This window comes from Paracoccus shandongensis, from assembly GCF_017315735.1.
GTDB classification, from domain to species: Bacteria; Pseudomonadota; Alphaproteobacteria; order Rhodobacterales; family Rhodobacteraceae; genus Paracoccus; species Paracoccus shandongensis.
Map to the genome: position 1 here is coordinate 1 of NZ_JAFLRK010000010.1, position 55,929 is coordinate 55,929.

General features: G+C 67.7%; 55 protein-coding genes and 1 pseudogene. 30 read left to right on the plus strand and 26 right to left on the minus strand.

What is annotated here, in order from left to right; translation table 11 throughout:
* The 6 genes from nosZ to JX613_RS08760 all read left to right on the plus strand — a co-directional run.
* Positions 1 to 1,852 (plus strand): TAT-dependent nitrous-oxide reductase (nosZ, locus tag JX613_RS08735; protein ID WP_207101081.1); only part of this gene is annotated, 1,852 nt, incomplete at its 5' end.
* Between the two features lie 3 nt (positions 1,853 to 1,855).
* Positions 1,856 to 3,184, plus strand: coding sequence for a nitrous oxide reductase family maturation protein NosD (locus JX613_RS08740; RefSeq protein WP_207101082.1), 1,329 nt, complete (start codon positions 1,856 to 1,858; stop codon positions 3,182 to 3,184).
* A complete protein-coding gene (locus JX613_RS08745; protein ID WP_207101083.1) occupies positions 3,150 to 4,046 on the plus strand; it encodes an ABC transporter ATP-binding protein in 897 nt (298 codons plus the stop codon). Before JX613_RS08740 ends, JX613_RS08745 begins: the two co-directional genes overlap by 35 nt.
* Complete coding sequence (locus JX613_RS08750) at positions 4,043 to 4,864, plus strand: ABC transporter permease (protein WP_207101084.1); 822 nt, start codon at positions 4,043 to 4,045, stop codon at positions 4,862 to 4,864. The genes JX613_RS08745 and JX613_RS08750 overlap by 4 nt, the downstream gene beginning before the upstream one ends.
* The gene (locus tag JX613_RS08755) at positions 4,861 to 5,430 is read left to right on the plus strand and encodes a nitrous oxide reductase accessory protein NosL (RefSeq protein WP_207101085.1); all 570 of its coding nucleotides are present in this window, start codon (positions 4,861 to 4,863) and stop codon (positions 5,428 to 5,430) included. The genes JX613_RS08750 and JX613_RS08755 overlap by 4 nt, the downstream gene beginning before the upstream one ends.
* A 3-nt stretch (positions 5,431 to 5,433) precedes the next feature.
* Entirely contained in the window at positions 5,434 to 6,327 is an 894-nt protein-coding gene (locus tag JX613_RS08760; RefSeq protein ID WP_207101086.1) for an FAD:protein FMN transferase, read from the plus strand.
* 233 nt (positions 6,328 to 6,560) lie between these two features.
* Here JX613_RS08760 and repC read toward each other — a convergent pair whose 3' ends face one another.
* The 5 genes from repC to JX613_RS08785 form a co-directional block, all read right to left on the minus strand.
* Positions 6,561 to 7,670, minus strand: coding sequence for a plasmid replication protein RepC (gene repC / locus JX613_RS08765; RefSeq protein ID WP_207101087.1), 1,110 nt, complete (start codon positions 7,668 to 7,670; stop codon positions 6,561 to 6,563).
* Between the two features lie 178 nt (positions 7,671 to 7,848).
* On the minus strand, positions 7,849 to 8,757 hold the full coding sequence (gene repB, locus JX613_RS08770) for a plasmid partitioning protein RepB (protein WP_207101088.1): 909 nt from the start codon (positions 8,755 to 8,757) through the stop codon (positions 7,849 to 7,851).
* A complete protein-coding gene (repA, locus tag JX613_RS08775) occupies positions 8,757 to 9,941 on the minus strand; it encodes a plasmid partitioning protein RepA (RefSeq protein ID WP_207101164.1) in 1,185 nt (394 codons plus the stop codon). Before repA ends, repB begins: the two co-directional genes overlap by 1 nt.
* 175 nt (positions 9,942 to 10,116) lie before the next feature.
* On the minus strand, positions 10,117 to 10,356 hold the full coding sequence (locus JX613_RS08780) for a hypothetical protein (RefSeq protein WP_207101089.1): 240 nt from the start codon (positions 10,354 to 10,356) through the stop codon (positions 10,117 to 10,119).
* Between the two features lie 314 nt (positions 10,357 to 10,670).
* Entirely contained in the window at positions 10,671 to 11,111 is a 441-nt protein-coding gene (locus tag JX613_RS08785; protein WP_207101090.1) for a MarR family winged helix-turn-helix transcriptional regulator, read from the minus strand.
* A 120-nt stretch (positions 11,112 to 11,231) separates the two neighbouring features.
* On the opposite strand from JX613_RS08785, the gene hmgA reads away from it, so the two are divergent.
* Together hmgA and fahA are read left to right on the plus strand one after the other, a co-directional pair.
* Positions 11,232 to 12,593, plus strand: coding sequence for a homogentisate 1,2-dioxygenase (gene hmgA, locus JX613_RS08790; RefSeq protein ID WP_207101091.1), 1,362 nt, complete (start codon positions 11,232 to 11,234; stop codon positions 12,591 to 12,593).
* 79 nt (positions 12,594 to 12,672) lie between these two features.
* Positions 12,673 to 13,878: a fumarylacetoacetase gene (gene fahA, locus JX613_RS08795; RefSeq protein ID WP_207101092.1), complete on the plus strand. Its 1,206-nt coding sequence runs from the start codon at positions 12,673 to 12,675 to the stop codon at positions 13,876 to 13,878.
* 161 nt (positions 13,879 to 14,039) lie between these two features.
* On the opposite strand, the gene JX613_RS08800 is transcribed toward fahA, so the two are convergent.
* Positions 14,040 to 14,534 (minus strand): Lrp/AsnC family transcriptional regulator, encoded by a 495-nt coding sequence (locus tag JX613_RS08800; protein WP_207101093.1) that lies wholly within the window; start codon positions 14,532 to 14,534, stop codon positions 14,040 to 14,042.
* A gap of 118 nt (positions 14,535 to 14,652) precedes the next feature.
* Here JX613_RS08800 and hppD point away from each other — a divergent pair, with 118 nt between their 5' ends.
* Together hppD and JX613_RS08810 are read left to right on the plus strand one after the other, a co-directional pair.
* Positions 14,653 to 15,765, plus strand: a complete 1,113-nt coding sequence (gene hppD / locus JX613_RS08805; protein WP_207101094.1) for a 4-hydroxyphenylpyruvate dioxygenase — start codon at positions 14,653 to 14,655, stop codon at positions 15,763 to 15,765.
* A 47-nt stretch (positions 15,766 to 15,812) separates the two neighbouring features.
* On the plus strand, positions 15,813 to 16,166 hold the full coding sequence (locus tag JX613_RS08810; protein WP_207101095.1) for a Rieske (2Fe-2S) protein: 354 nt from the start codon (positions 15,813 to 15,815) through the stop codon (positions 16,164 to 16,166).
* Between the two features lie 9 nt (positions 16,167 to 16,175).
* Here the strand turns inward: JX613_RS08810 and JX613_RS08815 are convergent, their stop codons facing one another.
* Genes JX613_RS08815 through JX613_RS08855 form a run of 9 tightly spaced genes read right to left on the minus strand, consistent with a single transcriptional unit; the run spans position 16,176 to position 25,030 of the window.
* Positions 16,176 to 16,595 (minus strand): DUF6165 family protein, encoded by a 420-nt coding sequence (locus tag JX613_RS08815; RefSeq protein WP_207101096.1) that lies wholly within the window; start codon positions 16,593 to 16,595, stop codon positions 16,176 to 16,178.
* Positions 16,592 to 17,470 (minus strand): hypothetical protein, encoded by an 879-nt coding sequence (locus JX613_RS08820; RefSeq protein ID WP_207101097.1) that lies wholly within the window; start codon positions 17,468 to 17,470, stop codon positions 16,592 to 16,594. The genes JX613_RS08815 and JX613_RS08820 overlap by 4 nt, the downstream gene beginning before the upstream one ends.
* Before the next feature lie 3 nt (positions 17,471 to 17,473).
* Complete coding sequence (locus tag JX613_RS08825; RefSeq protein WP_207101098.1) at positions 17,474 to 18,511, minus strand: UDP-glucuronic acid decarboxylase family protein; 1,038 nt, start codon at positions 18,509 to 18,511, stop codon at positions 17,474 to 17,476.
* 2 nt (positions 18,512 to 18,513) lie between these two features.
* On the minus strand, positions 18,514 to 19,599 hold the full coding sequence (locus JX613_RS08830; protein WP_207101099.1) for a CgeB family protein: 1,086 nt from the start codon (positions 19,597 to 19,599) through the stop codon (positions 18,514 to 18,516).
* Entirely contained in the window at positions 19,596 to 20,678 is a 1,083-nt protein-coding gene (locus JX613_RS08835; RefSeq protein WP_207101100.1) for a CgeB family protein, read from the minus strand. The genes JX613_RS08830 and JX613_RS08835 overlap by 4 nt, the downstream gene beginning before the upstream one ends.
* Positions 20,675 to 21,781, minus strand: a complete 1,107-nt coding sequence (locus tag JX613_RS08840; protein ID WP_207101101.1) for a CgeB family protein — start codon at positions 21,779 to 21,781, stop codon at positions 20,675 to 20,677. The genes JX613_RS08835 and JX613_RS08840 overlap by 4 nt, the downstream gene beginning before the upstream one ends.
* The gene (locus JX613_RS08845) at positions 21,778 to 22,836 is read right to left on the minus strand and encodes a glycosyltransferase (RefSeq protein WP_207101102.1); all 1,059 of its coding nucleotides are present in this window, start codon (positions 22,834 to 22,836) and stop codon (positions 21,778 to 21,780) included. Before JX613_RS08845 ends, JX613_RS08840 begins: the two co-directional genes overlap by 4 nt.
* Positions 22,833 to 23,918 (minus strand): SDR family NAD(P)-dependent oxidoreductase, encoded by a 1,086-nt coding sequence (locus JX613_RS08850; RefSeq protein WP_237168458.1) that lies wholly within the window; start codon positions 23,916 to 23,918, stop codon positions 22,833 to 22,835. Before JX613_RS08850 ends, JX613_RS08845 begins: the two co-directional genes overlap by 4 nt.
* Complete coding sequence (locus tag JX613_RS08855) at positions 23,915 to 25,030, minus strand: NAD-dependent epimerase/dehydratase family protein (RefSeq protein ID WP_207101104.1); 1,116 nt, start codon at positions 25,028 to 25,030, stop codon at positions 23,915 to 23,917. The genes JX613_RS08850 and JX613_RS08855 overlap by 4 nt, the downstream gene beginning before the upstream one ends.
* A 135-nt stretch (positions 25,031 to 25,165) precedes the next feature.
* Between JX613_RS08855 and JX613_RS08860 the strand changes: the two genes are divergently transcribed.
* From JX613_RS08860 to JX613_RS08900, 9 genes are all read left to right on the plus strand, one after another.
* Positions 25,166 to 25,759, plus strand: a complete 594-nt coding sequence (locus tag JX613_RS08860; RefSeq protein ID WP_207101105.1) for a histidine phosphatase family protein — start codon at positions 25,166 to 25,168, stop codon at positions 25,757 to 25,759.
* 10 nt (positions 25,760 to 25,769) lie between these two features.
* Positions 25,770 to 26,537: a TIGR04290 family methyltransferase gene (locus tag JX613_RS08865; RefSeq protein ID WP_207101106.1), complete on the plus strand. Its 768-nt coding sequence runs from the start codon at positions 25,770 to 25,772 to the stop codon at positions 26,535 to 26,537.
* Entirely contained in the window at positions 26,534 to 27,466 is a 933-nt protein-coding gene (locus JX613_RS08870; protein WP_207101107.1) for a glycosyl hydrolase, read from the plus strand. The genes JX613_RS08865 and JX613_RS08870 overlap by 4 nt, the downstream gene beginning before the upstream one ends.
* 25 nt (positions 27,467 to 27,491) lie before the next feature.
* On the plus strand, positions 27,492 to 28,616 hold the full coding sequence (locus tag JX613_RS08875; RefSeq protein WP_237168459.1) for an inositol-3-phosphate synthase: 1,125 nt from the start codon (positions 27,492 to 27,494) through the stop codon (positions 28,614 to 28,616).
* 23 nt (positions 28,617 to 28,639) lie between these two features.
* On the plus strand, positions 28,640 to 29,605 hold the full coding sequence (locus JX613_RS08880; RefSeq protein ID WP_237168460.1) for an MDR/zinc-dependent alcohol dehydrogenase-like family protein: 966 nt from the start codon (positions 28,640 to 28,642) through the stop codon (positions 29,603 to 29,605).
* Positions 29,602 to 30,585: a Gfo/Idh/MocA family protein gene (locus tag JX613_RS08885; protein ID WP_336512285.1), complete on the plus strand. Its 984-nt coding sequence runs from the start codon at positions 29,602 to 29,604 to the stop codon at positions 30,583 to 30,585. Before JX613_RS08880 ends, JX613_RS08885 begins: the two co-directional genes overlap by 4 nt.
* Positions 30,586 to 31,641 (plus strand): polysaccharide pyruvyl transferase family protein, encoded by a 1,056-nt coding sequence (locus tag JX613_RS08890; RefSeq protein ID WP_207101108.1) that lies wholly within the window; start codon positions 30,586 to 30,588, stop codon positions 31,639 to 31,641.
* Positions 31,638 to 33,005 carry a Coenzyme F420 hydrogenase/dehydrogenase, beta subunit C-terminal domain gene (locus JX613_RS08895; RefSeq protein WP_207101109.1) on the plus strand — a complete coding sequence of 456 codons (1,368 nt, stop codon included), beginning with the start codon at positions 31,638 to 31,640 and terminating at the stop codon, positions 33,003 to 33,005. Before JX613_RS08890 ends, JX613_RS08895 begins: the two co-directional genes overlap by 4 nt.
* Before the next feature lie 63 nt (positions 33,006 to 33,068).
* The gene (locus tag JX613_RS08900) at positions 33,069 to 34,172 is read left to right on the plus strand and encodes a Fic family protein (protein WP_207101110.1); all 1,104 of its coding nucleotides are present in this window, start codon (positions 33,069 to 33,071) and stop codon (positions 34,170 to 34,172) included.
* A gap of 76 nt (positions 34,173 to 34,248) precedes the next feature.
* On the opposite strand, the gene JX613_RS08905 is transcribed toward JX613_RS08900, so the two are convergent.
* Positions 34,249 to 34,662 carry a DUF4440 domain-containing protein gene (locus tag JX613_RS08905; protein WP_207101111.1) on the minus strand — a complete coding sequence of 138 codons (414 nt, stop codon included), beginning with the start codon at positions 34,660 to 34,662 and terminating at the stop codon, positions 34,249 to 34,251.
* A gap of 624 nt (positions 34,663 to 35,286) precedes the next feature.
* On the opposite strand from JX613_RS08905, the gene JX613_RS08910 reads away from it, so the two are divergent.
* A complete protein-coding gene (locus tag JX613_RS08910; protein ID WP_207101112.1) occupies positions 35,287 to 35,433 on the plus strand; it encodes a hypothetical protein in 147 nt (48 codons plus the stop codon).
* 148 nt (positions 35,434 to 35,581) lie between these two features.
* Here the strand turns inward: JX613_RS08910 and JX613_RS08915 are convergent, their stop codons facing one another.
* From JX613_RS08915 to JX613_RS08930, 4 genes are read right to left on the minus strand one after another with little or no spacing between them, the layout of a single operon-like run.
* Positions 35,582 to 35,779, minus strand: coding sequence for a class I SAM-dependent methyltransferase (locus JX613_RS08915; protein ID WP_207101113.1), 198 nt, complete (start codon positions 35,777 to 35,779; stop codon positions 35,582 to 35,584).
* A gap of 8 nt (positions 35,780 to 35,787) precedes the next feature.
* Positions 35,788 to 36,999, minus strand: a complete 1,212-nt coding sequence (locus JX613_RS08920; protein WP_207101114.1) for an MFS transporter — start codon at positions 36,997 to 36,999, stop codon at positions 35,788 to 35,790.
* On the minus strand, positions 36,996 to 37,970 hold the full coding sequence (locus JX613_RS08925) for a quinone oxidoreductase family protein (RefSeq protein ID WP_207101115.1): 975 nt from the start codon (positions 37,968 to 37,970) through the stop codon (positions 36,996 to 36,998). Before JX613_RS08925 ends, JX613_RS08920 begins: the two co-directional genes overlap by 4 nt.
* Positions 37,967 to 39,487: an FAD-dependent oxidoreductase gene (locus JX613_RS08930; RefSeq protein WP_207101116.1), complete on the minus strand. Its 1,521-nt coding sequence runs from the start codon at positions 39,485 to 39,487 to the stop codon at positions 37,967 to 37,969. Before JX613_RS08930 ends, JX613_RS08925 begins: the two co-directional genes overlap by 4 nt.
* A 62-nt stretch (positions 39,488 to 39,549) precedes the next feature.
* On the opposite strand from JX613_RS08930, the gene JX613_RS08935 reads away from it, so the two are divergent.
* A complete protein-coding gene (locus tag JX613_RS08935; RefSeq protein ID WP_336512286.1) occupies positions 39,550 to 40,035 on the plus strand; it encodes a MarR family winged helix-turn-helix transcriptional regulator in 486 nt (161 codons plus the stop codon).
* A 13-nt stretch (positions 40,036 to 40,048) separates the two neighbouring features.
* On the opposite strand, the gene JX613_RS08940 is transcribed toward JX613_RS08935, so the two are convergent.
* Complete coding sequence (locus JX613_RS08940) at positions 40,049 to 40,915, minus strand: MurR/RpiR family transcriptional regulator (protein ID WP_237168461.1); 867 nt, start codon at positions 40,913 to 40,915, stop codon at positions 40,049 to 40,051.
* Positions 40,916 to 41,039: 124 nt separating this feature from the next.
* Here JX613_RS08940 and JX613_RS08945 point away from each other — a divergent pair, with 124 nt between their 5' ends.
* The 7 genes and pseudogenes from JX613_RS08945 to JX613_RS08980 all read left to right on the plus strand — a co-directional run bounded on the left by JX613_RS08945 (position 41,040) and on the right by JX613_RS08980 (position 49,544).
* The gene (locus JX613_RS08945) at positions 41,040 to 42,125 is read left to right on the plus strand and encodes a D-TA family PLP-dependent enzyme (protein ID WP_207101118.1); all 1,086 of its coding nucleotides are present in this window, start codon (positions 41,040 to 41,042) and stop codon (positions 42,123 to 42,125) included.
* A gap of 308 nt (positions 42,126 to 42,433) precedes the next feature.
* Positions 42,434 to 43,915, plus strand: a complete 1,482-nt coding sequence (locus JX613_RS08950; RefSeq protein WP_207101119.1) for a M81 family metallopeptidase — start codon at positions 42,434 to 42,436, stop codon at positions 43,913 to 43,915.
* A 186-nt stretch (positions 43,916 to 44,101) separates the two neighbouring features.
* Positions 44,102 to 45,490, plus strand: a pseudogene (locus JX613_RS19850) (ABC transporter substrate-binding protein).
* Positions 45,491 to 45,496: 6 nt separating this feature from the next.
* On the plus strand, positions 45,497 to 46,447 hold the full coding sequence (locus JX613_RS08965; RefSeq protein ID WP_237168462.1) for an ABC transporter permease: 951 nt from the start codon (positions 45,497 to 45,499) through the stop codon (positions 46,445 to 46,447).
* Positions 46,444 to 47,292 carry an ABC transporter permease gene (locus JX613_RS08970; RefSeq protein ID WP_207101122.1) on the plus strand — a complete coding sequence of 283 codons (849 nt, stop codon included), beginning with the start codon at positions 46,444 to 46,446 and terminating at the stop codon, positions 47,290 to 47,292. The genes JX613_RS08965 and JX613_RS08970 overlap by 4 nt, the downstream gene beginning before the upstream one ends.
* A gap of 1 nt (position 47,293) precedes the next feature.
* On the plus strand, positions 47,294 to 49,120 hold the full coding sequence (locus JX613_RS08975; RefSeq protein ID WP_207101123.1) for an ABC transporter ATP-binding protein: 1,827 nt from the start codon (positions 47,294 to 47,296) through the stop codon (positions 49,118 to 49,120).
* 31 nt (positions 49,121 to 49,151) lie between these two features.
* Entirely contained in the window at positions 49,152 to 49,544 is a 393-nt protein-coding gene (locus JX613_RS08980; RefSeq protein WP_207101124.1) for a RidA family protein, read from the plus strand.
* Between the two features lie 356 nt (positions 49,545 to 49,900).
* Here the strand turns inward: JX613_RS08980 and JX613_RS08985 are convergent, their stop codons facing one another.
* The 5 genes from JX613_RS08985 to dctP form a co-directional block, all read right to left on the minus strand.
* Entirely contained in the window at positions 49,901 to 51,673 is a 1,773-nt protein-coding gene (locus tag JX613_RS08985) for a helix-turn-helix transcriptional regulator (protein WP_207101125.1), read from the minus strand.
* Positions 51,674 to 51,940: 267 nt separating this feature from the next.
* On the minus strand, positions 51,941 to 52,432 hold the full coding sequence (locus JX613_RS08990; RefSeq protein WP_207101126.1) for a DUF421 domain-containing protein: 492 nt from the start codon (positions 52,430 to 52,432) through the stop codon (positions 51,941 to 51,943).
* A 158-nt stretch (positions 52,433 to 52,590) separates the two neighbouring features.
* Entirely contained in the window at positions 52,591 to 53,904 is a 1,314-nt protein-coding gene (locus JX613_RS08995; protein ID WP_207101127.1) for a TRAP transporter large permease, read from the minus strand.
* Complete coding sequence (locus tag JX613_RS09000; protein ID WP_207101128.1) at positions 53,905 to 54,366, minus strand: TRAP transporter small permease subunit; 462 nt, start codon at positions 54,364 to 54,366, stop codon at positions 53,905 to 53,907.
* 120 nt (positions 54,367 to 54,486) lie between these two features.
* Complete coding sequence (gene dctP, locus JX613_RS09005; protein WP_207101129.1) at positions 54,487 to 54,990, minus strand: TRAP transporter substrate-binding protein DctP; 504 nt, start codon at positions 54,988 to 54,990, stop codon at positions 54,487 to 54,489.
* Between the two features lie 57 nt (positions 54,991 to 55,047).
* On the opposite strand from dctP, the gene JX613_RS09010 reads away from it, so the two are divergent.
* Both JX613_RS09010 and JX613_RS09015 read left to right on the plus strand, forming a co-directional pair.
* Positions 55,048 to 55,209, plus strand: coding sequence for a hypothetical protein (locus JX613_RS09010; RefSeq protein ID WP_207101130.1), 162 nt, complete (start codon positions 55,048 to 55,050; stop codon positions 55,207 to 55,209).
* A gap of 129 nt (positions 55,210 to 55,338) precedes the next feature.
* Positions 55,339 to 55,890, plus strand: a complete 552-nt coding sequence (locus JX613_RS09015; RefSeq protein WP_207101131.1) for a nucleotidyltransferase family protein — start codon at positions 55,339 to 55,341, stop codon at positions 55,888 to 55,890.
* Positions 55,891 to 55,929: the final 39 nt, after the last annotated feature.

Sequence of the window (55,929 nt, forward strand, 5' to 3'; positions counted from 1 at the left end):
GCTGGCGCTTGGCCTGGGGGGCGCCGCGGGCGTGGCCGCCGCGACGGCGGGCGCGGCATCGGCGGCGGAAGGCACGGGCGCGGTCGCGCCGGGACAGCTGGATACCTATTACGGGTTCTGGTCGTCCGGCCAGACGGGCGAGATGCGGATCCTGGGCGTGCCGTCCATGCGCGAGCTGATGCGCGTGCCGGTGTTCAACCGCTGTTCCGCGACCGGCTGGGGGCAGACCAACGAATCGCTGCGCATCCTGGAACGGTCGATGACCGACAAGACCCGCAAGATCCTGGCCGCCAACAACAAGCGCATCCCCGACAACGGCGACTTGCACCACGTCCACATGTCCTTCACCGAGGGCAAGTATGACGGCCGTTACCTTTACATGAACGACAAGGCCAACACCCGCGTGGCCCGCGTGCGCTGCGACGTGATGAAGGCCGACGCCATCCTGGAGGTGCCGAACGCGAAAAGCATCCACGGGTTGCGCCCGCAGAAATGGCCGCGCACGAACTATGTCTTCTGCAATGGCGAGGACGAGGCGCCGCTGATCAACGACGGCTCGACCATGACGGACGTGTCCACCTATGTGAACATCTTCACCGCCGTGGACGCCGACAAATGGGACGTGGCCTGGCAGGTGCAGGTGTCGGGCAACCTGGACAACTGCGACGCCGATTACGAAGGCAAATGGGCCTTCTCGACCTCCTACAACTCGGAAATGGGCATGACCCTGGCCGAGATGACCGAGTCCGAGATGGACCACGTCGTCGTCTTCAACCTGGCCGAGATCGAGAAGGCCGTGGCCGAGGGCCGGTATGAGGAGGTGAACGGCGTCAAGGTGCTGGACGGGCGCAAGGAAGCGAACAGCCCCTTCACCCGCTATATCCCCGTGGCGAACAACCCGCATGGCTGCAACATGGCGCCCGACAAGAAGCACCTGTGCATCGGCGGCAAGCTGTCGCCCACGGTGACGGTGCTGGACGTGACCAGGTTCGACACCCTGTTCACGGAAAACGCCGATCCGCGCAGCGTGGTGGTGGCCGAACCGGAACTGGGCCTCGGGCCCCTTCACACCGCCTTTGACGGGCGCGGCAACGCCTATACCTCGCTGTTCCTGGACAGCCAGGTCGTCAAGTGGAACATCGAGGACGCGATCCGCGCCTATGCCGGCGAACAGGTCGATCCGATCAAGGACAAGATCGACGTGCAGTATCAGCCCGGCCACCTCAAGACCGTGATGGGCGAGACGCTGGACGCGCAGAACGACTGGATGGTCTGCCTGTGCAAGTTTTCCAAGGACCGCTTCCTGAACGTGGGGCCGCTGAAGCCGGAAAACGACCAGCTGATCGACATCTCGGGCGACAAGATGGTGCTGGTCCATGACGGCCCCACCTTTGCCGAACCCCATGACGCGATCGCGGTCCATCCCTCGATCCTGTCGGGCATCAAGTCGGTCTGGGACCGCAACGACCCCATGTGGGCCGAAACCCGCAAGCAGGCCGAGGCCGACGGCGTCAACATCGACGACTGGGCCGACACGGTGATCCGCGACGGCAACAAGGTCCGCGTCTACATGACCAGCGTGGCGCCGAACTTTTCGCTGGAAAGCTTCACGGTCAAGGAAGGCGACGAGGTGACGGTGGTCATCACCAACCTGGACGAGATCGACGACCTGACCCACGGCTTCACCATGGGCAACCACAGCGTCGCGATGGAGATCAGCCCGCAGATGACATCGTCCGTCACCTTCGTGGCAGGCGCGCCGGGCGTTTACTGGTATTACTGCCAGTGGTTCTGCCACGCCCTGCACATGGAGATGCGCGGCCGCATGTTCGTCGAACCGAAGGCCGCCTGAGCGATGCGCGGGCTTGCCCTGATCCTTGGCCTGCTGTTCGCCCTGCCCGCCCTGGCGGCAGAGCATCGGGTCGCGCCGGGACCGGGCAGCCTGACTGACGCCATCGCCGGGGCGGCCCCCGGCGATGTGCTGGTGCTGACCGGCGGGGCCTATCCCGGCCCCGTCACCATCGACAAACCCCTGACCATCACCGGCCCCGAAGGCGCCGTGGTGGACGGCCAGGGCCAGGGAACGGTCATCACCATTGACGCCCCCGACGTGGCGCTGCGGGGCTTCACCGTCACCGGGTCGGGGACGAAGAACGAAGACCTGGACGCGGGCGTGAAGATCCTGAAAGGGGCCGACCGCGCGCGGGTCGAGGGGCTGGTCCTGACCGACAACATGCACGGCATCGACGTGCATGGCGGGCGGGACGCGCAGGTGGTCCGGAACCGCATCACCGGGCGGCAGGATCCGCACATGAACCAGCGCGGCAACGGCATCTATGTCTGGAATAGCCCCGGCACGCTGCTGGACGGCAACGTGATCCGATACGGCCGCGACGGGATCTTCTCGAACGCCAGCGCCTCCAGCATCTATCGCGGCAACATCATGCGCGACCTGCGCTTTGCCGTGCATTTTATGTATACCCGCAACACGGAAGTGTCGGACAACATCAGCATCGGCAACCACCTGGGCTTCGCGATCATGTTTTCGGATCGCGCGAAGATCCTGCGCAACCTCAGCCTGGGGGACCGGGAACACGGGCTGATGCTGAACTATGCCAACAATGCCGACGTGACCGGCAACCTGATCCGGGGCGGCACCAAGAAATGCCTGTTCATCTATAACGCGCACAAGAACCTGATCTGGGACAACCGCTTCCAGGACTGCGGCATCGGCATCCACTTCACCGCCGGGTCCGAACGCAACGTGTTGACCGGAAACGCTTTTGTCGGAAACCGGGAACAGGTGAAATACGTGGGCACCCGCTTCATGGAATGGAGCCACGAGGGCCGCGGCAACTTCTGGTCCGACCACCCGGCCTATGACCTGAACGGCGACGGGGTGGCCGACGGCACATACCGCCCCAACGACCTGATCGACCATATCCTGTGGTCGCAGCCCGCCGCCGCCCTTCTGACCGGATCCCCCGCCGTGCAGCTTGTCCGCTGGAGCCAGTCGAGCTTTCCCGCCACCCTGCCCGGCGGCGTCACCGACAGCCACCCGCTGATGCGCCCCCTGACCATTCCCGTCCCGTCCGACATCGAGGCCCAGGAGGCCGAGGTTGCCGGACGCTGGGCCAAAGGAACCTATGATGACATCGACCCTGACGATATCGCATCTCACTAAGCGCTTTGCCGGGGTCGAGGCGCTGCGCGACGTGTCCCTGACGGTCGAACCCGGGCAGCGGGTGGCCCTGCTGGGCCACAACGGCGCGGGCAAGTCCACGATGATGAAGATCATCCTGGGCCTGATCCCCTTTGATGAAGGCACCGTCACGGTCTGCGGCGCGTCCCCCGGATCGGCTGCGGCCCGCGCCCAGGTGGCCTATCTGCCCGAAAACGCGGCCTTCCACCCGGCCCTGACGGGCGAGGAGCAGATCCGCCATTACCTGTCCCTGCGCGGCGAAAGCCCTGCGCAAGCGCTGGACCTGCTGGCCCGCGTGGGGCTGGCGGATGCTTTGAGGCGCCGCATCGGCACCTATTCCAAGGGGATGCGGCAGCGCGTGGGTCTGGCCCAAGCCCTGATCGGCAAGCCGCGCCTGCTGGTGCTGGACGAACCGACCTCGGGCCTCGATCCGGTGTCGCGGCGCGATTTCTATGCCCTGCTGGACGATCTGGCGGCGGGCGGCACGGCGATCCTGCTGTCCTCGCACGCCCTGACCGAGGTCGAGGCCCGCACCGACCGCATCCTGATCCTGGCGGCCGGGCGGCTGCGCGCCGAAGGGACGCTTTCCGACCTGCGCCGCAGCGCCGCCCTGCCGGTGGCGATCAGCGTGGCCCCGGCACCGGGGCAAAAGGCCGCGCTTGCCGCCGCCCTGCCCATGGCGCGCGCGAATGGCGACGGGCGGCTGCACCTGGACTGCCCGCAGGACGACAAGCTGGCCCTGCTGGCGCGCATCACCGGCTTGCCGCAGGTGGCGGATCTGGAGGTGATCCCGCCCAGCCTGGAAGACATCTATTCCCACTTCAGCCAAAGGGACGGGCAATGAACCGCATCTGGTCCACCGCCGCCGTCGAATTCCGCATCGCCATGCGCAACCGCTGGGTCGCCATCGCCGTCCTGCTGATGGTGGTCTTTGCCCTGGTCCTGGCCGCCGCCGGGGCCGCGCCCACGGGCGACATCGGCGCCGACCGGCTGTCGGTGATCGTGGCCTCGCTGACCTCGCTCGCCGTCTATCTGGTGCCGCTGATCGCCCTGCTGATGAGCTTCGACGCCATCGCCGGAGAGGTCGAGCGCGGCACCCTGCCCCTGCTTCTGACCTATCCCGTCAGCCGCGCGCAGGTTCTGGCGGGCAAGCTCTTGGCGCATCTGGCGATCCTGACGCTGGCGGTTTGTGCCGGTTATGGCGCGGCAGCGGCGGCGGCCTTCTGGATGGACCCGGCATCCGCCGCAGGCCTGCCCGCTTTGCTGCGTCTGGTCGCCAGTTCCGTCCTGCTGGGCGCGACCTTCCTGGGGGCGGGTTATGCGCTGTCCGCCCTGGCGCGTCGTCCGTCCGGTGCGGCGGGGCTGGCGGTCGGGCTGTGGCTAGGGGCGGTGGTGCTTTACGACCTGGTGCTGCTGGCGCTGGTCGTGTCGGACGGGGGCGGCGCGCTGACGACGCAGGCGCTGCCCGTCGCGCTGCTGGCGAACCCCGCCGATGCCTTCCGCCTGTTCAACCTGGCCGCCGCCGGGGCCAGCGCGGCGGCGGGCGGCATGGGCGGGGCCGCATCGGCCATCCCCCTGTGGCAATCGGCGCTGTCGGTGGCGCTGTGGCCCCTGCTGGCCCTGGGCCTTGCCATTGCCGCCTTCCGAAAGGTCACGCCATGAAACCTGTGCTGATCCTGGCCCTGTGCCTGTCCCTCGCCGCCTGCAAGCCCGAGGTTGCCCAGGACACGACCCCCGTCGAACTGACCGCCGAGACGCTGGGCCATTTCTGCCAGATGAACCTGCTGGAACATCCCGGCCCCAAGGCGCAGGTCCATCTGGAGGGGATGCCGGGCACGCCCCTGTTCTTCAGCCAGGTTCGCGACGCCATCGCCTATGCCCGCCTGCCCGAACAAAGCCATCCGATTTTAGCCATTCAAGTCAATGACATGGCTGTCCTGGGCGCCACATGGGAGGTTCCGGGCCGCGGCAACTGGATCGACGCCGACGACGCCTTCTTCGTCTTGGGCTCCGCGCGCGAAGGCGGCATGGGCGCCCCCGAGGCCGTGCCCTTCGGCACCCGCGAGGCGGCGGAGGCCTTTGCCGCGCAGGAAGGCGGCACCGTGATGCGCCTGTCCCAGATCCCCGACGACCTGGTCCTGACGCCCGAGGAGACCGCGCCTGCCGACACCGCCCCCGACGCCGATTTCGAAAACCGCCTGCGCGCCCTGTCGCGCCCAGAGGGATAAGCCATGACCCTGACCCGCCGCCGTTTCCTGACCATTTCCGCCACCGCCGCCTGCCTGCCCGGCGCGCTGGCCGCTGCGCCCCGCTACTGGACGGGCCAGGCGCTTGGCGCACGGGCCTCGATCCGGCTGGACCACCCCGACGCGCCCGCGATCACCGCCCGCTGCCTGGCCGAGATCGACCGGCTGGAAAACATCCTGTCGCTGTATCGTGCGGACAGCGCCCTGTCCCGGCTGAACCGCACGGGCCGCCTGGACGCCCCGCCCTTCGAGCTGCTGGACTGCCTGTCGCAGGCGGGGGCCGTGCATCGCGCCAGCGGCGGCGCCTTCGACGTGACGCTGCAACCCTTGTGGGCCTTGTGGGCCGAGGCTGCGGTCCAGGGCCGCCGCCCCACGCCCGCCGAACGCGACGCGGCGCTGGCCCTTGCGGGGTGGGACCGCGTGGACCTGTCCCCCCAGGTCATCACCCTGGCCCCCGGCATGGCGCTGACGCTGAACGGCATCGGCCAGGGCTATGTGGCCGACCGCGTGGCCGCCCTGCTGGAGGCCGAGGGCCTGACCGACATTCTGATCGACACGGGCGAGATGCGCGCCCTGGGCATCCGCCCCTGGCCGGTGCGCACCGCAGGCGGCAGCCTTCCCCTGTCGGCGCGGGCGCTGGCAACCTCGGCCCCGCGCGGGACGTGTTTCGACGCGGGCGGACGGGACGGGCATATCCTCGATCCGCGCACGGGCGGTCCGGTGGCGTCGCCCTGGGCCTCCGTGTCGGTATCCGCCCCAAGCGCCGCGTTGGCCGATGCGCTGTCCACGGCGGCCTGCCTGACCCCGGACCAAGCGGGGCTGGAAGCCCTCATCGCCGCCTTCCCCGCCGCCCGGCTGGAGGACGTGCGCCCCGCCTGAGACCCCTGCCGGTCAGCCTTGAGCACTAGCGGCGGGCCGGGCGACGGCCCCCCGTTCGCGCCAGGCCGCTCATCCGGACCTTGCCGCTTGCCATAGCTTTGCCCCGCTGCTGGTCCCGCTGGATGAGGATCAGGCCGAGCACGCGGCCCTTCGGAAACCCTGCCGCTGTTCGAGACGCTGGCCCAAGGGCGAAAGCCCCCTGCCCCGGCCCGCAAAGTTGACAGCTGTCAACTTCATCCCCGCGCCATGCCGTTGCCGCGCAACAGCGCCAGGACCATCGGTCCGGCCCGGAAATCCTCGGTCAGCGACAGGCAGCGCAGATAGGCCCCGGGGTTTCGGATCCGGCCGAACCGCTGCAGGATGCAGGCCAGGGCAATGCTGGCCGTCCGGTCCCCCAGCCGTTGCCGGGCGAACAGCCAGGTTTCGGCGGTGATGCCCAGCATCGGGCGTAGGAACTCGGCCAGGCGGGACAGATCGTGCCAGCTTCGCACGGGCTCCGCCGCATAAGGCATGATGTCGGGCGCGGCTTCCAGTACCAGGGACAGCGGCAGCGTTTCGGGGTCTTCCTGCTTCTCGGCCCCTTCAGATTCAGGATGATCAGAGTCTGTATTATGATGGTGCCGCTCATTTCGGGCGTCATTGCCGCTCATTTCTGGCGCAGGATGGGGGGCTGCCATCTCGGCCAGCAGCTGCCGCAGCGAGGTCTCGATCTCCGACAGCGCGGCCAGGTTCAGCTTGCGGCGCAGAAGCATCCGCAGGTCCGCCAGCCGGGCATGATGGTCTCCGGCGTCCGCAAAGCCGGGCAGGGCGGCGATGTCGCGCAGCAGCAGGACAATGGTCTGGCGCGTCCGCCGCAGCAGGCGCGCGGCTTGCAGGGCGGCCTCGCCTGCCTCGCGGATCTCGGCTGCGCGGCGCAGCATGGGCGCAAGGTCGAAGCCGAAGACGCGGTCGATCCGGCCCTGACCGTCGCGCGTCACGAAGCGCTTGCCGTTGGGGCTGTCCTGGCGGCGGATCATCCCGGCCTCGACCAGGGCGGCAAGGTGGCGGCGCAGCGTGCTTTCCGGCATCCCGTGCAGCCGATCCGACAGGCTGGCGTTCGACGGAAACACCGTCAGCGCGCCTTCGCGCAACTCTCGCGCGGGATGAAAGGACAGCAGCGCCGACAGGACCGACAGGTTCCGGTCGGTCAGGCCAAAGGCCTCGCGGCCCGTCGTCAGGTCGCGCAGGATGGTCCATTTGTCGGTGGCAGGGGCCGAATCAGGGGCGGCCGCCAGGGCCTGCCCGGCCAGCAGGCCAGCCGGAACGGGCCGCCGCCCGCAAGACGTCGTTGAAATATGCCTCATTCGTGATGTCACAAGGCAAAGGAATGGCCTTCGCCGGAACCGACGCTGTTGACAGCTGTCAACTGAAGCCGCTATCTTCGAGGTGCTAGATCGAGAGAACGGCCCTTTGGGATGTCATGTCCTGGGGGGCTTTTCTTTTGCCGTCCTGTGCCTCCTTGGTTGCTTGCGTGTGTCGTTCCTACCGGCGGCTTTCCAGCCAGTCTCGGTGAACCTCTGCCAGGTGATCGACCAGCCAGTCCGCGAAATTGCGGCCCTCGCCCTCCAGTTCGATCACCGTTCTTGTCTTGCCGCGCCGCACCTGGCCGATGGTCCGGCCATCGGCGGCCTGCAAGGGCTGCGCGGCGGGCCGGGCCGGGGGGGCGCTCAGCGCCCCCAGAACGGCGGCAAAGCGCGCGTCCGAGTCCGCCCCTTGCGCCAGCGGCAGCAGATCGGCGACCGCCCGGCCCTCGGCCTTCTGCGCAAGCGCCAGCCAGCGGTCCCGGCCCGCCGAGGGGGCGGCGCCGATGGCGCGGATCAGCGCCTCGGGCAGGGCGTCGATCACCGACAACATGCGCGAGATCACCGTCTTGTCGATGGACAGCGCGTCGCAGACCAGCTTGCGGTCATAGCCCGCGGCGACCATCTGCCGGGCGAAATTCGCCTTCTCGATAAAGCTCAGATCCTTGCGGGCCGAGTTTTCCTGCCCCTGCGCCACCACCAGTTCGCGGTCGTTCAGGCTGCGGACCATCGCCTTGACGGGCATCCCCAGCCTGCGCATCGCCGCAACCCGGCGGCGGCCGAAGACCACGTCATAGCGCCCCTCGATCTTGGGCGAATGGCGCAGCAGCACCGGCACCTGCTGGCCATAGTCCCGGATCGAGGCCATCAGCGCCTCGATCCCCTGGCGGTCCTCGTCCAGGCGGTCGTCGAACCCGGCCTGGTCGATCAGGTCGGCGGGAACCTCGATGATGGCGCGGTTCTTCAGTTCGCTGATGGATTTCGACACCGCGCCGATGGCGCCGCGGTCGGACCGGGGTAGGGGCGGGCGGGCGTCCTCGGGCGCGGGGGGCGCGGCCATCAGGTTCTTGAGCAGATCCTTGCGTGCCATCAGCCCCCCTTGCGGCCCCAGGCCGCCTGTATCAGCCCCTCGATCTCGCCATTGACGGCATTGAGGCTTTCCATCGCGCGTTCATAGGTCGCGCGGGTAAATTGAGACTTTTCAACCTCGTAAAGCGTCTGCTTGGTGATCCCCGCATCCGAGATCGCGGTGGATTTCAGCACCGGATGGTTCAGCACATGGTCCCCGAACATGGACCGCATGAAGCTGACCATCTGGTTCTGCGGCCCGTCGCCGGGTTCATAGCGGGTCACGACATAGCGCATCCAGTCGTAATCCATGTTGCCCCCGGCATCCGCCACCACCCCCAGCAGGTTCGAGGTCATCAGCAGGAACTGGCACATCGACATCACGTCCAGCATCTGCGGATGCACGGTCACAAGAATGGCGGTGGCCGCCGACAGCGCGGACATGGTCAGGAACCCCAGTTGCGGCGGACAGTCGATGACGACGATGTCGTAGTCGCCTTCGACCTCGGCGAGAGCGTCGCCGATCCTGGTAAAGAAATAGTTGCCCGACCGTTCGCGCAACGCCATGGGTGTTGCGTGCTCGAACTCCATCAGGTCCAGGTTGCCGGGAATCAGGTCCAGATTGGTGAAATAGGTGTGCTGGATCACGGCGCGCAGCGGCACCGGGTCGTCATAGCGGATCGAATCATAGATGGTGCCGCCGTCGGGCAGGTCCAGTTCGGGCTGCACCCCGTGCAGCGCCGACAGGCTGGCCTGGGGGTCGAGGTCGATGGCCAGCACCCGGTACCCGTCCAGCGCCAGCTTCTGCGCCAGGTGGGCGGCGGTGGTGGTCTTGCCCGAGCCGCCCTTGAAGTTGATCACGGTGATGACCTGCAGGTGATCGGACCCGCGCCGCCCCGGCAGGTATGTCCCGGGGGATTTTGCCCCCTTTTCAAGCAGTTCGCGCAGGGCCTGGATATCGGCGGGCGTGTAATAGCGCCGCCCCCCGGCCCGCGTCTCGGGCGAGGGGCCCTTGCCCTCCAGGTCCAGCTTGCGCAGGTAGGCGTCCTTGACGCCCAGCAGTTCCGCCACCTCTCCGCTGGTGAACTTGCGCAGTTCGCGCTTGGCGTCGGGGGGGAAAAGCTGTTCGCGATGCGCGTGCAGCCGTTCGGACAAGGCCGCGGCATGGGCGCCCACCAGCTTGTCGATGCGGGTCTTCGGCTGCACAATGCCCATGCTGCCATCCTTTTGTCCGGGTCTGGCCTGCCGTGGTTACGCTTCAAGCCGTCATATTCAGTTTGCTGCGTAAGTTATTCGCGGCTTTGGCGATTCTGGCAAGGGCCTTTCTGACGACCGCCCCGGGTGCGGTCGTCGGGACACAGGCCGGGGCAAAGGGGGGCGGTCAGGCGTCCGACTTGACGATCTCGACCGACACGCCTTCCAGCTGCGGGCTGGTGTTGTGGCGCAGCGTATAGTCATAGGCCTCGTCATAGGTCGCAAAGACCATGGGCTCGGCATGGGCGTCGAAGCCTTGGCCATCCTTCGTCAGTCGGAAATGCGGGTTGTCCCGCAGGCAGAGGCAGTATTCGTCCACGGTTTCGTCCCTTCCCGACGCTGGCATCCGCCGAAAGACTTCGGCCATAACGGCGCAGTTGTCCACAATTTCTGTGGATCGTTTCGGGGATGGATGGGGGAAAGGGAAAACCAGCCGGGCGGCGCACACTCGTAAAAAGCACACATGACAGCGCCGCCCGGTGGTCTTGTTATGTCTGCTCTTTACGTGAAGGGAAAGTTGTCCTTTCGGTCAGGGGCCGGGCCGGGCGCGCATCCGGGGGATCTTCTCCAGATCCGGCGCGGCCTTCATCGGTGGCGCATCGCGGCGTCCCGGGCCTATGGCGGTCCCGGTGTTGTCGCTCGCCCCCTTTATCGGCCTGGCCGGGCAGGGGTGTCGCCGGTTCATGGCAGGTCCGATGACCGATCCGGCCCCGCCAGCTTCAGCAGGGCGCGGCGGAAGGCGGGGGCGTCCCCGCCCAGTTCCGCCAGCAGTTCCGCCTGATACGCCTCGGCGATGCGGCCCAGGCGGTCCATCAGGGCGCGTCCCGCCTCGGTCAGTTCCAGCGCCACAAGCCGCTGGTCCGTGCCGTGGCCGGACTTGCGCAGATAGCCCGCCCCTTCCAGCCGGGAGGCGGCGCGGCTGACGATGGACTTGTCGAGGTTCACCCGCGCGGTGATGTCGCGCACGCTGACCGCGCCCGATCCCGACAGATGCGCCAGCACCCGCCATTCGGGGATCGTCAGCCCGGCCTCGGCCGCGTAGCGCGCGGCAAAGCGGCGGCTGACCTGGGCGGCGGCGACGGCCAGGCGATAGGGCAGGAAGGCGTCCAGGTCGAAGCTCATGGGGGGACATCAGCAAAAATCCGTTGCGGCCGCAACAGTGTTTACAAGGGCGCTTGACATCGTTGCGCCTGCAACGGTATTTTCGTTGCATCAGCAATGATGCCTGCAGGGGGAAGGACCATGACCCGATACGCGATGCCCGAAGGCATGATCCGCGCGGCCATCACCACCGGCACGCACGAAGGCTACATGCCCGGCTTCGGCAACGATTTCGAGACCGAGGCCCTGCCCGGCGCCTTGCCGCAAGGCCAGAACAGCCCGCAGAAATGCAATTACGGCCTTTATGCCGAACAGCTGTCGGGCACCGCCTTCACCGCCCCGCGCGGCCAGAACGAGCGGACCTGGTGCTATCGCATCCGCCCCTCGGTCCACCACACCGGGCGGTTCAGCCCCATCGACCTGCCCTACTGGAAGACCGCGCCGAACGTGGTGGCGAACGTGACCAGCCTGGGGCAATACCGCTGGGATCCGATCCCGGTGCCCGACCAGCCGCTGACCTGGCTGACGGGCATGCGCACCATCACCACGGCGGGCGACGTGAACATCCAGGTGGGCATGGCGTCCCACGTTTATCTGGTCACGCGGCCGATGCTGGACGAATACTTCTTTTCCGCCGACAGCGAATTGCTGGTGGTTCCCCAGGAAGGCCGGCTGCGCTTCTGCACCGAACTGGGCGTGATCGACCTGGAGCCCAGGGAAATCGCCATCCTGCCGCGCGGCTTGGTGTATCGCGTCGAGGTGCTGGAGGGTCCGTGCCGCGGCTTTGTCTGCGAGAACTATGGCCAGAAGTTCGACCTGCCCCATCGCGGCCCCATCGGCGCGAACTGCCTGGCGAACCCGCGCGACTTCAAATGCCCGGTCGCGGCCTTCGAGGACCGCGAGGTCCGATCCCGCGTGGTCATCAAGTGGTGCGGCCAGTTCCACGAGACATTCATCGGCCATTCGCCCCTGGACGTGGTGGCCTGGCACGGGAATTACTGCGCCTACAAGTACGACCTGCGCACCTACAGCCCCGTCGGCGCGATCCTGTTCGACCATCCCGACCCGTCGATCTTCACGGTGCTGACCGCGCCCTCGGGGCAGGAGGGGACGGCCAACATCGACTTCGTGCTGTTCCGCGAACGCTGGATGGTGGCGGAACATTCCTTCCGCCCGCCCTGGTATCACAAGAACATCATGTCCGAACTGATGGGCAACATCTATGGCATCTATGACGCCAAGCCGCAGGGCTTCGCGCCGGGCGGGATCAGCCTGCACAACTGCATGTTGCCCCACGGCCCCGACCGCGACGCCTTCGAGGGGGCCAGCAACGCCGACCTGCGCCCCGAGAAGCTGGACAACACCATGTCCTTCATGTTCGAGACGCGCTTTCCCCAGCACCTGACCGAATACGCCGCGCGCGAGGCGCCGATGCAGGCCGAATACATGGAGGTCTGGCAGCGGCTGGAAAAGAAGTTCGACGGCACGCCCGGGGTGAAGTGACGCGCCCCAAGGCCGGGGGTTTCACACCCCCGGACCCCCGTGGGATATTTGGACCAAAGTGAAAAAAGGAGGCCGGAGAATGGCCCTGATCCGGTCCTGGGTGGACAGCGCCAACGATCCGAACGGCGCGTTTCCGCTGAACAACCTGCCCTATGGCGTCTTCTCGGTTGGCGGCGGCGGGCCGCGCTGCGGGGCGGCCATCGGCGAGATGATCGTGGACTTGGCGGCCTGCGAGGCGCGGGGGCTGCTGGATGCGGGCGGCACCTTCGCGCAAGGCGCGCTGAACGGCTTCATGGCGCTTGGCCGGGATCGCTGGGACGCGGTGCGGGCGCGGCTGACCGCGCTGCTGGCCGAAGGGGCCGCGCCTGATGTGCCACTGGTGCCGATGGCGGATGCGGCGCTGCACCTGCCCATCCGGGTGACGGAGTTCACGGATTTCTATGCGTCCCGGAACCACGCCTTCAACGTGGGCGTGCTGTTCCGGGGCCCGGAAAACGCCCTGCCGCCGCAATGGACGCATATGCCCATCGGATACAACGGCCGGGCGTCCTCGGTCGTGGTGTCGGGCACGCCGATCCGGCGGCCCATGGGACAGCTTCGCGGCGGGAACGGGCCCGAATGGGCGCCCTCCCGCAGGCTGGATCTGGAACTGGAACTGGGCGCGATCGTCGGCGCGGACAGCGCCATGGGCAGCCGGGTGAACGTGGAGCAGGCGGAGGACATGATCTTCGGCTATGTCCTGCTGAACGACTGGTCGGCGCGCGACGTGCAGGCCTGGGAATACCAGCCGCTGGGGCCGTTCCAGTCCAAGGCCCTGGGCACCACCATCGGCCCCTGGATCGTCACGCAAGCCGCGCTGGAGCCGTTCCGCTGCACCGGCGCGGACCGGGTGAACCCGCTGCTGCCCTATCTGGCCGAGGAACGGCCCGGGTTCTATGACCTGGAGATCGGCTGGACGCTCAACGGGCAGGTCATGGGGCGCACCAACTACAGCGTGATGTATTATTCGTCCGCCCAGCAACTGGCGCATCACACGTCCTCGGGCTGTCCGATGCGGGTGGGCGACCTGCTGGGATCGGGCACGATCAGCGGCCCCTCGCGCGACCAGACCGGGGCGCTGCTGGAGATGACCGAAGGGGGCAAGGTTCCGGTCACGGTCAACGGCGAGCCCCGCACCTTCCTGGAGGATGGCGACGAGGTCACGCTGTTCGCGACAGCCCGGGGCGACGGCTTCCGCATCGGCTTCGGCCCCTGCACGGGCCGCATCCTGCCCGCCCGGCCTTGACCGTGGTGCTGCACGATGACTGGCGGTCCTCGACGACCTGGACGAGACGCGCCCCGCGCCGCGCGTGACATCCCGACAGGCTCGGCCCGGCACGCCGCCCTGTTCAACCGCGACTTCTGCCCGGTCAGCGCGCGCAAGCCGGGCGGCATCCGGCGCGACCGTCAGGACGGATCGGGCGGCGCGACCAGACCGGGCGCGACGCCGCCATCGTCCTTCAGCGTCTTCAGCACGATCTCGGACCGGACCTGGGACACCTGCGGGTGCGGCAGCAGGTGGCGGTGGATGAAATCGGCGAATGCCTCCAGGTCGCGGACCCGCACGTCCAGGACATAATCCGCATCCCCCGAGACCGAGAAGGCCGAGCGGATCTGGGCGTGGCTTTCGACAAAGCGGGCGAAGTCATCCTCTTTGCGCTGGCCGTGGCTGGACAGGTTCACCCGGATGATCGCGCGCAATCCATAGCCCAGCCTGGCCGCGCCAAGCCGGGCCGCATATCCCTCGATCACGCCCGCTTCCTCAAGCGCCGCGCGCCTGCGCGAGCATTGCGAGGGCGACAGCTTCACGATCTCGGCCAGGGCCGCATTGGTCAGCGCGCCGTCGCGTTGCAGGGCGGTCAGAATGGCGATGTCGAAGCCGTCCAGTTTCAAATCGTGCATCCCTTCCGCAGATCATGCGCGTTTCGTGCAAAGATGCCGCGCCAGGCCATCATTTTGCAAGCCTCGCGCATGGGGCGCGTGGCATTCTTGTTGCACGCGCAACGAACAGGAGGATGCCATGGGACCGTTTCCGCACGATGCCCCCAAGGCCACGATCAGCGACATCAACCCCGCCGGCACCGACGGGTTCGAGTTCGTCGAATACGCCCATCCCGACCCGGCGGTGCTGGACCGGATCTTCCGGCAGATGGGCTTTGCGCCCGTGGCGCGTCACAAGACCCGCGACATCACGCTGTATCGCCAGGGCGACATCAATTACCTGCTGAACGCCGACGCGGGCACCCACGCGGCGGGCTTTGTCACCGAACACGGGCCTTGCGCGCCCGCGATGGCCTGGCGCGTGGTGGATGCGCAGGTGGCATTGAAGCGCGCGCTGGATCTGGGCGCGACCGAATACACGGGCCCCGGCAAGTCGATCAACGCGCCCGCCGTTTACGGCATCGGCGGCTCGCTGCTGTATTTCATCGACAGATACGGCGATGCGGGCAGCGCCTATGACGCCGACTTCGACTGGCTGGGCGAACCCGATCCGCGCCCGGCGGGCTTTGGCTTCTACTACCTCGACCACCTGACGCATAACGTGATCCGGGGCAACATGGACACCTGGTACAAGTTCTACCACGACACGTTCAACTTCCGCGAGATCAAGTATTTCGACATCAAGGGCAAGCAGACCGGCCTTGTCAGCCGCGCGCTGACCTCTCCCGACGGCAAGATCCGCATCCCGATCAACGAATCCACCGACGACCACAGCCAGATCGAGGAATACCTGCGCGCATACAAGGGCGAGGGCATCCAGCACATCGCCATCGCGACCGAGGACATCTATGCCGGCACCGACCGGATCGCCGAGGCCGGGATGGAGTTCATGCCCGGGCCGCCCGACACCTATTACGAGATGTCGCACAAGCGCGTCAAAGGCCACCAGGAACCGATCGACCGCATGAAGGCGCGCGGCATCCTGATCGACGGCGAGGGCGTGGTCGGCGGCGGGGAAACCCGCATCCTTTTGCAGATCTTTTCCAAGACCGTGATCGGCCCGATCTTCTTCGAGTTCATCCAGCGCAAGGGCGACGACGGCTTCGGCGAGGGCAACTTCCGCGCGCTGTTCGAGTCGATCGAGGAAGACCAGGTCCGGCGCGGCGTCCTCAGCGCCTCTCCGGCGGAATAAGGGCCCTCCCGCCCGCGCCTTGCGGGCGGGGCATCCCGGGATCCCCCATGGCCTGGACCGATTATTCATCCGCCCCCGCGCCGGGCACCCCCGTCTGCGAGGCGGCGCGGGTTGACGGCGTGCTGTCGCTGACCGTGACGACCGACCGGGGCGCCTTTCCGATGCTGCTGGTTCGGACGGGCGGCGGCTTGCGCGCCTATGTCAACGCCTGCCCGCACCAGTATCTGCCGCTGGACTGGCGCAGCGACCGGCTTTTGTCGGCGGACGGGACGATGCTGGTGTGTTCCGCCCATGGCGCGCGCTTCGACATCCTGACGGGCGAGGCGGCCCATGGCGCGGATTGCGGACTGGACCCCGTGCCCGTCAGCGTCGTGGACGGGACCGTGGTGATCGCGGGATAAGCGGGCCGGTCAGCGGGCCCGGTCCGCGTCCGCCGCCGGGCTGGCCGCGTGGTATTTCTCCTCGACCAGGTCGGACCGCAGCAGGGCGTTGACCTGCCGCTTCAGGGCGGCGCGTTCGTCGTTCGTCTGGTAAACCGCGCGGGCAAGCGCAATGAACCCCGCGTCGAAGCGGGCGGCGGCCTCATGGACGCGGATGGCGTCCTCGATCTCCCACAGGGCGCGGTTCACGCGGCGCAGGCCGTCCATCAGCGGCGCAAGGCCCGGCTGCGGCAGGACGGGGGCGGCGATCTTTCGCAGCAGGGCCAGTTCGCGCGCCACATTCGCGCGGGCGGCGGGGTCGGTGATCCTGTCCGCCTTGATCTCCAGGATGGTGATCTTGTCCAGAAGTTCGCCCCAGGACACCGGGGCCAGGGGGGCGGGGCGGGTCATGGGCAGTCCTCCCTGGCGGGCTGGCGGTCCAGCGCGGCGGCGGCCCGGTCGATGACGGCGGCCCAATCGCCCGGCGCGGGCTGGCGCCAGACGCGCATCCTGGGATACCAGGGCGTCCGCGCGCCTTCGACCGGCCAGCGCCAGTCGGGGTCGTGCTTGACCAGCAGCCAGACCGGACGGCCCAGGATGCCCGCCAGATGGGCGATCATCGTGTCCACCGTCACGACCAGGGCCGCGCCCGCGACCAGTTCGGCGGTGCGGACGATGTCCAGCGGGCAGCCCTGGGGGTTCAGCACCGGCAGCGCCGTCGGCCCCGGCATCAGCGACAGCGCGGGGCCCGCGCAGAAGGGGGCGAACATCGCCTGGGGGATGGACCGGCCCGCGTCCCAATCGCCCGCCCCCCAGCACAGCGCCACCGTGCCGGGCGGCAGGGGGGCGGGCGCGACGGGCAGCGCGGGCGGGGGCGCGTCCCCGGGGGTGGCGCGCAGGGCCAAGGGCAGCTCCATGATCTCCAGGGCGCAATCCTGCGGGGGCAGGGGATGGGCCACGTCAAAGGGCACCAGCCGGTCGATGCCCGGAAAGCCCCGGAACAGCGGCAGAAGATGGGGCTGCATTTCCACCGTGACGCGGGCTGCCCGGGCCGCCAGCACCGGCAGGAAGCGGGAAAACATCAGCGTGTCGCCCAACCCGTGATAACAGCGCACCAGCACCTCGCGCCCCTCGAAGGGCCGCCCGTCCCATACCCAACGCAGGTGATAGGGCAGGTTTGGGTCGTCGCGCGTGGCCGGATCGCGCGCGGCCATGGCGCGGGCTGCGATGGCCCACGCGGCGGGAAAATCGCCGCGCCGCATGGCCCGGGTCCAGGGGTCGGTCATGGCCTAACCGGCGGCCCCGGCTGCGGCGGGTTCGGCGGCCAGTTCCGCCGCGAACCAGGCGCAGGTGGCCTCCAGCCCCTCGGCCAGGGGCACCTTGGGCGCCCAGTCCAGCAGCGCGCGGGCGCGGCTGATGTCGGGGCGGCGGCGGCGCGGATCGTCCACCGGCAGCGGGCGATGGACGACGGGGGCACGGGTGCCGGTCAGGGCGATGACATGGCCCAGCAGTTCGTTCACCGTCATCTCGGCGGGGTTGCCAAGGTTCACGGGCTCCAGCCCGTCAATCTCGGCCTCCATCAGCGCCATCAGCCCCGCCACCATGTCCGAGACATAGCAGAAGCTGCGCGTCTGGCTGCCGTCGCCATAGACGGTCAGTTCGTCCCCGCGCAGGGCCTGGCAGATCAGGTTCGACACCACACGCCCGTCGCCCGGGTCCATGTTCGGACCATAGGTGTTGAAGATCCGCGCCACGCGCACCTGCGCCCGGCCCATGCGGGCGTAATCGAAGGCCAGCGATTCAGCCGCGCGCTTGCCCTCGTCATAGCAGGCGCGGGGGCCGGTGCAGCTGACATTGCCGCGGTAATCCTCGGCCTGGGGATGGATCTCGGGGTCGCCATAAACCTCGCTGGTGGAGGTCAGCAGGAACCGCGCCTTGGCCGTTTCCGCCAGCCGCAGCAGGTGGTTGGTGCCGACCACGTTGGTCAGCATCGTGTGTTCCGGGTCGCGTTGGTATTGCGGGGGCGAGGCCGGGCAGGCCAGGTTCCAGACGCGGGTGATGCGCGGGGCCAGGCGCAGCAGATCAGACGGCAGGGGCTGGGTGATGTCGTGGCGCAGGAAGCGGAACCGGGGCTGGCCTTCCAGCGCCCGCAGGTTCGAGGGGCGCGAGGTCTGCAGGTTGTCCAGGCACAGGACCGACTCTCCCCGGTCCAGAAGCGCGCGGCACAGATGCGATCCGATGAAGCCTGCGCCGCCCGCGACGACATTCAGCGACAAGGGTTGCACGGTTCCAAGAGGGTCACGATCCAGGTTGGTCTGCTTTCTCATGCTTATCCCTCTGCTGTTGCGACTGGACGGGTGCCAGCCTTGTGGTCTGCCGCATCGGTCAGATGCGCCTCCAGTTCCGCCGCGCGATGGCCGGCGCTATGCGCGGCTTCGATCCGCGCCCGCGCCGCCCGGCCCATCGTCGCGGCGTCGGTATCCAGCGCCGCCAGGACATCCGCCGCATTGTCGGCCAGGACGATCTCGGATCCCGGGCGGAACAGCGTCTCGATCCCGTCCCAGCGGTCCGAGATGATGGGCGTGGCGCAGGCCCCGGCCTCGAACAGCCGGACGGATGGCGACCAGCCCGCGCGGATCATGTCGGCCCGCGTCACGTTCAGGGTGAAGCGGCTGGCCGAATAGAAGGCGGCGTGGTCGGCGGGCGGGCAATGCTCGATCCGTTCGACATTGGCGGGCCAGTCGATGTGCGCCGGGTATTGCGGCCCGGCGACGACAAAGCGCAGGTCAGGGCGCTGGCGCGCGGGGTCCAAAAGCAGCCGTTCCAGCGTGGGCTGGCGGTCGTCGCTGTAGGTGCCCAGATAGGACAGATCCCACCGCTTGGGCACCTCGCGCGGGCCGTAAAGATCCAGATCGACGGAACAATACAGCGCCTGCGCCATGGGCGAGCCGTAGCGGCTTTCGATATGCCGCAGCGTCGGGCCGCCGGTGAAGGACAGGTAAACGTCAAAGCCGGGGATCACGGCGGGCGAGAGATATTCAAAATCGCCCCGTTCCAGCTTGGCCAGCGTCACCGGCGTGTCGATGTCATAGAAGGCGGTCGTGCCGCGCGCCCAGTTCTGGACGCGGCGCGCGACCTCGACCCCCTCGGGGACGTAGGAACCGACGATCACCGCATCCGCCGCCGCGATCTCATTGCGCCACGCGTCCAGGCCGGGAAGGTCGGCATAGAATTCCAGCCGGCACCAGTCGGGGTCGGTCAGGTCGCGCTGCCCGGCATACCAGGGCACGTCGCGTTCCAGGAACAGCACCTCATGCCCGCGCCGGGCAAAGGATTTCAGCAGCGCGCGGAAGGTGGTGGCGTGGCCGTTCCCCCAGGAGGACGACAGCGACAGGCCAAGGACGACCAGCTTCATGCCGCCATCCCCTTTGCCTGCGCCCGCAGCAGCGCGTCCACCTGCGCGCCGCGCAAGGCATAGGTGTGTTCCGCCTTGACCCGCGCCAGCGCGGCCTGCCCGATGGCCTTCGCCCGTTCCGGCGTCAGGCTGGCCAGGTGATCGGCCACGTCCTGCCCGTCGCGGGCGACCAGCACCTCGGCGTCGGGGGTCAGGAATTGCTCGATCCCCTCCCAGGCGTCGGTGATGAGGCAGGCGGCAGCGCCCGCCGCCTCGAAGACGCGGGTGGCAGGCGAGAAGCCCACGTTCGCCATGCTGTCCCGGGCGACGTTCAGGACCGCCAGCGGGGTGCAGTTGAAGGCGTTGTGTTCATGCGTATAGACATGGCCCAGGTGGCGGACGTTGGCAGGCATGGGCTTGCTGTCCCAGCCATTGCCGCCGATCAGGAAGCTGCGGTCCGCAAGCATTGCTGCGGGTTTCAGGAAGAACTCCTCGACCCGCGCCTCGCGGTCGGGCAGGCGGTTGCCCAGGAAGGCGAGGTCGGATGCGAATTTCGGATCCGCAGGCGCGGGGTGGTGGGTCGCGGGATCCAGCGCGTTGTAAACGGGTTCACACAGCTTCGCGCCGAAGCCGCGATAGGCGTCCACCACCGGCGGACCGCCGCCATAGGTCAGCACCATGTCGAGGCCCGGCAGCGCGCGGCGCACGGGATGGCTGGAGTCGGCGCGCATCTCGTCCAGCGTCGCCGCCGCGTCCACGTCCCAGAAGATCTTCAGGGCACCGGGTTTGGCGTTGGCAATGACCCCTTCCAGCAATTCCCGGTCGAAGACGCCGACGCCGTTGGCCTTGACCACGATATCTGCGTCGGCGGCCTCGGCCAAGACGCCGCGCATGGCCTCCTCGGTCGCGGGATAGACGACGGACCGGCACCAGTCCGGCGGGTCGATGTCGCGGTGCTTCTGCCGGTCGAAGGCGTCGGGCTCAAAGAAGGTGATGTCGTAGCCGCGTTTCGCCAGTTCCCCGAGGATGCCGCGGTAATAGGTGGCCGCGCCGTTCCAGTAGGAGGACAGAAGGCTGGATCCGTAAAAGGCGATCTTCATGCCGCAGAGGCTCCGAGGTTGAGGCCGAGCGTTCCGGCGATGGACAGAAGCTCCTGCGCGCGATGGGCGCAGGTGTGGCGGGCGCGGATGGTTTCCAGCCCTTGCGCCACAAGCGCGGCGCGCAGGGCCGAGTCGTTTGCAAGGTCGCGCAGATGGGCGGTCATTTCCGCGCCGTCCTGGGCAAACAGGAAGTCGCCGGGGCGGAACAGGTGTTCGCTGTCGGCCCACGGGGCCGAGACGAGGGGGATGCCGCAGGCCAGCGCCTCGAAGACGCGGATCGTGGGGATGCCCGGCAGCATCGTGGTGTAGAAGCGGCGGGGGACGTGGACCGTCGCCATGTGGCGGGCGAAGATGTCCGGCGCGGCGGCATTGGGCGCCCAGCCGTGATAGCGCACGCCATAGCGGTCGAGCGTTTCCAGCGCCTCGGCCGGATAGCGGACGCCGTAGATGTCCAGCGGTAAGCTGGCATCCCGTGCGGGGCGGAACAGGAAGTTCTCCAGTTCCTCGGTCCGCTCGCCGTCGCCCCAGTTGCCGATCCAGACGAGGCCGTTCCGCGCGGTTTCCTGCGCGGGCGGGTGGAACAGGCGGGTGTCGGCGGCCTCGTGCCAGGTCCAGACGCGGTCGCCCCAACCCCAGCGGCGATAGACCGCGCTCAGCGTCTCGCCGAAGGCCAGAACGCCGTCGAAGCCCGACAGGTCGAAGGCGCGGATCGCGTCCGGGTCGCTGACGGCGCGGTGATGGGTGTCGTGGAACAGCAGCGTGAAGCGGGCGCCACCCTTGCGGGCCTTCCCAAGCGTGGCGGCCAGCGCCGGATCGTTCCATTCATGGACAATCACCAGGTCGGCGCTGCCCGCAAGCTCCACCGAGTCAGCGGCGGGGGCGTAGGTTTCCACCGTCAGGTCGGGATAGTTGCGGCGGAAGGGCTCCAGCCCCGCCTGCCCGTGGTCGCGCAGCAGGTTTTCCAGGCTCCAGGCGCCTTGGGGTTCCAGGGCGCGGACATGGTGCCCGAGCGCCGCCAGTTCCCGCAGCACGCCGCGCAGGAAATGCGCGTTGCCGTGGTTCCAGCAGCTTTGCAGCGAATGGGTGAAATAGACGATCTTCATGCGGCTTGGGTCCGTCGGGAAAGGGCGTCGCGATAGATTTCCGTCATCGCGGCTGCGGTGGCGGCGGGGGTATAGCGGGCGGCGCGGCGGCGGGCGGCCTGACCCTGCGCGGGATCGGCCAGGGCCGCGGCGATGGCATCGGCGAAGCCCTGCGCGTCGCCGGGGGTCACGAAGGTGGCGGCCCCGTCCCAGAGTTCGCGGAAGGTGGGAATGTCCGACAGCACCAGCGGGCATCCGGCCTGCGCGGCTTCCAGCACGGCCAGGCCGAAGGGCTCGAACCGCGCGGCGCTGGCGAAGACGGGGCGGCGGGCCAGCCAGTGGCCGACGATCTCGGGCGGCAGGGGGCCGGTGGCTTGCAGATGCTGGGGCGCGACGGTCGCGCCATGGGGCGCGCGGGTGGCGCCGATGGCGACGAAGGGCGCGTCCAGCAGGGCGGCGGCGGCGTCCAGGGTGGCGGTGTCCTTGGCCTCGTCCCACAGCCGCCCGACGGTCAGCGCGCCGGGGAAGGGCTGCGCGTCGGGCAGGGGCAGGGCCGTGCGGCCGTTGTGGACCGCAAGCGGCAGGGGCAGGCCATAGTGCCGCGCCGTCGCCTCGGCATAGGCGCGGGTGGGCGTGAGCACGCGATCCGCCGCGCGCAGGCCCTGGCCCACGAGGTCGGGCAGCCAGGCCAAGCCTGCGTCCACCGCCCCGCCGCGTGCGGCGTCCCACCAGGTGCCCAGGCAGCCGTGGTTCACCGCCACGACCGGCATGTCGAACCGCGCCACGGCCAGCGCGGGGGCGTTCAGATGCACCAGATCCGCGCCCATGTCGCGGGCCAGCCGCGCCAGGGCATCCGCCGCCGCCAGCACCGGCGCGGGGCCGTCGGACAGCCAGTCCAGCGGCAGGCCGGTGTCCACCAGCCGCACGCCCGCCGCCTCCGCCGCCATGCGCTGGTCCGGGTCGGGCGCGGGGCCAAGCACGGCCAGCACCACGTCCGCGTCCAGCGCGGCGGCAAGCTCCAGCGCATAGTGCCAGACGCCGCCCACCGCGTCGGTGGTCATCAGCACCCGCATCATGCGGATTTCGCCAGGGGCTGGCCGATGGGCAGGTTGATCCCGCCCTCGGCGGCCAGCCATTGCGCCAGCCGGGTCACGCCGTCCTGCCAATCGACCTTGGGCGAAAGGCCAAGCGCCTGTTCCGCCGCGCGCGTGTCGGCCACGAAATACCGCTGGTCGCCCGCGCGCCAGTCGGAATAGGCGATCTCCACCGGCCGGTCGAGGATCCGGCCCACGAAGTCCAGCAATTGCCGCAGGCTGACCGCGTTCGCGGGCCCGCCGCCCAGGTTGAAGACCCGCCCCGAGACCTCCTCGATCCGCTGCCACGCGGCGACATAGGCCTCGACCGCGTTCGACACGTCCAGGATGTCGCGGACCTGGCAGCCGTCGCCATACAGCGTGATCCCCTGGCCCTTCAGCGCGCGGATCAGGAAATGGGCGACCCATCCCTGATCCTCGGTCCCCATCTGGCGCTGGCCATAGATGCAGGACATCCGCAGGACGCAGGTGGGCACGCCGAAGCTGCGGGCATAGTCCAGCACATACTGGTCCGCCGCGCCCTTGGAACAGCCATAGGGCGTGTGGAAATCCAGCGGACGCGCCTCTCCGATGCCATGGGCGCGGACCTGCGCGTCGGTGGGCTTGTAGGCCTCGCCTTCCAGCGCGAAGTCCAGGTCGGCCAGATCGCCATAGACCTTGTTGGTCGAGGCGAAGACCAGCGGGGTGCCGTCGCCCTTGGCGCGCAGGGCCTCCAGCAGGTTCATCGTGCCGATCAGGTTGATCGTCATGTCCAGGGCGGGTTCCACCATGCTTGTGGTCACGGCGACCTGGGCGGCAAGGTGGAACACGACCTTCGCCTGCCCGGCGGCCTCGGCCATGCGGGCGGCGTCGCGGATGTCGGCATGGACATGGGTGATCCGGTCGCCGTGGCGGGCTTGCAGCCAGGCCAGGTTGCGTTCCACGCCGGGGCGGCTCAGGGCGTCATAGACGATGACCCGGTGCCCGTCCGCCGCCAGCCGGTCGGCCAGGTTCGAGCCGATGAAGCCCGCGCCGCCGGTGACCAGCACCGGGCGCGGATCGGCGGATGCGTCGGTCCTTGTCATGCCACCAGCCCGCGCTTGTCCAGTTCGGCCCGCATCTTTTCGACATTGTCCACGGCGGTCTGGCTGGCGACCCATTCGGCCAGTTCCGCCAGCCCTTCGCGGAAGTCGGTCTGCGCGGTGAAGCCCAGCGTTTCGGCGGCAAGCGTGGTGTCGCAGAAGCAATGGCGGATGTCGCCGATGCGGGCCTTGCCGACGATCTGCGGCTCCAGCGCGTTGCGGCCCATGGCGCGGCCCAGTTCCTGCGCGACCTCGGTCACGGAACGGTCATGGCCCGAGCCGATGTTGAACGTCCCGCCCGCCGCCTGCGGCAAGGACAGCGCCTCGGCGAAGGCGCGAGCCACGTCGGACACATGGACGAAATCGCGGCGCTGTTCGCCATCCTCGAAGATCATCGGCGCCTGCCCGTTCAGGTAACGCGAGGCGAAGATCGCCAGCACCCCGGTATAGGGGTTCGACAGCGCCTGGCCGGGGCCGAAGACGTTGAACAGACGCAGGCACACCCCTTCGATCCCGTAGGGGGCGGACATGATATGCGTCGTGCGCTCCTGCACGAACTTGTTCAGCGCATAGATGGACGCGAGGTTCGGACGCTTCCATTCGGGCGTCGCCACCGGGGTCAGCGGGCGGCCCTGCGCATCGACGGGATCCCATTGCTTCAGCCCGTCGCGGATGCCCACGCGCTCGGCATCCTCGACGGTCGCGCCGTCGGCGTCACGATACAGCCCCTCGCCATAGATCGACATGGACGACGCGGTGACGACCCGGCGCACGGGGTTGTCGATCAGCTTCTCGAACAGGACGGCGGTGCCCACGTCGTTGGTCGAGGTATAGCGTTCGACCTCGTACATGGACTGGCCCACGCCCACCTCGGCGGCCAGGTGGATCACGCTGTCCACGCCTTGCAGCGCGCGGGCCACGGCGTCCGCGTCGCGCACGTCGCCGTGGATGAACTCGGCCTCGCTGTTCAGCGCGTCGGGGCGGCCCGCGCCGTCCCCGTGGACCTGCGGGATCAGCGCGTCCAGCACGCGGACCTGGTGGCCGCGCCGCAGCAATTCGTCGGTGACGAAGCGTCCGATGAAGCCTGCGCCGCCGGTGATCAGAACCTTTTCCAATGTGTCCCCCGTTCTGTTGTTTCAGAAATTGCAACGGTATCAGTGTTGTGATGTAAAAGCGCCCATGCAGGTTTTGTTCCCTCATCATCATCATCTTTGTTGCTTGACACCGCCAAACCCTGCCCGGGGTGGCGCATGAGCGTGCTTGTGGGCCTTGTCCGCCACGGTTCGCATGACGATTTGGGCACCTGGCTCAGCGGGCGGACGCGCGACATCGCGCTGAACGCGGGGGGCCGGGCGGAAACGGCGGCGCTGGCGCAGCGGCTGGCCAGGCGGGGCGTGGCGGCCATCGCCACCAGCCCCCGCCGCCGCACGGCCGAAACCGCCGCGATCCTGGGCCAAGGCCTGGGGCTGGCCCCCATGCAGGCCGATGCCCTGGACGAGATCGACTTCGGCGCCTGGTCCGGCGCGCGTTTCTCCGATCTGGACGCGGACCCCGCCTGGCGGCACTGGAACGCCGCGCGCGCGACCGCCCCCACCCCGGGGGGCGAGACGATGGGGGCCGCCGTGGCCCGCGCCGTGGCGCATCTGGACGGGCTGGCGGAACAGGGGGGCGGGCCGGTCCTGTGCGTCAGCCATTGCGACGTGATCCGGGGGGTTGTCGCCCATGCGCTTGGCCTGAGCCTGGACAACATCCTGCGGTTCGAGATCGCGCCCGCGTCCATCAGTTGGGTGATGGCGCATGGACAAGGTTCCTTCCATGTCCTAACCCTTAATGGAAACGACTAGCGGACGGACGATGAACGCAGCGCAGATCGCCGAGAAAGCGGAAGGGCTTGGCCCGTGGTTCCAGAACCTCGACCTTCACGGTGTCCGCACCGCGCCCGGCCATTTCCTTGGCGACTACCCTGCCGACAAGTTCGCCCGCTTTGCCCATCTGCTGCCCGCCGACCTGACCGGAAAGACCGTGCTGGACATCGGCTGCAACGCGGGCTTCTACAGCTTCGAGATGCGCCGCAGGGGCGCCGCCCGCGTCCTGGGCATCGACACCGACGCCCGCTATCTGGCGCAGGCCCGCTTTGCGGCGCAGGTGCTGGGGATGGAGGGGGTCGAGTTCCGCCAGACCGGCGTCTATGACGTGGCGGCCCTGGGCGAACGCTTCGACCTGGTGATCTTCATGGGCGTGTTCTACCACCTGCGCCACCCGCTGCTGGCGCTGGACCTGATCCGCGCGCATGTGGCGGGCGACCTGATGCTGTTCCAGACGCTGACGCGCGGCCCCGACAGCGTGGCCGCCCCGGCCCCCGATTACGACTTTTCCGAGGACGCCCAGTTCCAGGATCCCGACTGGCCCCGCATGGCCTTTGTCGAGCATGAATGGGCGCATGACTGGACCAACTGGTGGGTGCCGAACCGCGCGGGGGTCGAGGCGATGCTGCGCGCGTCCGGCTTTGCGATCGAGGCCGGTCCCGCCGACGAGGTTTACCTGTGCCGCACCGCGCCGGTGCCGTTCGCCCAATACGGACCGCACGCGGTCTATCCCAGCCAAGGAGGTGCCGCGCGATGATCGAAGCCGCGATGATCTGGAACGAGCCGAACAACAAGTCCCACTGGGATCCCGAACTGGACCCGGACTGGTCGCGCTTTGCCCAATGCGTCACGCTGGCGGGCCAGGCGATCCGCGACGTGAACCCGGGGGTCACGCGCGTCCTGGGCGGGATGTCGCCCATCGACCCGCTATGGGTGCAGCGGATGGAAGGCCACGGCGCGCTGGATCATGTGGACGTGGTCGCGGTCCACGGCTTTCCGCTGGACTGGAACCTGTGGCAGATCCAGGAATGGCCCGCCAAGGTGGCCGAGATCGAGGCTGTCACCCACAAGCCCGTCTGGGTGACGGAAGTGGGCGTGGGCTCCTTCGGCGCGGAAGAAGTGCAGGTCTTCGGCGTGCAGAAGACCGCCGAACTGCTGGTCGGCCGCGTGCCGCGCATCTTCTGGTATTCACTGTTCGACCTGCCGCAGGAATGGGGCGCGACGACCCGGCACCGCGAGGCGGAAGGGTCGTCCTATTACCGCCATTTCTACATGGGCCTGATCCGCGCCGACGGCACGCCCAAGCCGGGGCTGGAGGCTTACGCCCCCCACGCCGCCGACATGGGCCTGATGCAGTGGTTCCATTACCAGGATCCGCGCCTGGACGACGCGGTGGCCTGGATGAAACGGCTTGGCGTCAAGCACCTGCGCACGGGCCTGTCCTGGGCCGACAGCTTCCGCCCCGACGCCCTGGGTTGGTTCGACCGGCAGATGGAGGCGCTGGCCGATTTCGACACCACCGTGACCTTCTGCTTCACGCCCGAACACTTGGGCCCCGGCGCCCATCACACCAGCCCGCCGCATGATCCGCAGCAATTCGCCGATTTCTGCGCGGCGATGATTGAACGATATGCGCCCGGGCGGGTTGAGGCTCAGCCAGCTACAAAGCTGGCCGCCCTGACTTGACCCGTCCCGACCGGAAGGCCCACCCATGAAAGACGCCCACATGCCGATCAACATCGCCATCATCGGGGTCGGCAACTGCGCCAGCTCGCTGGTGCAGGGGCTGGCGCATTATGCCGGGCGCAACGATGCCACGGGGCTGATGCACCACAGCCTTGCGGGCTATCGCCCCGACGACATCCGCGTGGTGGCGGCATGGGACATCGACGCCCGCAAGGTGGGCCGCGACGTGGCGCAGGCGATCTTCGCGCCGCCGAACTGCACCGCCGTCTTTGCCCCCGACGTGCCCGACACCGGCGCCGTGGTCCGCATGGGCCGGATCCTCGACGGCGTGGCCGAGCATATGGCCGATTACCCCGAGGCGCGGACCTTCGTTCCCGCCGACGCCGCTGAGCCCACGCGCGAGGACGTGGTGGCCGCGCTGCGCGACGCGGGCGTGGACGTGCTGATGAACTATCTGCCCGTGGGCAGCCAGCAGGCGACCGAGTTCTATGCCGAATGCGCGCTTGAAGCGGGGGTGGCCTTTGTCAACAACATCCCGGTCTTCATCGCATCGGATCCGGTCTGGGCGGACCGCTTCCAAAAGGCGGGCGTGCCGATCATCGGCGACGATATCAAGGCCCAGCTTGGCGCGACCATCGTGCACCGGGTGCTGACGGATCTGTTTGCGAAGCGCGGCGTCAAGCTGTGCCGGACCTATCAGCTGAACACCGGCGGCAACACCGATTTCCTGAACATGGCGAACCACAAGCGGCTGGAGAAGAAGAAGATCTCCAAGACCGAAGCCGTGCAGGCCGTCGCCGCCGACCGCATCGCGGATGAAAACATCCATGTCGGCCCGTCCGATTACGTCGCCTGGCAGAACGACAACAAGGTCTGCTTCCTGCGCATGGAGGGAGAGCTGTTCGGCGGCGTGCCCATGAACCTGGAACTGCGCCTGTCGGTCGAGGACAGCCCCAATTCCGCGGGCGTGGCCATCGACATGATCCGCTGTGCCGCCATCGCGCGCGACCGGGGGCTGGCCGGGCCGATCCTCGCCCCCGCCGCCTATTTCTGCAAGCACCCGCCCGAGCAGATGACCGATGACGCGGCCTATGACGCGGTCGAGGCCTTCATCGCCGACGGCCTGCCCGTCGCGGCCCCGCTGTCGTGACGGCCCATTCAGGATAGATGCCCATGACCCAGTTGATGCGTGCGGCGGTCCTTGAGGGACCGCAGCGGTTTTCCGTGGCCGAGGTGCCGGTGCCCCAACCGGGCCCGGGCGAGGTGCTGATCCGGCTGGAAGGCTGCGGCGTCTGCGCATCCAACGTCGAACCGTGGGAGGGCCAGCCCTGGTCCACCTGGCCCGGCGCGCCGGGCGGCATGGGGCATGAAGGCTGGGGGCGCATCGTGGCCTTGGGGGATGGCGTTCAGGGCCTGTCGGTGGGCGACCGCGTGACCGCGCTGACGGAACGGTCCTATGCGGAATACGACGTGGCCCGCGCGGACATGGTGGTACCGCTGCCCGCCGCCCTGGACGGGATGCCGGTTCCGGGCGAGCCGGTGGCCTGCGCCATGAACATCTTCGCCCGGTCCGACGTGCACGCAGGCCAGACGGTGGTGATCGTCGGCATCGGCTTCCTGGGCGCGATCCTGACGCGGCTGGCGACGGACGCAGGGGCGCGGGTGATCGCGGTGTCGCGCCGCGCCGAGACGCTGGACCTGGCGCGCCGCATGGGCGCGGCCGAAACGATCCCCATGGACGACCATTGGCGCATCATCGAGGAGGTGCGTCGCCTGACCGATGGCCGCATGGCCGAGCGGGTGATCGAATGCGTGGGCAAGCAATGGCCGCTGGACCTGGCCGGGGAACTCGTGGCCGAGGGCGGACGTCTGGTGATCGCGGGCTATCATCAGGACGGACCCCGGCAGGTGAACATGCAGATGTGGAACTGGAAGGGCATCGACATCGCCAGCGCCCATGAACGCGACGCGGGCGTGCGCGTGGCGGGCCTGCGGGCGGCGGTGGATGCGCTGGCGTCGGGGCGGCTGGACCTGGGGCCGCTGCTGACCGGCACCTATCCGCTGGAGAATCTGGGAACGGCGCTGGCCGCGACCCGCGACAAGCCGGGCGGTTTCGTCAAGGCCTGGGTGGCGCTGTGAGGCCGCGCCTTGGCTTCCTGGGCACCGGCTGGATCGGGCGGCACCGGATGGCGGCGCTGGCCGCGACGGGGCTGGCCGAGATCGTGGCCGTCGCCGAGCCCGACGACAATGGCGCCGCCGAGGCGCTGACGCTCGCCCCCGGCGCGCGGCGGGTCGATGGCCTGGACGCGCTGCTGCGCGAAAACATCGACGCCGTGGTGATCGCCACCCCAAGCGCGGCGCACGCGGAACAGTCCATTGCCGCGCTGAACGCGGGCAAGGCCGTCTTCTGCCAGAAGCCCCTGGGCCGCACCGGGCCCGAGGTGGCCGCCGTCATCGACGCCGCCCGCCGCGCCGACCGGCTGCTGGGCGTGGACCTGTCCTATCGCCAGACCGCCGCCATGGGCGCGATCCGCCCCTTGCTGGAGGCGCAGGCCCTGGGCCATGTCTTCGGCGTCGACGTGACCTTTCACAACGCCTGGGGGCCGGACAAGCCGTGGTTCTATGACCCGAAGCTCTCGGGCGGCGGCTGCGTGGTGGACCTGGGCGTCCACCTGATCGACCTGGCGCTGTGGTCGCTGGGCTGGCCCGAGGTCACGGGCGTCGAAAGCCGCCTTTACGCCAAGGGCGCGCCGCTGGCCGACCCCTCGGTGCAGGTCGAAGACTATGCCGTCGCCACCCTGGACCTTGCGGGCGGCACGGTCGTGCGGCTCGCCTGTTCCTGGGGGTTGCAGGCCGGGCGCGAGGCGGTGATCGCGGCCGAGTTCTTCGGCACCCAGGGCGGCGCATCCCTGCGCAACGTCAACGGATCGTTCTACGACCTGCGGGCCGAACGCCACCACCATATCCGCGCCGAAAGCCTCTCCGAACCCCCGGACGACTGGGGCGGGCGCGCCGCCGTGGACTGGCTGGCGCGGCTGGCATCGGGCGCGCGCTTCGACCTTGATACGCGGCATCTGGAAACGGTTGCGCGGGTGATCGACCGGATCTATGGGCGATAGATGCGCGTCGGCGTGCTGACCTTCCATCGCTGCATCAACTATGGCAGCTATTGGCAGGCCCGCTGCCTTGTGGAAGCCATCGCCGCGCGCGGCCACCACGCCGTGCTGCTGGACCACCATTCGCGCGACGTGACCTCGCGCGAATGGCGCTATGCCTTCCAGCCGCTGACCCCGGATCGGTCGTCCCGCGCGGACGTGGCGCAATACGGGCGCAAGCTGCGCAAGTTCGTGGCGGCCTTCGACGCGCTGCCGCTCTCTGCGCCCTTCGACCTGGACGACCCCGCCGCCATGCCGTCCGTCGATCTGGCCGTGATCGGCAGCGACGAGGTGCTGAACCTGTCCCATCCCTGGTATGGCGGCAAGCCGATCTTCTGGGGCGAGGGGATCCCGGCCCCGCGTATCGTGACCTATGCGGCCAGCTTCGGCAACTATGCCGCGCCCTTCGTGGAACCCCGATGGTCCGCGCGGCTGCGGGATCTGGACGCGATCTCGGTGCGCGACGACAACAGCCGGGGGATCGTGGCGGGGGCCACAGGGCGCGCGCCCGCCCTGGTGCTGGACCCGGTGCTGCTGAACCCGCCGCAGGTCGCGCCCGCCGGCGAGGCCCCCTATGTTCTGGTCTATGGCCACCACATCCCCCCCTGGTTCGCCGACCGGGTGCGGGACGCGGCGCGCGCGCGGGGCCTGCGCACGATCAGCGTCGGCTATCGCAACGACTGGGCGGACGAACAGCGCCTGGACGCCGGGCCGCAGGATTTCGCGGCACTGATGGCCGGGGCGCAGGCGGTCGCCACGACCTATTTCCACGGCTGCTGCTTTGCCTTGGTGAACGGCAAGCCGCTGGCCTGCGCGCCGTCCGATTACCGCTGGACCAAGGTCCGCGACCTGACTGCGCTGCTGGGCGCGGAACGCCACCTGACCTTCGAGGACCGCGACCCCGGCGACGTGGCCGCGCTGCTGGCCGAGCCGGTGTCGGATGGGGTGCAGGCCCGCATCACGGATCTGCGCGCGCAATCGGCGGCCTGGCTGGATGCGGCGCTGGCGGGGCGGGCATGACGCGCGCCCTCAGCCCCGCGCAGATCGTCCGGTCGGGCCTGTGCATCGGCTGCGGGGTCTGCGCCTCGGGCCCGGCGATGGCCTGGGACAACTACGGCCAGTTGAAGCCCACCGGCCCCGCCACCCACCGGCGCAGCGAAGCCTTCGCCCGGCTCTGCCCCTTCTCGCCCGACGCGGCGAATGAGGACGGGATCGCCGCCGCCCGCTTTCCCGACGCGCCCCACCAGGACGCCCGCCTTGGTCGCCATACCTCTTGCCATGTCGGCGCGGTGGCGGAACCGCCCTTCCGTGCGCGCGGCAGTTCCGGCGGCATGGTCAGCTGGGTCGCCGCCGAACTGATGCGGCGGGGAGAGATCGACGGCGTGCTGCACGTCCACCCCGGCGAACCCGGCCAGCCCTTCTTCGGCTATCGCATCAGTCGGACGGAAACCGAACTGCTGGCGGGCGCGCGGTCCCGCTATCACCCTGTCCACCTCGCCTCCGTGCTGGACCAGGTCCGCGCCACGCCGGGGCGCTATGCCGTGGTGGGCATCCCCTGCTTCATCAAGGCCGTGCATCTGGCCCGCGCGCAGGATGCCGTTCTGGCCGAACGCATCACGCATATGCTGGGCCTCTTCTGCGGCCACATGAAAAGCGCGCGCTTTGTCGAAAGCTTCGCCTGGCAGTTGGGCGCGGACCCGGGCCGCGTGCGGGCGGTCGAATACCGGCTGAAGGACGCCAGCCGCCCCGCCAACTGGTACACCGCGCATCTGACGCTGGACGACGGCGCGACGGTGCAGAACGAATGGTTCCACCTGGCCGACGGCGATTGGGGCGCGGGCTATTTCCAGAACAGCGCCTGCAATTTCTGCGACGACGTGGTGGCGGAAACCGCCGATGTCAGCTTCGGCGATGCCTGGGTCGAGCCCTATTCGTCAGACGGGCGGGGGACGAACGTCGTGGTGGTCCGCGCCCCCCTGATCCAGCGCCTGATCGACGAAGGGGTGGCCCAGGGACGCTTGGATCTGAAGGAAGTCGATGCCGATTTCGTGGCGGACACGCAGGCCGCAGGGTTTCGGCAAAGGCGCGAGGGGCTGGCCTATCGCCTGACCTGGGCGAAATGCGGCATCCGTCCGGTCAAGCGCGTCGCGCCGGGGGCCAAGGGGATCGGCTGGCGGCGCAAGCTGGTTTACCGCACCCGCGCGGCGATCAGCCGGGGCTCGCACCGGATGGCCTGGCTTGCGGCGCGCACGGGGCGGCCGCAGATCTATCTGGCTTGGGCGCGGTGGGCCTATGCGGTCTATGAGGGGCTGACCTATCACCGGGGCCGCCTTGCCCCGCCGTTCGACCGCATCGAACGGATATGGCCCGGGCGTGAGCGATAGCCGCGCTTGCCATGCGTCACAAACCAGCTATTCTTTGAGGCATGGAAGGACCGCCTATCCCTCATGCCCTGGAACTGGACCTCGCCGCGCTGGCCCGATTTCGCCTATGACGCCGCCGCCATGGAGCCCTTGGAACGCCGCTTCCTGCTCGCCTCGGGCGAGATCGTGGGGGCGGTGCGCCATGTGGGTGACGCCGACCGCGACTGGCTGCGCATCGACCTGCTGAGCGACGAGGCCGTCCGCACCAGCGCCATCGAGGGCGAGATGCTGGACCGCCGCAGCGTCCAGTCCTCGCTGCGCCGCCAGTTCGGGCTGGCCCCGGACGAACCGCTGGTCCGGCCGCGCGAACGCGGGGTGGCGGGGATGATGGTCGATGTCTATTCCACCTGGGCCGCGGCCCTGGACCACGACACGCTGTTCCGCTGGCACCGCTTCCTGCTGGCCCATGACGAAACGCTGGAAACCGTGGGCGGTTACCGGCGGCACGCCGAGGCGATGCAGATCGTCTCGGGCCGCCCCGACCGTCCGGTGATCCATTTCGAGGCGCCCCCCTCGGCCCGCGTCCTGCCCGAGATGGACCGCTTCATCGCCTGGTTCAACGCCACCGCGCCCGATGCCGCGACCCCGCTGCCCGCCGTGACGCGCGCGGCCCTGGGGCACCTGTGGTTCGAATCCATCCACCCCTTCGAGGACGGCAACGGCCGCCTGGGCCGCGCCCTGGCCGAAAAGTCCCTGGCCCAGAGCATCGGCCAGCCTAGCCTGATCGCCCTGGCCCACGGGATCGAGCGCGACCGCCGCGCCTATTACGGCCACCTGGAACGGCACCAGAGGACCATGGACGTGACCGGCTGGCTGGTCCATTTCGGCCAGACGATCCTGGACGCGCAGCAGACCACCCTGGCGCGCGTGGGCTTCCTGATCGCCAAGGCGCGCTTTCACGACCGTTTCCGCGGGCGGCTGAACGAGCGGCAGGACAAGGTGATCGCCCGCCTGTTCCGCGAAGGCCCGGACGGCTTCACCGGCGGCCTCAGCGCCGAGAACTACCTCGCGATCACCCGCACCTCGCGCGCGACGGCCACGCGCGACCTGCAGGATCTGGTGGAAAAGGGGGCGCTGACCCGCCGGGGCGAACGCCGCCACACGCGCTATGCGCTGAGGCTGGACTGACCCGCGCGGGAACCGGCGGCGGGACAGGGTTTCCCCGCCGCCGGTTCCGGTCAGTTGAACGTATGCACCTTCAGCTTCAGGCTGCCGTCGTCCTGCCGTTCAAAGACATGGGTCGCCCCCCCGCCCAAGGCTGGTCCGCGCCCGCCGCGTCCTTGCCCCGGGCCGACCACCTGGCCGTCCCGACCAGCAGCGCGCCGTCGCCCTGCGCCTCGATCAGGTCCAGCTTGTGCCCCGTCACGCCCATGTCGAACAGCCCGCCGAAGAACGTCCCGATCGCCTCCGGCCCCTTAATGACATCATGCGTGGCGGGCAGGAACAGCGCGTCCTGCGCATAGGCCGCTGCGACCGCCTGTGCATCGCCCGCATTGAAGGCGTTGTCCCATGCGGCATAGGCCGCCCTGACATCCTCGGCAGGACCGGCCCCCGCAGAGGCCGCTGCAAAGAGGCAAACGCCCAGCACGGCGGACATCGAGCTTGAAGACTTGACCATTCCTCCCTCCCTGCGGTTGCGCCCACGGTGTGTCCGTGTGCAGGGGGATTTTACAGGTTTGTGGCGGATCTGTCGATTTGGTTGGGGAGTGGGGGGATGGAAGATTGGAATACAGATGAAAGCCAACAGCTTGCGGTTCGTTGAATGCAAGTTGTGCTGAGGCAGGTTTATACTGTTTTGTAGGATGCAAGGAAACGGTCGTTTGATGAACGCTATGATGCGGTCTTTTTCAACGTCAGGGTTGGCAAGGGCGTAGCATTTCCTTGCGCTGGTGCAGGCTTCAGGCCTGTCAGTTGCAGGATCCTCTTGCGTGTTGCTGTGGCAGCCGGGCTTGTTTTCCGGTCAAAGGCACTGCTTCAAGAGGTCTTCTGGTAAACCGCACTCTTATGAATGCTTGCGGATAGAAGTGCAGAAGCATACATAATTATAGAAAGGGGAAGGATGGTCGCAGACACCCCTTGGCCCCATCGCGGACTGGCCGCAGAGCCTGAAGACCATTGTCGATCTGATGCTTGCCACGCCCGGCATGATGAGCCTGGTCTGGGAGCCCGAAGCAATCCACATCTACAACGACAGCCTTGCCGAACTGCTCCGCGAGCATCAGACCGACGCGTTGGGCGATCGGTGTTCCAGACCTTTGCCCGGTCGCGCGATGTCTTCGATGCGGACCTTGCCGCCGGCATGGCGGGCAGATCGGCAAGGCTGCTGGCGCGGCGCCATCCCGTGCTGCGCAAGGGCCGGCTGGAGGATGCGTGGTTCGATGTCGATTAGGCGCCGGTGCGCGATGAGCCTGGAAGGGTCGCGGGCGTCCTCTGGCCCTTGAAGGAAAGGCCGGGACTGATCGAACGGGCGCTGCCCTCTCAACCGGGTGGCGAGACGAGCTTCGAGCGGGGCCCGGACGGCATGCGATGCGTGATCATCATCCCCCTGTCGGCCAGCATGGCGGTGGGGAACGCGAATGGCTGAACACCCGCTGGCCGCGAAAGCCGTCCTGGTCGCCCAGGATGAATGTCACGCGGCCGACGGCCTGCGCCGCCTTGCCCGCCATGGCGGGCAGGGGATCGACCCCGCCCCGGTGCTGGAGCAGGCGATGAGGCGCGCGGAAACGGCTGGCCAAGACGCCTGTCAAGGAACCCGGACAGCGGCGATGGCCGCGCCGACCAGTGCGATCGCGACAGCCGTTCCGATCCAGACACCATAAAGCGCCTGTCCCAGGATCAATCCGCCGAGGATGGGGGACAGGACATCCGCGGCGGCGACAAGGGACTGCGCGCCGCCCATCGCAAGTCCCTGCACCGGCGGGGACACCTGAACCGAAATCGCCGCAAGATAGGTCGGCTTCGCCAGCGCGTCGCCGGTGCTGGCGCAAAGCATCGCAAGAACAAGGGCAGGGACGGTGCCTGCATTGACGGCCATCACGAAACCGCTGCCGACCAGAAGGAAGATCAAAAGGATCAGGTGGCGTTCGGCCAGATATGTCCCAAGCCAGCCCAGCAGGACAAGCTGGACAAGGATATTGATCGCGCCATCGGCCACGATCAGATAGCTCAACTGCTTGGCGCCAAAGGCATGGCCGTTCCAGACGAAGGTATCGGCCAGGAACACGGGCATCTGAGAGATGTACATGCCATAGGCAAGAAAGTGGCACAGCATCACCACGACCAGGACGCGGATCGCGGGAAAGCCAAGGATGGCGCGGAACGAGGCTTTCGCGCCGTCGTCAGGGCTTTGCGCCAGGGCGGCCGCGCCGTCATCCTTCAAGGCCAGCATTGTCGTCAGAAAGGCCAGGACCGTTATCCCGAAGGCCGCATGGATCGGGGCGGTCAGGGAAATGTCGGACAGAAGGCCCGACAGGGTTGCGCCAACCATTCCCCCAAGCCCCATTCCGGCCGTCAGGATGCCGATTGCCTGTCTCCGCCTTGCGGGGCCGGAATGGTCCGCGACATAGGCCATGGCCGCCGACATGTTCCCGGCGGTCAGGCCGAACAGCAGGCGCGCCAGGACGACCGCATACACATGCGGCGCGTTGGCCAGCAGCATCAGGCTGGCAGCCCCGACAAGCTGGCTGGCCAGAAGAAGCCTCTTGCGGCCAAGGCGGTCGGAAAGCCGTCCCAGGACGGGCGCGGACAGGAACTGGCTGAAGGCCTCGGTCGCGATGACGATGCCCAGGACCAGGGCCGAGCCGCCCATCCCCCGGACATGAAAGGGCAGCACGGGCAACACGGCAGCGGTGCCGGCCGCATAAAGGCAGACGACCGCGCAGGCGGGCAGGACCAGCCGCCAGGCCAGCGGTTCGGTCGCGCCTGCGGGGTCATCCGGAACGGGATCGGCGATCATGCCGCGTCCTTTCCGCCGTTCATGATGAACACGCTGCGGCGGGTGCTGTCATCCTGCGGCCATGCCTGGTCGAAGCGGTCAAAGGGCACCGGCGTGAAGTCGATCCTCAGGCCGTCTGAAACCGCCGCGCCAAGAACCTTGGCGATGGTTTCGATCAGGTCCGGGACCGCAACGCTGCCGTTGCCGCTGCCTGTCAGTTCGATCGCCGAGGCGCGCAGGACGGCTGCGGGCAGGGTGATGTCGGGCGCGGACATGGACCCCACCTGCACAAGGCGCATCGGCACCCCCTCGCGGCCCGCCTTGGCCGCCGCGATCAGCAGGCATTCCGCGCTGCGGCCCCACAGATAGTCGATCACGATGTCCACGCCCCGCCCGACCTCCTGCATGAAGCGCCGCTCCAGCCGTTGGGCATCATCGCCGAGCGGGATCGTCTGATGCGCGCCGAGCCTTTCCAGTTCACCAAGCGCATCGGCATTGCGGCCCGTCGCCACGATGCGCCCCGCGCCCAGCAGCCTGGCGATCTGGACCGCAAGGCGTCCGGATGTGCCGGTGGCGCCGTTGATCAGGACCGTCTCGCCCGGCTTCAGGCGGGCGCGCCGGGTCAGGGCGGCCCAGGACGACATCGCGGGATTGGCGATGGCCGCAGCGGTGGCGTCGTCCAGCCCGTCCGGCACCGGAACGCACAGCCCGGGATCCGCCACGGTCCATTCGGCCATGCTGCCATGGGGCGGGCGCGGCAGGGCGAAATACACCCTGCGCCCATCGGCAAGCGTTCCCACGCCATCGGCGCCGACCCCAAGGGGAAACCGCTGGTCCGCGCTGTAATGCGCGCCCGCCGCGCGGGCCTTGGCGACATGGCTGACGGCGGCCGCGCGGACGCGGATCAGTTGCTCGTCCCCGGCGGGCCGGGGGGCGGCGATGTCAGCAAGGGCCGGGGCTTGCCCGGCGGCGGAAACGACGGCGGCCTTCATTGCGGATCCTCCTTCAGCGGGCCGACGCCGACATGGCCCAGGTATCGTTCAAGCTTGCGGGTCCGGTCGCCGCCAAGGGTCACGAAGGCGCCGACATAACCGTCCGGCCGGATCAGCGCGCATTCGCCGGGGCCAAGGTCATAGGCGTCGCGGACATGGCCCCCTGCGTCGATCACGTCGCCCTGCGGGCCGACATGGTGCAGATGCAGCCCCGGCCGGTGCGGCGGTTCCTCGGTGCCCGCCCCGTCCATCAGCAATGTCCAGTGGGTTCCCTTGAACAGCTGGAACAGGCGCGTCGGCTGTCCGGCGGCGCCCCTGACCGGCGCGTCGGGCGCGCGGTCACCCGCCTGCAGGGTGCCACGGCGCGGGGCAAGCTGGCGCGACAGCGGCGATGCGCGATAGCCGATGTCAAGCTGGCGAACCTCTCGGCCCCGATGCGTGTTTCCCTGCTTCTGGTCATCCAGAAGCCGGGTCGAAAGGCCAAGCATCGCTTCCGCGACCGGGCGGCGCTCGGCCTCATAGGTATCCAGCAGCTCGTCATCGGCACCGCGCAACGCGGCCGCCAGCTTCCATCCCAGGTTACAGGCGTCCTGGACGCCGGTGTTCAGCCCTTGCCCGCCCGTGGGCGGGTGGATATGGGCCGCATCGCCCGCCAGGAACACGCAGCCCATCCTGTATCGGTCGGCAAGCCGCGCGTTCATGGCATAGTCCGAGGCCCAGGCCACCGACCGCACCTGCACGTCGCGCTGCCCGGTCCTGTCGGCGATCATGCGGCCGATGCCTTCCGCCGAAAGATCGGCCTCGCCCCGGGCGGGGATCGGCGCCTGAAGCTGGAACAGCCCTGTCCCGGCAAGGGGGCAGATGGCGACCATGCGGTCCATGTCGCCGTCGTTGAACTGGTGCCAGGCGTCACGGCCAAGGCCGGTCAGCGCCACATCCGCCACGATCGCGCGAACACCAAGCGTCTTGCCGGGAAAGCCCACGCCCATCCGGCCCCGCACGAAGCTGCGCCCGCCGTCGGCCCCCACGAGATAGCGGCAGCGCAGGGTTTCGCGGCCAGCGGCCGAGGCGATGTGCGCCGTCACGCCGGTTTCGTCCTGTTCGAACCCGATCAGTTCGCAGCCGAACCCGACATAGCCGCCCAGTTCGGCCAGCCGTTCCCGCATGATCCGTTCGGTCAGGAACTGCGGGATCATCAGCGCCAGGTGATAAGGCTCGGCCGGGGTCGGATCGGCGTGATCGCCCATGTCCTTTTCGACGTGGCGGCCGTCGTCGGCGTAGACGCGCATCGGCGGATAGGTTCCGCCGGCGGCGACCACCTTGTCGAGGATCCCCAGATCCTCGAAGATTTCCTGCGTCCGGGGCTGGATGCCCTTGCCGCGAGAGCCGGGGAACGGTTCCTTTCGTTTCTCGATCAGGCAGAAGGACAGGCCGCGCCGGGCAAGTTCGATGGCCAGCGTCAGGCCAGCCGCTCCCGCCCCGCAGATGAGCACATCTGCGGCAGATTCGGTTGTCATGGACATCTCCTTATGTGTATCTTGCACATAAATAGGAGTCGGGAATGCCGTCAAGGAAAAATGTGCAAGATGCACATATATCGTCGGAACAGGTCGGCGAACTGCACGCCGCCCTGATCGACATCGTCAGCCTGATGAACCGGCCGCAACGGGACGAGGATCTGGTGCGCGAGGCGGGCGTCGCGCTGGACAGCGCCCTTTTCCCGCTGCTGGTGGGGATCGAACGCATGGGTCCGATCGGCACGGTGGACCTGGCGGCGGGCGTCGGCCGCGACTATACCACGGTCAGCCGCCAGATCGGCAGGCTGGAAAGCCTTGGCCTTGTGGAACGCAGGCAAAGCGCCGCCGATCGCCGCGTGAATGAAGCCGTGGTGACGCCAAGCGGCAAGGCCATGACCGACAGGATCGACGCGGCGCGCGAAAGGATCGTCCGCACCGTTCTGGCCGATTGGGACGCCCGCGATGTCGGCGACCTGCTGCGCCTGATGCGCAAGCTGGCCGAGGCCATGAAGACGGATCCCGCCGGAACCCCGCCGCAGCGGCCCTGACCACCTGCGGGTGCTAGTCGCCCAGAAGCTGGCGGTCGTCGCCGTCGCGGCTGCGCACCAGTTCCTCCTTGATGCGGCGCAGGAACACCGTGGCGCGCTGGCGGTCGGCATAGGCGACCAGGTTGGCCAGGATGTCCACCGCCGCCAGAAAGGCATAGCGGGTCGAGGTCGGGCGGAAGATGTTGCGCCCCTCGGGCAGGTCGATGGTGATGGGAATGTCCGCCGCCAGGGCCACGGGCGAACCGCTCTGCGTCAGGGCGATGGTCGGCACCTTCTGCTGGCGCATCAGGTCAAGGCAGCGCACCAGGTCGGCGTCAAGCCCCGTCATCGAGGACACCACCGTCACCGTGCCGGGCGTCACCGCCGCCGACAGCATCAGATCCATGCTGCGGTCGTTCGAGCTGTGGATGCGGCATCCCAGCCTGAACAGCCGGTTGTGCAGTTCGTGCGATATCATCGACGAATTGCCGCCCGACCCGAAGGCCAGGATGAAATCCGCCGCCCGCAGCACCTGCGCCGCCCGGTCCAGCACCACGGGATCAAGCTGCTGGTGCAACTGGAACAAGGCGTTCTGCGCCTTGGCGACGATGTCTTCCGCCACTTCCGCCGCGCTTGTGGTGGGCACTTCGGGGCGCAGATAGCGCAGGCCCACATAGTTCATCCGCGCCAGTTGCAGCTTGAAGTCGGAAAACCCCGCGCAGCCGATGCGCCGGCAGAACCGCGTCACGGTCGGCGGCGACACCTCGGCCCGCGCGGCCAGTTCGCCGATGGTGGAACGGATGGCGAAATCCACGTCGTCCAGCACGATCTGCGCCAGCTTGCGGTCGTGACCGGACAGGCGGCGATCCTCGTCCACAAGGGCAGGGTAAAGGTCCATCATGGCTATCCGATGCAACACAAGAAAAATTATTACACGCAGGCTGGCGAAGTCAAGGATACGGGGCATAGTATCGGGTGATTCACCCAGAAAACTGAAACTCGGTAACATCCCCAAGGAGAAACCCATGACCTATCCCTGGCCCGACCCCGGCACGCCGCTGTCCCGGGTGCCGACGCCCATGCCGGTCATCGACGAAGACCGCCTGTCGCGCAACATCGCGCGCGCGCAGGACTATTTCGACCGGCACGGGAAATCCTTCCGCCCCCATGTCAAGACCCACAAGCTGGTGGCGGTGGCCCGCCAGCAGCTTGCCGCGGGGGCGTCGGGCATCAACTGCCAGAAGATCTCGGAAGCCGAGGCCTTTGCCGATGCGGGGATCGGCGACATCCTGATCACCTACAACATCCTGGGCGCGGACAAGCTGGCGCGGCTGAAGGCGCTGAACGACCGCATCCCGGCGCTGGCCGTGACCGCCGACAATGCCGCCGTGGTCGCGGGCCTTGCCGCGACCTTCACCCCCCACCGCCCGCTGCGGGTGCTGGTCGAATGCGACACCGGCGCGAAACGCTGCGGGGTGCAGACGCCCGCCGAGGCCGTAGCCCTGGCCGAAGCGATCAACGCGGCCCCGGGCCTGCGCTTCATGGGGCTGATGACCTATCCGCCGGTCGGCGGCGCGGCCCGGGTCGAGGCGTTCTTTGCCGAGACGATGGCGCAGCTTGAGGCGCGGGGAATACCCTGTCCCGTCCGCTCGAACGGGGGCTCGCCCGACCTGTTCCGCGCCCACGAGGTGTCCCTGTCCACCGAGCATCGGTCGGGAACCTATGTCTATAACGACCGCAGCCTGGAGCGCGCGGGCCATTGCGGCCCCGACGACATGGCCATGCACATCCTGGCGACGGTGGTGTCGCGGCCCGCGCCGGGGCGCGCCGTCCTGGACGCGGGATCGAAGACCCTGACCTCGGACCTGCTGGGCTTTGCCGATCACGGCCGCATCGAGGGCCAGCCCGGCGCGCGCATCACGGCCCTGTCCGAGGAACATGCCGTTGTCGAACTGACTGACGACGCGCGGTTCCCCGGCGTGGGCGAACAGGTGCGGATCGTGCCGAATCACACCTGCGTCGTGACCAACCTGTTCGACCGGATGGTGTTCCACCGCAACGGGATCGTCACTCGGGTCGAGACGGTGGATGCGCGCGGCACCGTCTGGTGACGGCGGCCAACCCTGCCGCAGGCAGGGCCGGGAAAGGCGGAGGGGTGAAAATCCGCCGCCTTTTCCCCCTGGATTTTTCATCGGGCCCAGGGGGAAGCATTTGGGAAAGCACCCCGGCCCTTTGGGGCGGTGAAATTAAGCGGGTGAATTTTTCAGATTCTTGAAAATTTATTTCTGCATGGCGCGCCAAGACAGGATATTTGTTGACTAATTGGGCATCCTGCGCGTAAATGATGAAAATCAATTACGGCAACGATCATGCTCCGCATCCACGGCTTCCTTCCTTCCGATGCCCCGGGAACCCTCGCATGAGGATCTTCACCGCGTCCCTGGCCACCGAAACCAACACCTTCTCGCCGGTGCCGACCGATCTGAACGCCTTTCGCGCCGCCTTCTATGCCCCGCCGGGCCAGCATCCCGACACGCCGACATTGTGTTCGTCGGTGGTGCCGATCCTGCGCCAGCGCGGCCGGGCCGAGGGCTTCACGGTGATCGAGGGCACCTCGTGCTGGGCGGAACCCGCGGGCCTGATCCAGCGCGCGGCCTATGAACACCTGCGCGACGAAATCCTGGGCCAGCTTGCGGCCGCGCTGCCGGTCGACGGGGTCGTGCTTGGCCTGCACGGCGCGATGGTGGCGCAAGGCTATGACGACCCCGAGGGCGATTTCCTGGAACGCGTCCGCGCCCTGTGCGGCCCCGATGTCCTGATCGCGGCGGAGTTCGACCCCCACAGCCACCTGACGGCCAGGCGCCTGCGCAACCTGGACGTGATGGCGGCCTTTCTGGAATTTCCCCATACCGATTTCGAGGAACGCGGCGCCCATGTCGTCGATCTGGCGCTGCGCGCGATCCGGGGTGAAATCCGTCCGGTGATCTCGTCCTTCGATTGCCGGATGATCACCATCTATCCGACCAGCCAGGCGCCGATGCGCGGCTTTGTGGACCGCATCGCGGCCTTGCAGGGCCGGGACGGGGTGCTGTCGGTTTCGGTCATCCACGGCTTCATGGCGGGCGATGTCCCGGAAATGGGCACGCGCATCGTGGTCGTCACCGACAACGATCCCGAAAAGGGCGCGGCCCTGGCCCGCCGGCTGGGCCACGACCTGTATCGCCTGCGGCGGCAGACGGCGATGCCGATGCTGGATACCGAAGCCGGTCTGGACCGGGCCCGGGCGATCCGGCGCGGCAATCCCGACCGGCCGGTGGTGATCGCCGACGTGTGGGACAATCCGGGCGGCGGCGTGGCGGGCGACGCCACCCATGTCCTGCGCCGGATGATCGAACGGGGCCAGACCAATGCGGGCGTGGCGACGGTCTGGGATCCGGTCGCAGTGGGCTTTGCCCATGCCGCAGGCGAGGGCGCGGAACTTGGCCTGCGGATCGGCGGCAAGTCCTGCGCCGAAGGGGGCGAGCCCTTGGATCTGCGCATCAGGGTCATGCGGGTGCTGGACGAAGGCTGGCAAAGCTTCCGCAACAGCCGCGTGACGCTGGGCCGGGTGGCGGTGGTGCGCGTCCTGGACACGGAACTGGACATCATCCTGATCACCAGCCGCAGCCAGACCTACGAGCCCGACATCTTCGCCAACCTCGGCATCGACTTCGCGGCCAAGGATTACCTGCTGGTGAAATCGACCAACCACTTCCAGGCGGGCTTTGCCCCCGTCTCCTCCGAGATCGTCTATGTCTCGGCGCCGACCTCCTATCCCACGGATCCCGCGACGACGCCCTATCGCAAGGCCAGTCACGACCTTTGGCCGCGTGTTCCCGACCCCCTGGGGCTGGACGGCTGAAAAACCGCCGCCCGGCGCCCCGGGCGGCACATCGAAAAGGCCCGCAAGCGGCCGTAACAACAGGAAACAGACATGAAAAAGACGCTTCTTCTAACCAGTTGCCTGGCGCTGACGACCGGCATGGCGCAGGCGGGCGACGGCATCCTGACCGTCGCCACCATCGGCGAGCCGCCCACCTTGGACGCGATGCAGACGCCCACCGACATCGTGCTGACCATCGGCCAGCACATCTTCGAGACGCTGTTCACCTATGACGCGGCGTGGCGTTCGGTTCCGCTTCTGGCGGCGGCGATGCCCGAGGTGTCGGAAGACGGCCTGACCGTGCGCATCCCGCTGCGCGAAGGGGTGACGTTCCACGACGGCAGCGGTTTCGACAGCGCCGACGTGGTGGCCTCGCTGGACCGCTGGATGGCCGTCAACTCGAAGGGCAAGCAGGTGGCCGAGGTCGTCGAAAGCCTGGCGGCGGACGGGCCGAACGCCGTCGTGTTCACGCTGAAATCGCGCTATTCGCCGCTGCTGGCGACGATCTCTCAGGCGGCGATCATCCTGCCTTCCGAAAAGGTCGCGGACGAGCTGACCGAGTTCGTGGGCACCGGCCCCTATGCCCTGAAGGAACGCAAGCCCGACCAGTACACGCAGCTTGTCCGCTTTGACGGCTATCAATCGCCCGAGGGCGAGATCAGCAACTATGCCGGCAAGCGCGAGGCCATCGCCCGCGAGATCCGCTTTGTCCCCGTTCCCGACGCCAACACCCGGGTCGAGGGGCTGATCTCGGGCCAGTTCGATTACGCGGATTCCCTGCCGGTCAGCGCCCATGACCGCGTCAAGGCCAGCGACACCGCCACCCCGGTCATCTTTGAAAACACCGGCTGGGTGTCCATGAACATGAACATGAAGGAAGGGCTGCTGACCAACAAGGATCTGCGCCACGCCGTGCAACTGGCGCTGAACCCCTAGGACATGATGCTGGCGGCCTTCGGCAGCGAGGAATTCTTCAGCGTCGATGCTTCGCTGTTCCCCGAAGGCTATCCCTGGCACACAAAGGCGGGGGTCGCGCGTTACGGCACGGGCGATCCTGAAGGCGCCGCGAAGTTGCTGGAAACCGCGGGCTATGACGGCACGCCGCTGCGCATCCTGACCAGCCGCCAGTACGAATTCCACTACAAGATCGCCGAGGTCGCCAAGGCCTATCTAGAGGCCGCGGGCTTCAAGACCGACCTGCAGGTGGTGGACTGGGCCACGCTGACCCAGCGGCGCGGCGATCCCGCGCAATGGGACATCTTCATCACCCATTCCAACTTCCCCGGCGATCCCAGCACGATCAACACCATCACCGACAGCTATCCGGGCTGGTATGTCTCGGACCAGAAGACGCAGGCGGTGAATGCCTATCTGGCGGCGACATCGGACGCGGAAAAGGTCGCGGCGTGGGAAACCATCCAGACCGTGATCTATGACGACGCCCCGCTGTTCAAGGTCGGCAACTTCAATGCCGTCTCGGGGATCTCGAAGGCGGTGGGGGGGTACGAGCCGACCTACTGGCCGCATTTCTGGAACGTCACCCCCAAGGAGTAAGCAGGAATGAACCGGGTCATCCGCGCCTTTCTCAGACGCCTGATGGGCATGGCGGTGGTGTTGCTGATCGTGGCGACGCTGGTCTTCATCATCGTCCGGGTGACACCGGGCGACCCGGCCGCCGTGATGCTGGGCAGCGATGCGACGCCCGAGGACATCGCCCAGCTGCGCGAGAAGATGGGCCTCAACGCGCCGCTGATCGTGCAATACGGGCAGTTCATGGCCGGGCTGCTGCGCGGCGACCTGGGCCGGTCGATCTTTCTGGACCAGTCGGTCGGCCAGGCGCTGCTGTCGCGCGCCGAGCCGACCTTCTTCCTGACGCTGTTTTCCATCCTGATCGCCACCGTCATCGCCCTGCCGGTCGGGATCCTGTCGGCGGTGCGACGGGGTTCCGGCTTTGACCAGGTCGTGGTGACGGTGACGATGGTGGCGGCCAGCGTGCCCAGCTTCTGGCTGGGGCTGATCCTGATCCAGGTCTTCGCCGTGCAGCTTGGCTGGTTTCCGGCCTCGGGCTATGGGGGCCCCGATACGCCCTTCCTTTATCGGCTGGCGCATCTGGTCCTGCCGGCGGTGACGCTGGGGGTGGTCAATTCGGCGCTGATCACCCGCTTTACCCGCGCCGCCATGCTGGACGTGCTGGGCGACGACTATGTCCGCACCGCCCGCGCCAAGGGCGCGTCCGAAAGCCGCGTGGTGCTGAAGCACGCTTTCCGCAACGCCATGGTGCCGATCATCACCGTGATCGGCCTGTCGGTGGCGATGCTGGTCGCGGGCGCGGTGGTGACGGAAACCGTCTTCGGCCTGCCGGGCGTGGGCAACCTTGTCGTCTCGGCGGTGTTGCGGCGCGACTATCCGGTGATCCAGGGCGCGCTTCTGGTGGTCGCGGCCATCTATGTGCTGATCAACTTCATCGTCGACATGCTGTATGTCGCCGCCGATCCTCGGGTGCGGATATGACCTCTTTCAACCTTTTTTCCGGCTTGCGGCCGCTGCTGCGCAACCGCGCGGTGATCGTCGGCCTGGTGATCCTGGCCGTGGTCCTGCTGGCCGCGATCCTGGCGCCATTGCTGGCGCCCCATGCCCCGAACAAGCTGTCGATCGTGAACAAGCTGCAACCCCCCTCGGCCGTCCATCTGTTCGGAACCGACGAGTTCGGCCGCGATATCCTGTCGCGGGCGATGTATGCGGGGCGGATCTCTCTGCTGGTCAGCCTGGGGGTGGTGGCGCTGTCCACGGTGCTGGGGGTGATCCTGGGCGTGGCGGCGGGCTTTTTTCCGCGCCTCGACACGCCGATCTCGCGGCTGCTGGATGCGATGATGTCCTTTCCCGACATCCTGCTGGCGATCGCGCTGGTGGCCGCACTGGGTCCGTCCCTGCCGACCGTCATCATCGCCCTGGGCATCACCTATGCGCCCCGGCTGGCGCGGATCGTACGCGGATCGACGCTTGTGCTGCGCGAGATGCCCTATATCGAGGCCGCGCTGACCCTGGGCCTGCCGCTCTGGCGGGTTCTGACGCGGCATCTTCTGCTGAACCTGGCCTCGCCGATCCTTGTGCAGGCCACCTTCGTCTTCGCCTCCGCGATGCTGGCCGAGGCGAGCCTGTCCTTCCTGGGCGTCGGCGTCTCGACCGACATGCCGACCTGGGGAACGATGCTGGCGTCGGGGCGGGAATACATCAACAACGCGCCCTGGCTGATGGTCTTTCCCGGCCTTGCCATCGTCTTCTCGGTTCTGTCGCTGCAACTGCTGGGCGACGGATTGCGCGATCTGGTCGATCCGCGCCTGTCGAAGGAACGTTGACATGAATGCTTTGCTACACCCTGTCCTGAAGCCCGGGACCAGCCAGGGCCCTGTCTTCAAGGTCGACAGGCTGACAACATCGTTCCGCACGCCCGATGGATGGCGGCCGGTGATCCGCGACATCAGCTTCCACATAGACAAGGGCGAGACCCTGGCCATCGTCGGTGAATCCGGTTCGGGCAAAAGCGTCACGGCGCTGTCCGCCATGCGGCTGCTGCCGCGCGACCGGGCGCGCAGCGAAGGCCGCATCTTCCTTGACGGCCGCGACCTGCTGACCCTGGGCGAGGCCGAGATGCGCAAGGTCCGAGGCGGCCGGATCGGCATGATCTTCCAGGAACCGATGACCTCGCTGAACCCGGTGTTCACGATCGGCAACCAGTTGGCCGAGGCATTGGTCCTGCACAGGAACCTGTCCTGGGCCGCGGCGGAAGCCGAGGCCCTGCGCCTGATGGACCGGGTCCGCATCCCCGCCGCGAAATCGCGCCTGCACGAATACCCCCACAAGTTTTCCGGCGGGATGCGCCAGCGGGTGATGATCGCCATGGCGCTGGCCTGCCGGCCCAAGCTGCTGATCGCGGACGAGCCGACCACCGCCCTGGACGTGACCATCCAGGCCGAGATCCTGCATCTGATCCGCGAATTGCAGCGCGAGGAGGACATGGCGGTCCTGTTCATCACGCATGACATGGGCGTGGTGGCCGAGGTGGCGGACCGCACCGTGGTCATGTTCCGCGGCGACATGGTGGAAACGGGCGCGACGGACGCGCTGTTTGCCCGGCCCAGGGAACCTTACACCCGCATGTTGCTGGCTTCGATCCCGCAACTGGGCACGATGGGCGCGACCCCGGGACCGCGCCGCTTTCCCGAGGTCGATCCGGCCACCGGCGCCGCCAGCGAGGGCAGGGAAATGCCCGTGGTCACGGCAGGAACGGCCCCCGTGGTCGAGGTGTCGAACCTGTCGATCCGGTTCGACCTGCCGCAAGGACGCATCCACGCGGTCGAGGATGTGTCGTTTTCCATCATGCCCGGCGAAACGCTGGCCCTTGTCGGAGAATCGGGCTGCGGCAAATCGACCACCGGGCGGGCGATCATGCGCCTGCAAAATCCCACCGCAGGCAGCATCACCATCGGCGGCCGCGACATCGCATACATGAATGCGCGCGACCTGCGGGGCCTGCGGCGTTCGGCGCAGATGATCTTCCAGGATCCCTTCGCCTCTCTCAATCCGCGCATCACCGTCGGCAGCGCCATTGCCGAGCCGATGCTGGCGCATGGTGTGCTTGAAAAGCGTGCGGTGCGCGACCGCGTGACCCAGCTGCTGGAACAGGTCGGGCTGTCCCCCGACATGGCCAGCCGCTATCCGCATGAATTTTCCGGCGGGCAGCGGCAGCGCGTCTCGATCGCGCGGGCGCTTGCGCTGGAGCCGCAGCTGATCGTCGCGGACGAGGCGGTGTCGGCGCTGGATGTCTCGGTCAAGGCGCAGGTTTCCAACCTGCTGATGGATCTGCAGGCCAGCCGAGGACTGGCCTACCTGTTCATCAGCCATGACATGTCCGTGGTCGAACGCATCAGCCACCGCGTGGCCGTCATGTATTTCGGCGAGATCGTCGAGATCGGTCCCCGTGCCGCCGTGTTCGGCAACCCCCGGCATCCCTATACCCGCCGCCTGATCTCGGCGGTGCCGATCCCCGACCCGGCGCGGCGGGGGACCAGGATCCCGGCCCTTGCCTCCGAAGAAGCCCGCAGTCCCCTCCGGCCCCTGGACTATGTGCCGCCCAAGCGGCGCTACGACGAGGTGTCGCCCGGGCATCTTGTGCAACTGCCCTGAACTTTCCGCAAAAGACCGAAAGGACATCATCATGACCATTACCCGACACGGGGTCGGCGCCGGCAAGGGGTCGGGGCAGAAACCGCTGCCCTTCGCCAAGGCCACCGAGGCGGACGGCTGGCTTTACGTTTCCGGCCAGACACCGATGCGCGACGGCGAGGTGGTGGGCCAGGGCATCGTCGAGCAGTCCCGCATCGCCATCGAGAACATGCTGCAGATCGTGCGCGACGCCGGTTACGGCCCCGAGGACATCATGCGCGTCGGCGTCTGGCTGGACGATGCGCGCGATTTCTGGAGCTTCAACGGCGTCTTTGAAAGCTACTTCAAGGACAATCCCCCGGCGCGGGCCTGCGTGCAGTCGTCGATGGTGGTGGATTGCAAGGTCGAGGTCGACTGCATCGCCTGGCGCAAGCCTCGGGCCTGAAGCCAACCGGTCGGCAAGGCGGCGTGAGGGAAGTCATCCAGGGCATCAGTCAGGGATCCTGGCAAAACTGCCCCTTGATGTGGGCCGGAACAACCATGTCCATGCGCTGCCTGCGACGGGCTGGTCGGCCGTGAAAGGCCCGCAGCCCGACAGGTCCAAAACGAAAAAGGGCGCCGCAAGGGCGCCCAATTCGTGAAGCCTCGACCGTCGAAACGATGAGGCGCCAACGGATCACAAGGCCAGAACCAATACCCGCACCACCTGGGGGGCGTGCCCACTCGTTACGCAGGGTGACCTTGTGGGAACTGCCTATGAAACAGATGCGGCGCGGTCATACCCCAAATGGGGTATGCGGCTTATTTTTTCTGGCGCGCCATGGCGATGATCCTGTCCAGGACAAGGTCGCTGCGCTGGTAAAGGATGAGTTCAGCCGCGTCAGGCACAGGTTCGACGGTTATCCTGGGGTTGAGCTTCCCAAGCCTGCCGCAGGCATCAAGATCGATCCCCGGGTCGTCCAGCGGCGCCAGATAAAGCAACGGGATCGCCAGCGCCTGCAGCGCGGGATCGATCGGGAAGTGGGTCAACTGCAATTCGCGCACAAAGGTGACATGGCCCTGCTTGAGCGCGTGTTCGCAGGCGTTGCGGATCAGGGCAGTCCAGTCGGGATTGCGCAGGGTGACCTGGTTGATCGGATTGGTGCGGAAGGCCCGCTCCAGATACCAGTCCAGGCCGTGCTGCCGCATCATCCGGTGCCCGGATTTCGCCATCAGTTCGGCCACCCAGGGGGCGCTTCCGGCCAGTTGCAGCATCACCCGCTGGATCTTCGGAAGCCGCTGGAGGCCGGGGATGTCGAAGCCCCCCGCATATCCGACCGCCAGGAGGCCGTGGAACCGGCGGGGATCGGCCGCGGCTTCGGCCACAAGCGGCAACACCCCGTCCGCCTGGCCGACCCCCAGGCAGGGGCGGCCCACGATCCTGTCCAGAAACGCGCGCAGGGCGACGCGGTTGTCCTCCATCACGTCAAGCGACGCGTCGATCGTGCTGTTGCCATAGCCGGGCCGGGACAGCAGATAAAGGCAGATCCCCGCCTCCTTCAGCCGGGCCTCGCAGTCGGCCGGCAAGAGATAGGTCATCGTCATGCCCCGGGACAGGACCACGGGCAGGCCGTGCCGGTCGCCCATCCAGGTCCAGGCGATCCTGCGCCCGCCGCCCGTCTGGATGATGCTTTCGCGGTTCAGCGGGTCGTGCCAGACCGGGGCTGCCCCCGTCAGCCCGACCTGCTCGCGGCTTGCGACCATGGCAAGAAGACGCATCAGTTCCACGTTCGAGGGGGCGCCCATCTTGCCCATGATCGTCTTGATCTGGGTGCGGATCGTCAGCAAGGACACGCCCCGCCTTTGGGCGATGGCGTCAAGGTTGCGGGACTGGAAGAACAGCTCGGCCACCTCGCATTCCGCCTGCGTCAGCCCGAAGGCCTGCTGCAAGCGGTCCCCCGCGCGGGGCGCCCACGCGATTTCCAGCGAGCGGATCGCGATATGGTCCCGGTTCTGGCCCGCCGCCCGAAGAAGATAGGCTTCCGCCAGAAGGGTTTCGCCGTATTCCCCGGCGGCGGGCAGGATCGTGAGAATGGCGTGCGCCCCGTTATGCCGCTCTCCCGAGGCGCGCAGCAGCGCGTCGTAATCCTCGCGCGAGCCCGGGGCGATCCGCGCGGGATCGATCTGCCCGCCCTGCCTGACCCCGAAGGCGCGCTCTCCCGAGATGTTGATGGTGGCCACCCGTCCATTGGGCGAGATGACAAGGGCCGGGCCGGGAACCTCTGACACCGCGACCTTCAACGGGTCGCTGGTCACCGGAGCGCCGAGATTGTCGAGCGTGTCGCGGAAGATCGCCAACTGGCCAAGCAGGCGCCGCGACACCTTTGTCTGCGGGGTTCCGGCCCCCGAGGTCGTCAGCCTGCTTTCCCAGCCTGCTATCATGTCCTCGAAGGCCGAGTCGTCGAGAACCGAGCGATAGGTGCTTGCGATCAGGTCCAGGTCCGAGCCGTCTTCCGGGTCCGCCCCGATATCGAGTTGCGGCGACAGGAACATGTGCTGATCGGCAAGCGGCGTTTTCGATTTCCGACCGGGCATGGCGTCTTCCTGCAAGTGCGGGAAAACCGTAAGCCTTCCCGTGCCGCCTGATCAACCGCCTTTCGCCTGACCGAACCCTTCCGACGATGATGGCCGTCAGGGGCGTATCCGTCCGCAATCCATGGCTAGGCCGCGATCTGGCACCGGGCCTTGCCCAGCCATGGACCGTGGCCTGTGTCCCCTTTTCTGGCGTAATCAAGGGCGGGGTCTTGGTCGTCTGCCGCCCTGCCGACTGTCACCCCGCCGCCCGCGGGGCTGCCCCCGCGTTCAGGCGGCGCCTTCCGTGGCCCCGCCGCCGCTGCCGTATGTCACCACGCTCAGCCGGCCGTCGCCCTCGACATGCGCGCTGCGGACCTGGGCGATGGTCTCGACGCCGTTCAGGCGAAGGCTGCCCATCAGCTCGTCCGCCGTCAGCATCTCCTTTTTCAGGTTGCGGGGGATCATCTGCCCGTCCTTGATGACCTGCAGCGCCTCATGCCCGATCAGCCGCTCGAACCGGGGAAAGCGGAAGGACAGCCAGTTGGCCAGATAGTTCAGCGCCAGCATCGTCATGATCTGCACCGCGCCATCCACGACCGAGCTGTAGTCCCCCAGGGAATGGGACGCCGCCTCGGTGATCAGCAGCAGGAACACCAGGTCCATCGGCGCCAGCTCTCCGCCCGTGCGGCGCGGCAGCAGGCGGAACAGCGTCATGAACAGGACAAACAGGATCGCGCCGCGCGCAATCAGTTCCAGCAAAGGGGTTTCAAGCTCAAACATGGCGGCGGTCCTTCAAGTCCTTGCAGGTGTTCAATCCCCGCTTGTCACCCCGGGTTCCGGCTTCCTTGGCAAGGCCGCCCCTGCCTCGATGGAACATGCTTCTGCAGGTCGCGGTCGGCTCGGCCGCGTCCAGAAGATCAGGAACGATGCGGCCCTGGCTAAAGAAGCGATGGCAGAAGCAGCGCAAGCTGCGGGAAGATGACGATCAGCGCGATCATCAGGATCGTCACGCCGACATAGGGCAGGGCGGCCATGGCAACGGTGCTTAGTGTGACGCCCTGGCGGCTGCCCGCGCCCATCACGACATAGAGCAGCAGGCCGAAGGGCGGCGTGACCAGCCCGACCTCGAAGGCCAGCAGCAGGATCAGCCCAAGCCAGACCGTGTCAAAGCCGTATTGCGCAGCGATCGGCATGAAGATCGGCAGGGTGATCAGCATCATCGACACCTGGTCCATGAACATCCCCAGGATGAGGATGGTCACCACCATCAGCGCGATGATCCCGTAATACCCCAGGTCAAGCGCGATCAGGGACTGGATGAACCCGTTCGATGCCCCCGAAAAGGCGAAGATCTGCGAGAACGTCATCGAGGCCGAGATGATGAGGAACGTCATGCCCGTGACCTTCATGGCGTCGTCCAGCGACCTCCAGATCACGCCCCAGGTCAGCTTGCGATAGATCACCAGCAGGATGATGACCCCGGCGCAGCCAAGCGCGGCGGATTCGGTGGGGGTGGCGATCCCAAGGATGATCGTCCCCACCACCGAGAAGACAAGAAAGGACATCGGCATGATGTTCGACAGGATGGCCTTCCATTTTTCCCCGCTCGCCACCGGGGCGATCGCGTATTGAGGGGCGGCCTGGGGGTCGCGGTGGGCCTGGAACCAGATCAGCCCCCCGAACATCATCGCCAGGATCAGGCCCGGCAGGATGCCCGCGATCAGCAGGGCCCCCACGTCTATCTGCGCCAGCGATCCCAGAAGAACGGCCAGGGTCGAGGGCGGAATGATCACGGCAAGGCAGCCCGCGCCCAGGATCGGGCCATAGGCCATGCGGGGCTTGTAGTCGCGCTTCAGCATTTCGGGCGCCATCAGCGAGCTGAGCATGCCGGCATTGGCCAGGCTGGATCCCGACAGGGCGGCAAAGACGGCCCCCGACGCCAGGGTCACGTATGACAGCCTGGCGCGCAGGTTGCCGACCGCCAGGTCAAGCGCGTTGATGACCCGTTCCCCAAGCCCCGACCGGAAGTAAAGGCTGCCCATCACCAGGAACATCGGCAGGGGGGCAAGGGTATAGGTGCCGACGGCCTCGCTGAAGTTCGACACCATCTGCACGATCCCGCGCGTGCCGCCGAAAAACAGCATCAGGCCGATGATGTTGGTCGTGAAGAAGGCGAAGGCGACCGGCAGGCCAAGGCCCATCAGGACGACGACGGACCCCACCAGAACCGAAAAGGGATAAAGCCATTCCAATTACAAGCCCTCCAGGTCTTCGGCGGAAACGGTGTAAAGCGAGGCGGGCGTCAGCAGAAAGGCCAGCCATTCCAGCGCGGACAGGAAGAAGCCGATCACGATCGGCAGCAGGATCAGCCATTTCGGCATGTCGAATGTCCGGCTTTCAAAGCTGCCGGTGGCCAAGGCCGATGACAGGGACGCCAGGGCGACATAGCCCAGATAGACCGACAACAGCAGGCAGAGCAGATAAACCCCGGCCTCCAGAATGCGCCGGGCCGAGGGGGGAAACGTCGAGCGCAGGAAGACCACGAAGACGTGGCCGCGTGTCCTGACCAGCCAGGGCATGGACAGGAAGGTGATATAGAGCAGGCTGTATTCCGTGGCCGAGATGGCCCAGGTCATGGGCCGCAAGCCCATGTTGCGGACGGTCACGTCGACGATCACCATGACGATGCTCAGCCCGATCAGCGCCTTTGCCACGGATGCGCATAGCCAGGACAGCCTGGCCACATTCTTGAATAAGGTTTCCATATTTCCGAACGGCCTTGTTCATGAGGCGTTAAGCAATGAGGCCGCCCGGTCCGGACGGCCCTTTCAAGGTCATTCGAAATGCGCGCGCAGTTCTTCCACATGGGTGGGATCGCGCCGTTCCATCCGGGTCCAGCTTGCATTCGCCGCGGCGTCCAGGAAACGCTGGCGACCCTCGCCCGTCATCTCGACCACCGCCATTCCGTCGGCCTCGAGCGCGGCGCGCGTCTCCTGGTCTTCCTTGATGATGGCTTCCGAGCTTTCGCGCTCGAATTCCTGCGCGACCTCGTCCAGCACCGCCTTGGATTCGTCCGAAAGCGCATTCCAGGCATCCAGGTTCATGGAGATCAGCACATCTATGCCGAAGAAACTGGGATCGACGCGATAACGGGTGAACTTGTCCCAGCCAAAGTCGCGATAGCCGATCGCCGGATAGGCCACGCCGTTGATCATCCCCCTTTCAAGGGCGGTATAGGTGTCGCCCATCGGCATCACGATGGCCTGGGCGCCGATCTCGTCGAAAAACTCCTTGTAGAGGGGCGAGGCGCGCAGGATCAGGCCTTCAAGGTCGATCATTCCGTCGCTGGTCAGTTTCGGCTCGTCTGCTTCGTCAATGCCTGCCAGCGGTGGCGCGTGCCGCATGCCGTGCGGATCCTGCCATTGGCCGATTTCCAGGTCGATCTGGAATTGCATTACGTCTGGCCCGAACAGGCCGCGGAACTGCCGGTGGCCCATTTCGGGGACGTGCTGCGCGCGGTCTTGGCGCAGGACGGGGGGCCTGCCGCAGCGGGGTGACGCGGCAAAGCTTCCGCCAGTCCCCGGCGCGCCGCCCGAAGGGGCAGGGGCGCAAACAGGCCTTGGAAATCCCGCGCGTGATCGGCATGAACGGGCAGGGGTGTCGGACTGTCGCAAAGGGGGCTGGCCATGACCATCGCCGCGTTGCTGCTGGCAGCAGGCGCGTCCCGGCGCTTTGGCGAGGCCGACAAGCTGGCCGCCCCCTTCGACGGGCTGCCGCTGGTGGTCCATGCCGCCCGCGCGCTGACGGGGGCGGGCATCCTGCGGCGTCTTGCGGTGGTCCGGTCCGGCAGGATCGCCCGCCTGCTGGAGAACGAGGGCTTCGCGACCTTAATGATCGCCCCCGGACTCCAGTCCGATTCGATCCGGGCCGGCGTGGCGCATCTGGGCCAGCCCGACGCGCGGCTTCTGATCGCGCTTGGCGACATGCCGCTGGTCCGGGCCGAGGATTACCGCCGCCTGATCGCGGCCCCGCCGGACAGGCCTGCCTGCGCGTGGAAGGACGGGATGCCCATGCCGCCCGCGATCTTTCCGCCAGGCTGGCGGCCCCGGCTGATGACGCTGCAAGGCGACCGGGGCGCGGGGGCCCTGCTCAGGGAACTGCCCCGGCCCGCGCACCTGCATGTTCCCGCCGAACGGCTGGCGGATTTCGACCATCCCTCCGATTTCGCGGGGCATTAGGCCGGAACGGCCTGCGCGAAGGCGGCCATCGCCTCGGCC

Bases quoted from the DNA above. Each gene is read 5' to 3' on its own strand.
- JX613_RS08740 (WP_207101082.1), top strand. From the start codon at position 1,856: ATGCGCGGGCTTGCCCTGATCCTTGGCCTGCTGTTCGCCCTGCCCGCC.
- JX613_RS08745 (WP_207101083.1), top strand. From the start codon at position 3,150: ATGACATCGACCCTGACGATATCGCATCTCACTAAGCGCTTTGCCGGG.
- JX613_RS08750 (WP_207101084.1), top strand. From the start codon at position 4,043: ATGAACCGCATCTGGTCCACCGCCGCCGTCGAATTCCGCATCGCCATG.
- JX613_RS08755 (WP_207101085.1), top strand. From the start codon at position 4,861: ATGAAACCTGTGCTGATCCTGGCCCTGTGCCTGTCCCTCGCCGCCTGC.
- JX613_RS08760 (WP_207101086.1), top strand. From the start codon at position 5,434: ATGACCCTGACCCGCCGCCGTTTCCTGACCATTTCCGCCACCGCCGCC.
- repC (WP_207101087.1), bottom strand. From the start codon at position 7,670: ATGAGGCATATTTCAACGACGTCTTGCGGGCGGCGGCCCGTTCCGGCT.
- repB (WP_207101088.1), bottom strand. From the start codon at position 8,757: ATGGCACGCAAGGATCTGCTCAAGAACCTGATGGCCGCGCCCCCCGCG.
- JX613_RS08780 (WP_207101089.1), bottom strand. From the start codon at position 10,356: ATGGCCGAAGTCTTTCGGCGGATGCCAGCGTCGGGAAGGGACGAAACC.
- JX613_RS08785 (WP_207101090.1), bottom strand. From the start codon at position 11,111: ATGAGCTTCGACCTGGACGCCTTCCTGCCCTATCGCCTGGCCGTCGCC.
- hmgA (WP_207101091.1), top strand. From the start codon at position 11,232: ATGACCCGATACGCGATGCCCGAAGGCATGATCCGCGCGGCCATCACC.
- fahA (WP_207101092.1), top strand. From the start codon at position 12,673: ATGGCCCTGATCCGGTCCTGGGTGGACAGCGCCAACGATCCGAACGGC.
- JX613_RS08800 (WP_207101093.1), bottom strand. From the start codon at position 14,534: ATGCACGATTTGAAACTGGACGGCTTCGACATCGCCATTCTGACCGCC.
- hppD (WP_207101094.1), top strand. From the start codon at position 14,653: ATGGGACCGTTTCCGCACGATGCCCCCAAGGCCACGATCAGCGACATC.
- JX613_RS08810 (WP_207101095.1), top strand. From the start codon at position 15,813: ATGGCCTGGACCGATTATTCATCCGCCCCCGCGCCGGGCACCCCCGTC.
- JX613_RS08815 (WP_207101096.1), bottom strand. From the start codon at position 16,595: ATGACCCGCCCCGCCCCCCTGGCCCCGGTGTCCTGGGGCGAACTTCTG.
- JX613_RS08820 (WP_207101097.1), bottom strand. From the start codon at position 17,470: ATGACCGACCCCTGGACCCGGGCCATGCGGCGCGGCGATTTTCCCGCC.
- JX613_RS08825 (WP_207101098.1), bottom strand. From the start codon at position 18,511: ATGAGAAAGCAGACCAACCTGGATCGTGACCCTCTTGGAACCGTGCAA.
- JX613_RS08830 (WP_207101099.1), bottom strand. From the start codon at position 19,599: ATGAAGCTGGTCGTCCTTGGCCTGTCGCTGTCGTCCTCCTGGGGGAAC.
- JX613_RS08835 (WP_207101100.1), bottom strand. From the start codon at position 20,678: ATGAAGATCGCCTTTTACGGATCCAGCCTTCTGTCCTCCTACTGGAAC.
- JX613_RS08840 (WP_207101101.1), bottom strand. From the start codon at position 21,781: ATGAAGATCGTCTATTTCACCCATTCGCTGCAAAGCTGCTGGAACCAC.
- JX613_RS08845 (WP_207101102.1), bottom strand. From the start codon at position 22,836: ATGATGCGGGTGCTGATGACCACCGACGCGGTGGGCGGCGTCTGGCAC.
- JX613_RS08850 (WP_237168458.1), bottom strand. From the start codon at position 23,918: ATGACAAGGACCGACGCATCCGCCGATCCGCGCCCGGTGCTGGTCACC.
- JX613_RS08860 (WP_207101105.1), top strand. From the start codon at position 25,166: ATGAGCGTGCTTGTGGGCCTTGTCCGCCACGGTTCGCATGACGATTTG.
- JX613_RS08865 (WP_207101106.1), top strand. From the start codon at position 25,770: ATGAACGCAGCGCAGATCGCCGAGAAAGCGGAAGGGCTTGGCCCGTGG.
- JX613_RS08870 (WP_207101107.1), top strand. From the start codon at position 26,534: ATGATCGAAGCCGCGATGATCTGGAACGAGCCGAACAACAAGTCCCAC.
- JX613_RS08875 (WP_237168459.1), top strand. From the start codon at position 27,492: ATGAAAGACGCCCACATGCCGATCAACATCGCCATCATCGGGGTCGGC.
- JX613_RS08880 (WP_237168460.1), top strand. From the start codon at position 28,640: ATGACCCAGTTGATGCGTGCGGCGGTCCTTGAGGGACCGCAGCGGTTT.
- JX613_RS08890 (WP_207101108.1), top strand. From the start codon at position 30,586: ATGCGCGTCGGCGTGCTGACCTTCCATCGCTGCATCAACTATGGCAGC.
- JX613_RS08895 (WP_207101109.1), top strand. From the start codon at position 31,638: ATGACGCGCGCCCTCAGCCCCGCGCAGATCGTCCGGTCGGGCCTGTGC.
- JX613_RS08900 (WP_207101110.1), top strand. From the start codon at position 33,069: ATGCCCTGGAACTGGACCTCGCCGCGCTGGCCCGATTTCGCCTATGAC.
- JX613_RS08905 (WP_207101111.1), bottom strand. From the start codon at position 34,662: ATGGTCAAGTCTTCAAGCTCGATGTCCGCCGTGCTGGGCGTTTGCCTC.
- JX613_RS08920 (WP_207101114.1), bottom strand. From the start codon at position 36,999: ATGATCGCCGATCCCGTTCCGGATGACCCCGCAGGCGCGACCGAACCG.
- JX613_RS08925 (WP_207101115.1), bottom strand. From the start codon at position 37,970: ATGAAGGCCGCCGTCGTTTCCGCCGCCGGGCAAGCCCCGGCCCTTGCT.
- JX613_RS08930 (WP_207101116.1), bottom strand. From the start codon at position 39,487: ATGACAACCGAATCTGCCGCAGATGTGCTCATCTGCGGGGCGGGAGCG.
- JX613_RS08940 (WP_237168461.1), bottom strand. From the start codon at position 40,915: ATGATGGACCTTTACCCTGCCCTTGTGGACGAGGATCGCCGCCTGTCC.
- JX613_RS08945 (WP_207101118.1), top strand. From the start codon at position 41,040: ATGACCTATCCCTGGCCCGACCCCGGCACGCCGCTGTCCCGGGTGCCG.
- JX613_RS08950 (WP_207101119.1), top strand. From the start codon at position 42,434: ATGAGGATCTTCACCGCGTCCCTGGCCACCGAAACCAACACCTTCTCG.
- JX613_RS08965 (WP_237168462.1), top strand. From the start codon at position 45,497: ATGAACCGGGTCATCCGCGCCTTTCTCAGACGCCTGATGGGCATGGCG.
- JX613_RS08970 (WP_207101122.1), top strand. From the start codon at position 46,444: ATGACCTCTTTCAACCTTTTTTCCGGCTTGCGGCCGCTGCTGCGCAAC.
- JX613_RS08975 (WP_207101123.1), top strand. From the start codon at position 47,294: ATGAATGCTTTGCTACACCCTGTCCTGAAGCCCGGGACCAGCCAGGGC.
- JX613_RS08980 (WP_207101124.1), top strand. From the start codon at position 49,152: ATGACCATTACCCGACACGGGGTCGGCGCCGGCAAGGGGTCGGGGCAG.
- JX613_RS08985 (WP_207101125.1), bottom strand. From the start codon at position 51,673: ATGCCCGGTCGGAAATCGAAAACGCCGCTTGCCGATCAGCACATGTTC.
- JX613_RS08990 (WP_207101126.1), bottom strand. From the start codon at position 52,432: ATGTTTGAGCTTGAAACCCCTTTGCTGGAACTGATTGCGCGCGGCGCG.
- dctP (WP_207101129.1), bottom strand. From the start codon at position 54,990: ATGATCGACCTTGAAGGCCTGATCCTGCGCGCCTCGCCCCTCTACAAG.
- JX613_RS09015 (WP_207101131.1), top strand. From the start codon at position 55,339: ATGACCATCGCCGCGTTGCTGCTGGCAGCAGGCGCGTCCCGGCGCTTT.